The organism is Maribellus luteus, assembly GCF_003576475.1.
GTDB lineage: Bacteria > Bacteroidota > Bacteroidia > Bacteroidales > Prolixibacteraceae > Draconibacterium > Draconibacterium luteum.
Genome location: NZ_QWGR01000002.1, coordinates 115,344 through 173,014, shown reverse-complemented (window position 1 = coordinate 173,014; position 57,671 = coordinate 115,344). Strand labels below are relative to the sequence as shown.

The following is a 57,671-nucleotide window of genomic DNA, read 5'->3' as shown; positions in this document are numbered from 1 at the left end:
GAACCTGAAAAAAGCACATAAAAAAAACCTGAGCTTTGTGGCAGGAATACAATTGGATGATTACTTGCGACTCAAAGCCGAAAATCCCTGGCGCGAATTCACGGAAGAAGATTGGAATACTTCCAAACGCCTGATCGCATTTGGCCTGTACAAAGGAATTGGAAGAATTTACGGAATTTACACTCCTGCCAACGAATTATGTGCGGCCGGCTATTTTTGCAAATACGGCAACCGTGTTACATTCCACGACTCCGTTGCAAATAAAACCGGCAAAAAATCGGGTGCCATGCGGCTTCTGATCGACGGCTTTATCCGGGAAAATGCAGGAAAAAATACAACGCTTGATTTTGAGGGTTCCACAGTGCCGGGCATTGCTCATTTTTTCAGCGGCTTCGGAAGTTACCCCGAAACCTATTTTCTGGTTAAATACAATGGTTTACCTTTGCCACTTCGGTGGATCAAATCCTGAATTCCGATGGCAAATATTCCTCGTTCCATATGCAAACAAGTGGCCCGGGTTGTTCCGGCTAAAACTTTACTCCGGCTAAACACTCCCGCTTTTCTACCCTTTTACCACACCGTAAGTAACAGCCATTTGGCCCATGTTCTGAACTATCCTTACAGAGATGCAGACACATTCGAAAACGAACTTGATTACCTACTAAAATATTTTACACCCGTTTCGCTGGAGGATTTTTATAAAAACTCCCACGGTTCCGGGAAAAACTTTCATCTGACATTTGATGACGGGCTTAGTGAATGTGCCGAAGTCATTGCCCCCATTTTATCGCGGAAAGGAATTCCGGCCACCTTTTTTATCAATTCTGATTTTGTTGGCAACAAAGCGCTTTTTCACCGTTACAAAGCCAGCCTGCTTTTAAACGGCCTGCTGACAAACCCTGATTCGGAAACCGAAAGTTTTTTGGCCAAACACGGCTTATTCCGGCACAACCTGTTAAAGACACCTTACCACCAAAACGACCTTATTGATCAGGCAGCTGAACTGCTTGAAATGGATTTTGCTGCATTTTTAAAGGAACAACAACCCTACATGACCAAAAGCCAGCTAAAGCAGTTACACAAACAAGGATTTACGATTGGCGGACATTCGTGCTCCCATCCCGAATTCTGGTTGATGAAAAAAAATGCACAGTTCGATGAGATTGAAAAAAATATGGAGTGGATTAACCGCCACTTTGAGCCCAAAATAAAAGCCTTTGCCTTCCCGTTTACCGACCACGGAGTTTCGGAAAAACTGCTAAGCAAATTGGTAAAAAAGCAAATTTGTGACATTACTTTTGGAACGGCCGGCCTAAAATTCGACAGTGTAAGTACGCACTTTCAACGATACCCGGTTGAAATGCCCGGCGATTTTGTTAACAACCTGAAGGCGGAATTTCTATACTTTCTTATCAGAAAATGGGTGGGCAAAGCAAGAGTAAAACACTAATGCCCTGCTATTTTTTACAACTAAATATCAACTCTCGTTTACCATCTCCCAGCCGGAATTTTGCATTTTCTGCGTCTGTAAAATGCGTCCGGTAATCGATTGTTTTCACGTTGAAACCACCTGCTTCCAACCGATCCTGAAAATCCATGCCGTGCAGCCGGCATAAATCACGTTCTCCGTACCGGGCCAAACGGTCTTCGGGCGCAACGATCCTGCTATCCTCCAATGTTACCGGAGAATTGAGGTCCAAAACAGTCATAATAATTGCCTCGCCTCCCGGAGAAAGTACGCGGCACAACTCCTTAACAGCCTTTCCTTCATCAGGTACGTGCCCCAAAACATGCGAACAAATAATCAGGTCAAAATAATTATCAGGGAAATGAATATCCGTAATGTCAACCACGTTTCGTGCGTAGGCTGGATCAATATCGCCGTCCACATATTCAGCGTTAAGTTTTTTAAGAATTCGAAACAAGGAATATTCCGGGGCAATGTGCAAGATCCGGGGACTTTTCATGGTAAAAATTCCGGTTTCCTTTCGCAGGTACAACGCCAAAACCCGCGTCCGTTCAAGGGAGCCACAATAAGGGCACTGGGCGTTTTTTCGCTCGATATTCCCTTTCGAAAGAAATTTCCGAAACGATTTTTGACAACAATTACAATAAAACTGATGCCCGAAATAAAAAGGAGAAATCAGTATATTCAAATAAATCCTTATTTTTACGCGCAGTTTTTCCGAAAACAGGTTTTTATAGATACGTTTTATCATAAACTGTACATGTTGTCAATTAGTCATTTATATCAAAAAATCTTTACTTCCCCTGATTTAAAGCCACTTTTATTTGCCCCAACCAGTTTTTGCCGGCATCTGACAACAAAGAAGATCGCGGACTTTCTCATGAAAAATGCGAACCCAAAATTAAAAAGAAAACTCACTTTTATAAACTGCGATAGTAGAATATGAACATAAAAACTTTAGGCAACAATCATTCTATACTGGACCAATACCTGGCCGAGATCCGTGACATTAACATTCAAACCGACCCACTACGTTTTCGTGATAACCTGAACCGCATTGGGGAATTATTTGCTTACGAAATCAGTAAGGAAATGGAATTTGAGGTTCAAGACGTACAAACGCCCCTGGGTGTGGCAAAAGTTCCGAAATTAAAAAATCAGCCGGTTTTGGCAACCATTCTGCGTGCCGGACTGGCCATGCACAACGGGCTTCTCCGGGTCTTCGACCGGGCAGAAAACTGCTTTATTTCGGCTTTCAGGAAATATACGGAAAGTGGAAAATTTGAAATTGAGTTTGAATACATGGCGTCACCATCACTCAACAACAAAGTAGTTATTCTTTCTGACCCTATGCTGGCTTCGGGAAAATCGATGGAAATTGGTTACGAAGCCCTGTTCAGCAAAGGAAAACCGGCACACATTCACCTGGTTGCCATCATTGCCAGCGAAGAAGGCGTTAACTATGTAAAAGAAAAAATAAAGGCCGACAATGTTACCTTGTGGCTGGGTGCTGTAGACCCTGAAATGACGCCCAAATCATACATTGTTCCCGGCCTGGGCGATGCCGGCGACCTTGCCTTCGGAGAAAAAATTGACTCGAAATAAATAAAACCAAGAATGCCATCCCATCTGATTACTCAGAGAGATGGCATTCCCGACTTTCTCAACAAACTGCTTATCGCAGAAAAAGATATTCTGAAGTTTAGAAGTAAACTTCTACGTTAATGTTTTCTCTTCCAAAACCTTTGTCGCTCAGAATCTCCATCGAATCGAAGATCATATCGCTGTTTCCGCACAGGTAAAAAGACGTGTTTTTGTCAAAGTCCGTCTTCTTGAGGTATTCCGTTAAGCGGCCTCTAAAATTCCCTTTATCATCGCGCGAAGTGCAAAGCGTGTATCTGCCTGCGTCATAGGCATCTCTTTCATAAGCCTCATCGGCGTAACGCACACCGTGGATTAAATGATAATCCAGGCCCGGGTTGCTTTGTACCATGCTGTGAAAGGGCGCAATACCGGTTCCGCTGGCAATAAAAACGTGCCGGTTGTTCTTCAGATTCTTTTCATCCAATCCGAATTTTCCAAACGGCCCGTGTACCTCCACCATATCGCCTTCTTTCAGATGCGACAATTTCGGTGAAAAATACCCTCCATCTACTTCCTTCACCAACACTTCCAGGTTAGTACCACCCTCGGCACTGTATATAGAGTATTCGCGGCTTTGATAATCGCCCGGAATAGACAAAGACACATGCTGCCCTGCTACAAACTTAAACCGGCTTCTGGGCATCGAAAGAATAAAAGCATGCTCTGTCAATCGCCGAATTTCAGCAATCTTGTAGTAATTTGCATCAATCTGTACTTCTGGTTTCATATCAATTGTCATGGTATTATGCTTAAATTTTGTGCAAAAATAGAACTTTTTCAGTAAAATACTTTTTTGTATTTTATTTTAACCGATAATTACAGACAATTAACCGATTCTTAACACCATTGTTTACCCTAAGTGCCTAATTTTAAATAGAAATTATTGAAAGCATATTAACAATCTTTATCAGAATAAGCCAAAACAATCAACCCATAAAGTGAGCATAAGAACGGAATACGCGATACCCGGCTGATTAACAACCCGACAAATTCCATACGATGCCACTGAAGGAAAACAATTTAACCGTATGAAAACTCTAATCACCTATTGCACAACACATGGCTGCACCGAAACAGTGGCCCGTGAACTAAAACAACTGTTGGGACAAGACGTAACTCTTTGTAACCTGAAAAAGGAAAAAGCACCCGACCTCTCTCCGTTCGAAAGAATTATTGTAGGAGGTTCTATCCATGCCGGACAGATTCAAAAGAGAATCAAAACTTTCTGCCGGCTTAATACCGCTGAGCTACAAACGAAAGAACTGGGGTTGTTTATTTGTTGTATGGACGAAGGAGAGGAAGCGCGAACCCATCTAAACAATGCCTACCCTGAAGAATTGCTGAAACATGCCAAAGCAACGGCTTGTTTGGGTGGTGAATTTAACTTTCAGAAGATGAATTTTCTGGAAAAGTTTATCGTTAAGAAAGTAGCCAAAATAGATCACAGTACTTCGAAAATGGATCAACAAGCCATTCGTAAGTTCTCGAACCGTATGGACCGGATTTTTAATCCCTTTCTTTTCCTGGCCTAAAATTTCAGGTAAAAGTCCCGGGTCAGTGCTACATACTCTTCTGTAAAAGAACCATCAGAATTATAAATAGTCAAACAGTCTTCGTTGAGGACTGTTTCCTTTTTCCCAAACTCCAGCAAAACACGGTTAACTTTCTTTCCTGTTTTGGGGAAGATCTCGGTTTTACGGCAAAGCCACAAGCTATTTTCTGTGGCCCAGTACAGAATCTCTTCCAAAGCCACGATGGGCAAAATCAATGCAATTTTACCGTTCTCAGCCAACAAGCCGGCAGAACAGGCGATAAGCTCCGAAAACGAAAGTAAGTCGTTGTGACGGGCAATGGTCCGCTCCGTATAAGCTGCCCGTGTTGCCTGACTAAAAAAGGGAGGATTTGATACAATCAGATCAAATGGTGAGCAAGCTGATTTGACAAACTCCTGCAAAGAAGTATTCTGTACTTCAACACGCTCTTTCCACCCGGAAGCACTTACGTTCAGCAATGCTTCGCCAGCCGCATTTTCTTCTATTTCTACCGCTGTGATCTGCGCCCCCGAACGTTGAGCCAGCATTAGCGCAATCAGTCCTGTTCCGGTGCCGACATCGAGTATTTGCCGGGCGGAATCAAGCTGAACCCAGGCCCCCAGTAACACACCATCCACACCCACTTTCATCGCAGATTTTTCCTGGATAATCTTAAACTGTTTGAATTGAAAGTAGTTGTTTCTGCCCATTACAGCCCATCACTTTAGCATTCAAAATTAGAACTTTTCAAAAACACCCAGTCCAAATAAGGCAAAGTCGTATTTGATTGGATCTTGCGGATCAAACCGACGCAGGTTGGCAGTAATTTCTTCCACGGCTTTCCAGTCGCTTGATTTGCGTTGTAGCAGCCCCAATTTTCGTCCTACATTGCCCGTATGAACATCCAGCGGCAACATAAGTGCCGATGCCGGAATTCCTTTCCAAAGCGCAAAGTCCACCTTGGCTTTATCTTCGCGCACCATCCACCGCAGGTACATGTTCAGCCGCTTGGCCGAAGCACCTTTTCTGACGTTTGAAACATGCTTTTGAGTGCGTTCTCCCGGAAGTTCAAAAAACAAACCGTGAAAATGCGCCAGCGCAGCCCAGGCCGTCTCACCATTTGAAAAGCCATCTTCAAATACTTTTTGAAGCCCGTAGTGACTGGTATAAATATTTCGTAAAGACTGAATGAAATACACACAATCATCGCCATTGAAGGTCCTGTGTACGAATTTTTTCAGGCGTTTTAACTCTGCCGGAGAAGCATGCAACACAAAACTGTGCGGATCGTCATCGAGCAACTGCATTAAATACAGTGCATTTTTTATGATTGATGCCCGGTTTCCCCAGGCGATGGTGGCCGCCAGAAAACCGGCGATTTCAATATCCTCTTTTTTTGAAAACCTGTGCGGAACCTGGATCGGGTCTGTTTCGATGAACTCGGGACGGTAGAACTCCTCCACCTTTTCATCCAAAAAGGCCTTTAGTGTTTCAAAATCCATGGGGCTACTCAATCACTCCGTCTTTGATGTGAATAATGCGGTCGGAACGTTCTGCAAAATGATCGTCGTGGGTGACAATGATAAAAGTCTGGCCCAGTTCGTCGCGCAGTTTGAACAACAGGTCGTGCAACTCGTCGCGGTTACTCGAATCGAGGTTCCCCGATGGTTCGTCGGCCATAATCACAGAAGGATCGTTGATCAGTGCCCGGGCCATAGCTACCCGCTGTTTTTCGCCACCGGAAAGCTCTGATGGCTTGTGCTCCATTCTTTCAGACAACCCCAGAAAGTCGAGCAGTTCTTTGGCTTTTGCTTCCGCTTTCGCTTTTGGCTCTTTGGCAATGAACGCCGGAATACACACATTTTCCAGCGCGGTAAATTCGGGCAACAGATGGTGAAACTGAAAAACAAATCCAATTTCCCTGTTTCGGAAGGCAGCCAGTTCTTTTTCCGACATGGCCGATATTTTCTTGTCTCCGAAATAAATATCACCACTGTCGGGTTTGCTCAAGGTACCGAGTATTTGCAGCAAAGTTGTTTTACCCGCACCACTGGCTCCTACAATTGAGTAGATCTTTTTCTCCGGAATTTCCAGGTCAATGCCTTTCAAAACCCTTAAGTTTCCAAACGATTTGTGTATGTTCCGAGCCTTTATCAAAACAATGATTTTTAGAGTTTCATTATTTCATAAATAACGTAAGCCACATAAGCAGCCACCAAAATAAAGCCGGTAAGTTTTCCGACCTTCCAGCGCCGAACCAATAAAAGCCCGATCAGTAAAACCACCGAGCCAAACAAAATAAGTACAGAAGTGACAATATCGCCACCGGCATCCACAGTGCCACCCGAAAGCGACATCACAATCAGGAAGGGTAAGCCGAGTCCCACCAGAATATCAAAAATATTGGAGCCTATTGCATTGCTAACAGCCATGTCTCCCCTTCCCTGTTTTGCCACAATAATCGACGAAAACAAGTCGGGTATTGATGTTCCCACTGCAAGTACTGTCAGAGCAATAATTGCCTCCGGAATGTTCATTATATGAGCCGTTTCTACGGCTACCTCTACCAAAACATAACTAAGCGCAGCAATCAAAACAATGGAAAAGAAGAAAACGAGGTAATACCTTTCGGCTTTGGGGAAAATGAAACACAGAAACTGATCCAGCGGACGCGTTATTTTATTGTGCTCGCCATGTGCCTCTTGCACATCCTCGCCCAACTCCACATCGTTGTGGGGTAAAATACGTCGCCAGTAAACCACTGCCACCACGTAAACCACATACAACCCCAAAAAGGCGATGGATTCTGTCAACGTGAAATGACCATCCCAAATAAATACCACCAGCATTGTTACGGTGAGCGTATAAAAGAGTATGTCGCGGAACATGGGTTTCCAGTTTAATTTGGTACTTTTTACCAAAGCCGCAGCCCCTACAATTACCAGCAGATTAAAAATCGCGCTTCCTACAATGCTTCCGATACCGATTATCTGGTGCTCGCCGGGCTTTAATACCGCAAACAAGGCCACAAAAAGTTCGGGAGCGCTCGATCCAACCGCCATTAAAGTTGCTCCTGCCGCATCGCTTGAAAGACGCAGATCCCGCGAAATTCTATCGAGCGAAGCGATAAAAAACAAATCGACAATCCGCGCCAGCAATACAAAGCTGAGCAGCAGAATAAATATGTATAATGCTATTGCCAAAAAGATATGTTTTACAAATGATTAATCCTCGAAGTTTTTCTGAATTCCGCTATTGATCTCCGAGGTTTCTTTTTTTACGGTTGAAGTGACATCGTTGATATCCCTTTTAATATCCGAGGTGTTGGCATCCAGTTCGCGTTTAATCTCGTTGGTAGCCTTTTTGAATTCACGCATTCCTTTTCCCAACGTTTTGGCAATATCAGGAATAGCTTTTGACCCAAAAAACAGCAAAGCCAGCACCATTACCAAAACCAACTCACCTCCGCTTATGAATAAAAGACAACTCATTCTTCTAAATTTAAATCACAAATATACAAAAAGTAAAAAGCCGGAAGTTTGAAGACGACAGAAAAACTCCTGCCCTGTTCGAACTTCCGGCAATTATATCCAAATTTATTGGATCAAACTATTTTTTTCTTTTTTCTATCACTTTATGAACCCTGTTACGTGTATCGTAAGCAATAGGAGTTGCGATAAAGATAGAAGAATAAGTACCTACAACAATACCCACCAGCAAGGCAAAAGTAAAGCCCTGGATGGTAGCACCGCCAAAGAGGAAGATGGCCAGCAATACCACGAAAGTTGACAACGAAGTACTAAATGTACGACGCAGTGTACTGTTCATGGCTTCGTCCATGTTTTCTTCGGCACGGCGTTTTGGGTGCAGTCCCATGGTTTCCCTGATACGGTCGAATACTACCACCGTGTCGTTGATTGAGTACCCCAATACTGTCAGGATGGCCGCAATAAATGCCTGGTCAATTTCAAGCGAGAACGGAAGCGCACCTGCCAACAGAGAGAAAAGTCCCAGCACAATCAACGAGTCGTGTGCCAATGCAGCAACAGCACCAAGTCCGTACTGCCAGTTCCGGAAGCGGACCAGAATATACAGAAAGATAATAATCAATGCGAAGCCAATTGCGAGCGCAGACTCCCTCCGAATATCGTGAGAAATAGTCGGTCCCACTTTTTGCGAACTCTGTTGATAAACATCCGTAAATTGCTCCAGAGATACATCCTGACCAATGAATCCGCCTTCTTTCAGGCCTTTCATCAATAAAGCTTCCACTTCGTTGTCAACATTCTCGCTGTTGTCATCAATTTTATAATCAGTAGTAATTCTTACCTGGTCGGCTTCACCATAGGTTTTCACTTCAGGAGCTCCGTCGAAAACAACTGCCAATGCATTTTGCACATCGGCCACTTTTACGTCCTGGTCAAAACGAACCACATAGGTTCTACCTCCTTTAAAGTCGATACCGTAATTCAATCCGCGAACAACCAGCGAACCAATCGAAAGTACAATCAACGCTCCCGAAATAACATAAGCAATTTTTCTTTTTTCCAGGAATTTAATACGGGTATTACGCAGCCAGTTCTCGGTAGCACTGGAAGCAAACAAAATACGTCCACCTTTTCTCAATTGCCATTCAAAAATCAAACGGGTGATAAAAATAGCTGAGAACAACGAGGTGAGAATACCGATGATCAAGGTAGTTGCAAAACCTTTGATCGGTCCTGAACCAAACATGTAAAGCACAATACCGGTTAATAAAGTGGTTACCTGACCGTCAATAATCGCAGAATAAGCGTTTCTATAACCATCGGTAATGGCCAGTTTTATTCCTTTACCTGCACGAAGTTCTTCCTGAACACGTTCGTAAATAAGTACGTTGGCATCCACCGACATACCAATGGTAAGTACGATACCCGCGATACCAGGTAATGTAAGAACAGCACCCAACGAAGCAAGAATACCAAAGATGAAAAGCATGTTGGCTACCAGCGCAATATTGGCTGCCAAACCGGCATTTTTACTGTAGAAGAACAACATGTAAATCAGTACCATCGCAAAAGCAATGATAAACGAAATTAAACCGCTGTTAATTGCTTCCTGTCCCAGTGACGGACCAACAACATCTTCCTGGATAATACGGGCCGGAGCCGGCATTTTACCCGATTTCAAAACGTTCGCCAAGTCTTTTGCTTCTTCAATACTTTCCAAACCGGTGATGCTTGAACGTCCACCCGGAATTTCACCGTTAACGGTTGGGAACGAACGTACATAACCGTCCAGAACAATCGCGATAGATTTACCTACGTTTTCTTTGGTCATACGCTGCCATACTTTGGCACCTTCGCTGTTCATCTGCATCGACACTTCCGGGTTAGAACCCATCTGGTCAAAATCCTGGCGGGCATCTGTAATCACTTCACCATCCAGCGGCGGACGTCCGTCACGGGTGGTAACTTTCAGTGCAATCAAACGATACAACATGCCAGCTTGATCCATTGACTTGGCAGTCCAAGCGAACTTCATATCCCTTGGGAAAAGACTTCTGATCTGCGGGTTGTTCAGGTACGAATTTACTTTGGATGTATCTTTTCCCTGAGAGTAACCGATAGAAGGTCCTCTGAATAACTGCCCGGTTTGATCGGTACTTGGAGTAAGTACGGCAAACAACGGATAGTCTTTCTGGAAATCAGCCATATTGTCAATTCCCGTTGCTGAAGAGTCGGCAGAACTTCCTGCTTCCATTTCAGCCAGTAAAGAATTTTCGCCGGTAGTATCTTGTTCTGCTGTTTGAGTTTCAGTAGTGGCTTCTTCTGTCACTGCTTTTTCTACGTTAACAGCATTCATTTCACGAATTTTTTCGTTCGCCTGCATCAAATACGGGTAAACTTCCTGGTTTTCGTAGGTTTCCCAGAACTCCAGGTTAGCAGTTCCCTGCAAAAGCGTACGAACACGGTTCTGGTCTTTTACCCCCGGAAGTTCTACCAGGATACGGCCACGTGTTTGCAACTGCTGAATGTTTGGCTGAGCCACCCCGAAACGGTCGATACGCGTACGAATAATGTTGAAGGCGTTATCGATGGCGGCATCGGTTTCCTTGCGGATAACATCCAATACGTCAGTATTACTAGAGTTAAAAGTCACACGGTCGCGCAGTTCCAGCGTATTAAAAATCGACGCCAGCTTCGCATTCGGATCTACTTCCTCAAACGCCTTTCCGAAAAGCGTTACATAATCGTCCTGCGAATTGGTCTGTAACTCGTCGGCGCGAGCCAGTGCTTTGTTAAAAGTTTCGTCGGTACTGTAATTCGACATCGCGCGGATAATGTCTTTCACCTCCACCTGAAGCGTTACGTTCATACCGCCTTTCAGGTCAAGACCCAGGTTCATTTCCAGTTCACGAACATCTTTGTACGTAAATTTTTTCAGCCCGAAGAAGTTGTACACCACTTCGCCTGCCATTGAATCCAGGTAACGGAATTCCATATCCGGATTTCCTTGAGCATATTCCTCGGCATCTTTTTTAATCTGCTGAGACTTCCAGCTAAAAGATAACTGGTAAAGACTCACAGCTGCCAACAGAATTGCAAAAGTTAAAATTGCACCTTTGTTTTGCATTTTAAATTAAATTTAAATGTTTGATTTATTGTTTGTTTATTTTGAATCCAAGCCATTTACAGCCACACGCAGCTGCTCTGCGCACAGCCATTCACGCGAAAACGTGAAAAATTAGGATAACGGATCTTCGTCGGGAGAAAGCGAATGGTTTTGATAAACCAGGTAATGATACGAAGTAATCAGAGGACTTGTTTGCTGAACCACCTCGGCCTTTAACACCTGGTAATTTCTGACGGAGTAATACTGCCGCAGAAATTTATTATGTGCATCCGAATCCTGGTTTCGGGAGGGTGTTTTTTGGAAGCAAGTCTTTACCGTGAGCGGATTGGCCTGCGCCAGAACATAAACTTCACCCTGATGTGTGCCGTGATTATCCGCATTGGTCTGAATATGATCCAGTTTGGTAGGATTTTTTTCCAGGTAAGCATCCATACAAACAGCTGCACCTATTAAAGCAGCAAAAAATGCCAGCCTAACGAGCAACTTTCTTGATATGTTCAGCTTAATCCTCAATACTTTAAAATTTAGCGGAGCAAATATACCTAATTCCCTGTGGTTTCCAAATCTGAAGCAGTTAAATTTGAGGCAGTTGATTTAATCCGGATATTTTATGCAACAGGTTTTTGTTTACGGCTCTCTCCTTTTCTCCGAAGTGGTGTATGCACTCACCGGAACAAGTTTCCCAACGCAGGAAGGAATCCTGCACAATTTCAGGCGCTTTGCCGTATGCGGAGCCGATTATCCGGCCGTATTTCCCCGCACGGGATCAAAGGTTAAAGGAAAGCTTTTACAGAACGTAGATAGCCGTTCGCTGGAAATACTGAAATTTTACGAAGGGGATGAGTACGAATGCATTTCAGCCACCATCCATGTTAAAAATAAAAGAACAGAAGCTTTGGTTTTTGTATGGAAAGGAGATGCAAAGCTTTTGAACGGAAACTGGGATGAAAAACAGTTCCGGGAAACTTCGCTCGAAACATACATACAGAAAATAGTGCCTGAAACACGCCTGGCCTTTGAAGCATGGCAGGCCAGAGCTTTCAATCCGCGCTAATTCCGGCCAAACAGAAATAATTAATTTTGTACAACTGGTAAGCACTATTCAATATCTTTGGGGACAAGATGCTTTCTGATTTCCCTTTTAAATAAAGAGATGACAGTTATACGGAAATCAATCATAATTCTAACTCGATATAAAAATGAAGAACCTAGTTTTATTTACCCTTCTTTTTGTTTTCATTTTGGGATGTTCAAATCCCGGAAAAATTACAGCTCCCGCAACTTATTCCGAAGCTGCAGATCCTTCGGCCGACACCTTAACCGACTGGAGCACGGTTACCCCGGGCTTGCATGCCTCCATTGGCTCGGTTGACTACCGTTACAACAAAAGCTTAATCCCTGATTTGGCAAACACAAACGCGTGGAATGGTTTTGCCTGGCGCAACGAAAAAATTTCGGCACAACTGGTATTGTGGAACAACCAGCCCGCCGGAATCGTTGAATGCCGGTTCTCTGAGTTTAAAACAGAGGATGGAAAAACACTGCCGGCAGATATCGCCCGCGCACAGTTTGTTCGCTATGTACTAACCGACGAGTTTGGTCCAGGATGCGGATACCGCAAACCCGAAGACTTTATTGCCCGGATCAGTCCGGATGTGCTCGACACGCTTTCTGCATTCAAAATGGAGCCACAGTCAACCCGCCCGTTGTGGATTACGTTTGATGTACCCGCCGACGCAGCTCCCGGAAGCTATACTTCCAGCATGCAGTTAATGCTCGACGGCAAAAAACACAGCGACTTTACATTTACGGTTGAAGTGGCCGACCGCACGCTTCCCGAAGCTTCCGACTGGAAATTTCACCTCGACCTGTGGCAAAACCCGTATGCAGTAGCACGTGTACACGATGTGGAATTATGGTCGGCAGCACACTGGGACCTGCTGCGCCCGCTCATGAAATTACTTGCCGATGCCGGGCAAAAAGTAATTACAGCCACCCTGAACAACCGTCCCTGGGGAGGACAAACCGAAGATGCGTTTGGCTCCATGATCGCCTGGAACAAACATGCCGACGGAAGCTGGACTTACGATTATACCATTTTTGACCAGTGGGTGCAGTTTATGATGGATCTGGGCATTAAAAATCAGATCAACTGCTACTCCATGGTTCCATGGGGTAATGAACTTTACTACCACGATGTCGCCTCTGACGAAGAAGTAAAAGTTGTTGCGAAAGCAGGCACAAAAGAGTTTGAAGAACTGTGGACTCCTTTCCTGAAAGATTTTGTGAAACACGTAGAGCAAAAAGGATGGAAAGACATTACACGCATTGCCATGGACGAACGCTCGCCCGAAGAAATGAAAGCCACCATGAACCTGTTGGCCGAAGTCGTGCCGGGCATGGAAGTGGCTTTTGCAGACAATCACCATAACTACAAGATATTTCCGGATCAGCTCACCGACCTGAGCGTTGCTTTTGGAGCTGAAATTGAACCCGAAATTCTTCAGTACCGGAAAGACCATCGTTACATTTCAACGTGGTACGTTTGCTGCGCCGACGGCTTCCCAAATGTGTTTACTTTTTCGGAACCGGCCGAGGCCGTTTTTGTTGGATGGTACACAATGGCAACCGGCTTCGATGGCTTTTTACGTTGGGCTTACAACAGCTGGGTAAAAGATCCGCTAACCGACTCGCGCTTTCGCACGTGGCCAGCCGGAGATACGTACATTGTGTATCCCGATGCGCGGAGTTCCATCCGTTTTGAGCGTTTGCGCGAAGGCATCCAGGATGCTGAGAAGATCCGTTTGTTGCGTGAAGAATTTCAAAACAGTTCGTCGACTGAAGCACAAGAAAAACTCGCACAACTTACCGAGCTCGTTGCCCGGTTTAATTTCACTCAGAAACCGGCTGATTTTAACGACTTGATGAGAGAAGGTAAACAAACCTTGGAAAATCTCTCCAAATAACATCCTAAAAACAAAGCGTCAAAGGCAACGATTCACGAAGCCTTTGACGCTTTTTATCCTTTTTAGCTCACCTCTCAGCTAAAGTATGACCGAATTATTTTCGCAGTATAAGCAGTTTTCGTTTGTAATCGATCACAGCCCGGTAGTTCATTAAAAAATCGCCACCCAGCAAACCACATATTTGCAGGTCGGCAGCATTTTCGTACAACTCGTTTATATGATTCAAATCAAGCAGAGCAGCACTCATCCCCGGAACTTTCATCTTCCCAAAATGGATTTCTTTTAAAGTACACAAACGGCTTTTCATAGGTTCGGCACCAATACCCGCCGAGTGCAAGTCTTCGGTATGCTCATCAACTTCAGCAATGCAATCTTGCAAATTCTGGTCAAAAACCGATTTGGAAGCCCCTGTATCAATCACCCATATACCAATGGTGCCATTACAAAAAGAGCTGCTTACCAGTAAATGATAATTGCCGTTCTCGAGTTCGATTATTCTGATGGGAATCTTTGTTCGCATGGTTTAAAAATAAACGAACATAATAAAAAACGGCTGACCCGAATGGATCAACCGCCTTTTTATACTAATAATTTTTTCTTTCTGTTACAACAGGGCATTAACAGCAGCAACTCCTTCGGCGCTGTCTACCAGTTTTGCTTTTTCAGCATCAGAAAGTTCGATTTCCAATACTTTTTCGATACCGCCTTTACCGATTACACAAGGCACACCGATTGAGATGTCGCTCAAACCATATTCACCTTCAAGCAATGCTGAACAAGGGAATACTTTTTTAGAATCGAGTGCAATGGCTTTTACCAATTCAGAAACGGCTGCACCCGGAGCATACCAGGCACTAGTTCCCAGCAATTTAGTAAGGGTTGCACCACCAACTTTTGTAGCTTCCACTACTTCGGCCATTTTTTCTTCTGACAGGAATTCAGAAACCGGTACGCTGTTTACCACTGCTTTTTCGATCAGCGGAACCATACCTGTATCGCTGTGACCACCAATTACCATGGCGCTAACATCCGATTGCGGACAACCAATGGCTTCAGCCAGTCTGAATTTGAAACGGGCGCTATCCAATGCACCACCCATACCAATGATACGGTTTTTAGAAAGGCCTGTAGCTTTGTGAGCCAGGTAAGCCATCGTGTCCATCGGGTTACTAACCACGATAATGATTACGTTTGGCGACTCGGCAATCAATTTCGTTGCTACGTCTTTTACAATACCGGCATTGATACCGATCAGCTCTTCGCGAGTCATTCCCGGTTTACGTGGAATACCACTGGTAATTACAGCTACATCGCTTCCTGCAGTTTTCGAATAATCGTTGGTAGCACCTACAATATTAGAATCGAAACCATTTAACGATGCTGTTTGCATCAAGTCCATGGCTTTCCCTTCAGCAAAACCTTCTTTGATGTCAACCAATACAATTTCTTCTGCAAAGTTTTTAATGGCAATATATTCGGCACAACTTGCTCCAACTGCACCAGCTCCAACTACTGTTACTTTCATTTTAATCGAGTTTTATAGTTACAAAATTCATAAACTTAAACGATTCATAGTCAAATTGTTTAAGGCCTGCAAAGATAATCTATTTTCGAACAACCGGAAATATTTGAAACCCCCGGAATCCGGTTTAACAATTAGGTAAGAAATTCGTTAAGCCGTGTTAAACGCCTCCTTTCTAATTAAACCAATAAGTCATTTTAAGTACGATGGCGCGGTTGCGCGAGTTCCAGTTTCCGGTAAAATAGTTGTCGGTATAAACCAGGTAAATATCCGAAACCGGCTGGTAGCGCCACTGAAAACGAGAATTAATATTCAGGTTATCAACCTGCTCGTTGTACTGAACAAATGTTGACCAGAAAATTTTATCCGAAAAAGTGATATCCATTTTGGGGCCGACCAGAAAAAACTGTTCCCGGTCGAAAGGAGCTCCCAAATCCATGTCGGTGAAATTAAAATTCATGGTAAGGTTGACGTAAGGCTGAAAACGGTACCCGATCTCCCCTTCTACAAACTGAATGTCGCCGCTGTAGAAAGAGCCTTTTGTTGCCTCGGCTCTCCAGTTAAAGAGTGTTTTCCGGGTGGAAGTAAATTCGGCCGAAACGGCACCAAAATGATAATCCGATCCAACGGGCAGAAAATTTGCAGCATCGCTGGTAGGATTAAAATCTTCCTGCAACTTCACATAAAAGTTTTTGTACGAGAGCTCAAATTCAGAACGGTCCTGAAACTGAAAGTGGTACGAGAGCTCGTATTCATGCTCTATTTTGTTGTAATCCTTGTCGTAATAATTATCGATCTGAACATCAGGGCCATGACTTACTACCTTTTTGTTCGGCACAAAGTTATACCCGGTTTTTGTTCCCACGAAATTATACCCGGAGCGCCTCACATATCCTGTCTCGGCCAGGTAGTTCTCTCCTATCGAAGTCTCGTACAGGCCAAGTGTCAGATGCTTTGTTTTGTAGGTAACCGAAGCTCCCTGCGAATATTGCTTGTCCGGGTTTCCGGGCTGAAAAGACCGGTGATAGAAAAACTTGCCGCTCCAAAAATTATTGGCGCTGGCCAGATTGTAATCCACTCCCACCACGCGGTTGTACATGCTGGTATCCGATGGCACATCAAAATATTGTTTGTTAACGGCTATAAACCCGATGTTCGACCGCGCAAAAACCTTTTTCTGCAGCGAAACAACGGTAAAATTGCGTGACAGAAAATCATTGGTTTTTTCGGTGGTCATCGTCATCAGTCCCAAACGCAAATCGTTCCCTATTTTCCCCGTGAGACGGGCCCCTGCCAGCACCGGAGCATCCAGGCCTATCCGGCGCGAAAAGAAAGGCGTGGAAGTATTGTAACCATAGCTCGAAAAAAGATCGCCGTTCTCGAGAAAAAACTGCCGCTTTTCCGGAAAGAACAACTCAAAACGGTCGATGTTGGCAATCTGCCGGTCTACTTCTACCTGCGCGAAATCGGGATTGTAAGTCAGGTCGAGGTTCATGGAAGATGAAATACCGATCTTGGCATCAAAACCAAAATCTTTTCGGTAGGAAGCGTCGGTTCCTGCTTCGTAATCTTTTGAAACGCCGCCAAAAATGTAGGGAATAACCGAAATCTGCGGCTTGGGTTTGGGCAGCGGTTCTTCAAAGTTCATTACCCCGGTGTAAGCCAGCGAAGCCGTCGGGAATTGCCGCGGAACAGGTGCCCACGACGATTTCTCGTTTGCTTTGAGATCGAGACGGCTAAAATTGGTAAACCAGGTTTGACTCCCGCGCGGATAACGAACCGATTTAAACGGGATGCGCATCTCGGTCACCCACCGGTCGTCGTAATGTTTGGTTTTCGATTCCCACTTGCAATCCCAGTCGAGCGAAACCGCACTGCCGTTGCTCATGGTGCCGTCCCACTTGGCTCCTGAGGCCGAAACCCCAAACGAAAATCCGTTGGTCTGGTCCAGAAAAGTATCAAAAAACACCAGCAGGTTGTCGTTGTTGCCAAAAGCAAAATCGCGCCGGAAAGATTCCATCACCCGTTTGCCCGGAATCGTATCGTAAAAAATCTGCGCCAGGTAAAGCGCTTTATCATCGTAGGTCATTAATATGGTCGAAGGCTGCGTGGCATAACCGCTGTCGACCGGCAACACTTTAAAAAAAGTATCCGCCTTTTGCGCTGCCTGCCAGTCGGGTTCTTCAATAACACCGTCGATCCGGATTTCAGAACGGGCTTTTTTTACTTCGTAAACATAGTCTTTGTTGAATGTGCTAATGGTGGTATCAGAGTTCGTCAGCAACACGTTGCTTGCACCAACTGCAGCAACATGCAACATAAACAAAAAGACCAAAGACAGCTTCATAAGAAATAGCGTTAATTGATTTAGGTTTCAATAAGTTGCACGCAAAGATATTCAAATTGTCAAAACCTGAGCCAGCACCCAGTGTAGTTTAGGAAAAGAATTTTCCCTTTATTTTAGCGGAATATCTACCACCAGATTTTTGTCGCTGCGAACAAAGGCCGTTACCACTTCGTAGGTCAGTTTTTCCTGCCCTTCGGTTGCAGAAATAACCTGTGCCGATTGCGGATAAAGCGTCACTGTTCGGGTTCCCTTGCCCGACTTGAGCTCCATTTCAAAATACAAATCGCTGTTGTTTTTTATCTCGTAGTAGTTGGTGGTCTTTTCGTTCCTTGTTTTTGCATGAAAAACCGGGCTAACTTCCACGCTGGCGTAGAACAGTTTGCTGACCCATTCTTCCTTCCCGGCAATGTATTTTGTCGACCAGGCAACGGTGCGCCCTTCTTCCAGCGCTTCGCGTACCGACTGAGCCGTCCGTTCTTTGGCAAAAACCAGTGTCATGCTGCGATGGGCTCCCTCTTTAAAATTATAGCTGTAACCCACAATGTTGTGCATATCCGTCGATCCCATCACCGCAAGGTTGTTATCGACACACCAGTCCAGCGCTTTTTTGTAAAACTTAAAACCGTTAAAAACTTCAATTCCCCCCAGAACCTTTTCCTTTAACAACTCGTCCACCAGATCAATCCATTCGTAAGAACCATCAATCGAATTCACTTTCCAACCGGGGTGATTCCAGAAAATAAAGGCCTCCTGGTCAGCCGCCTTCATCACGGCCTGTTTGTCTTTGGCATTGTCCCTGTCGGCGATGTAATCCTTCGAATCTCCAATAAAAATTGCGTTAAAATGGCCGGGAGGTGTATTGCGCGTAATTTCGTTCCCCTTAATCAGGATGATGTTATTCTCGGCAGCCATGTCCTCGCCTATTTCATACGCACGGTTGTGGTCAACCACCACATCTTTCGAGTGCGGCGTGTATTCGATATGATCCGAAATGGCCATTACATCCAATCCTTCCTGCCACGCTTCCTGCACCCTGATCGTAGGCCAAACCTGTCCATCAGAAAAAATGGTATGCATGTGGAAATCGCATTTCAACGTTTGGTAGCCATCGAAACCGGGAATCCGGATGATTTGGCGTTTTTTAGGAAATCTGGACTCATCCATCGACATAACCCCATTGTCATCCTGGGCATAACAATAAAATGTACTGAATATAAAAAGAAAGACTAATAACCTGGTTCTAAACATGGTATTATGATTTAGTTGTTTTAAGTCCTCCCAAAATAATCATTAAAACAGTGAAGGAAGAAGAAAACAACTAAAAACTATGATCGATGATGCAAAACTTAGTTTTCCGGATTCTTGACATTACTTTTACTGATAATCAGGATTCAATTGTTCCGGAACAGGAGCAACCGTCTTTTCCCGCCAGGTATCCAGAATCCCCACAAGTTCCCTCACTTTCTCTGGATTTGATTCTGCCAGGTTGTTTACCTCGCCAATATCTTCTTTCAGGTTATACAATTCAATGTCGTTATTCTCGAAATACTGAATAAGTTTCCAGTCGCCCAAACGAACGGCAGATCCGGGGCGGGTGCGGAAAAGCGGGTCCTGCGTTGTGCTATCATTCTTAACATAGGCTTCGAGGTACACCGGAAAATGCCAGAAAAGCGGACGCTCTTCCAAGTCACCGGATTGCTTTAGTACAGGCAAAATCGATGCTCCGTCAAGTATCTTATTTGCCGGTTTCGGAATACCCGCCATGTCAAGTATAGTTGGATAAAAATCGAGCTGGCTTACCGGAAAATCCGACTGGCTTCCTCCTTGAATTTTTCCCTTCCAGAAAACAAACATGGGTTCACGAATGCCACCTTCGTAGTACGACCCTTTTCCCGAGCGCAACGGCCACTGTTTGGTTATTCCGTAATGTCCGCCATTGTCGGAAGTAAAAAAGATAACCGTGTTTTCCAGCTTTCCCGAATTTCGCAGCGCCTCCACTAAACGGCCAATTTGTGCATCTACGTTCTCTACCATTGTTGCATACTCAGCGTTGTTTTGCCCGTTCCATTCCGCTTTGTTCTCATATTTCGGCAACAACGCTTTTACCGGCTGAATGGGCGTATGAACAGCATAAGGCGCGTAATACAGAAAGAAAGGCTTGTTGTTGACCGAGTCCAGGAAATCCAAAGTCCGGTCCATGATGAGATTGGTGAGGTAATAATCGTCCGACGGCGCCTTTACCGACGGAACATTTTTATAGGGCGGATAATAAGACCCGGGATTACCAGCGTGGCTGCCACCAATGCTAAAATCAAAACCCCTTAACTCCGGCTTTTCGCTCAGGTGCCATTTCCCCGACTGACAAGTTACATAGCCAGCCTTTTGCAGCACTTCCGGAATCAAAACATTATCATCGGGCATGGTTTCATTGTTTACCACCGGAACAAGTTTTCGATCGCGGCTTTTTCCCCGCTCCGACGTACCGACGGTATAAATACCGTGCCGGGCCGTCCATTGTCCGCTCATCAGGCAGGCACGGCTGGGAGCACAATTCGAGGCAGCGGCGTAGGCATTGCTGAATATCATTCCATCGGCTGCCAGCGCATCAATGTTCGGTGTTTCGTAATATTCCGAACCCATAAAACCCACATCGCGCCAGCCCATGTCATCGATATTTATAAGGATGATGTTCGGACGTGCATCCTCATCGCTACTACTCTTTACGGAAGACGTACACGAAAAAACACCGGCAAAGAGAAGTAGTAATCCTGCCTTAAAAACAATATTCATGCTTTGTATTTTGATAGTAAGAACCGGCCAAATCAAAAAACTGCATCAATTCCCGAACAAGAAAGCTGATTTTTTGATTTGGCCTGATTCGTTTCAGTTTAATCTCCCAGTTGTTTCATTCTGAATTTTTCGATTTCAGCCGTCGTATGCTCTCTTTTGAAAATGGCCTCCATTTCCTGAATGATTTCCGGATGTTCCGCTGAAACATCGTATAATTCCTGAATATCGGTATTCAAATCATACAACTGAATGCGCAAACTATCTTGCCGGATATTTTTACGGATACCCTTCCAGTTGCCCATTCTAATGGCTTGCTGTCCGCCCGATTCGGGAAATTCCCAGTACAGGTACTCGTGTGTCTTTTGCTCTCCGCTGTTTACAAGCGTTGGCAAAAAGCTTATTCCGTCAACGTTTTCAGGTATTTCAGCCCCCGAAACTTCGCAAAGGGTTGGCAACACATCGTAAAAAGCCGAAATCAGATCTGTTTCGGTACCTGCCTGTATTTTTTCAGGCCACTGAACAATCATTGGCACCCTGATCCCGCCTTCGTTCACACTTCCTTTTCCCCAACCGTGTTCGCTTTTAAACGGTTTGGCACTGTCGAACCAGGGCGAGTCGGCTCCCCCGGTATACGTCGGGCCATTGTCGCTGCTGAACATGATGATCGTGTTTTCGTACAATCCCAGCTCTTTCAGGGTAGCTACAATTTCACCAATCTGCTCGTCCATGTACGAAACCATTGCCGCATAGCAGGCGTGCGGGTAACGATGCGGAAAATAACCCCGCCGTCCATCGTACGGTTCTTCGTCGCCAAATTTATCCACATAGTAATCTATCCAGCGCTTCGGGGCCTGCAGCGGATTATGCGGAATAGGGGTAGCGTAATACATAAAGAAAGGCGCGTCTTTGTTTTCACGGATAAAATTAATGACTTCCTTTTGCATCAAATCAGGCGAGTATTCAGTCAGCCAGAAATCCTTGTAAGATTCCGGATCGTACAAATCGGCTCCTTCGGGAAGTCGCGTACGGGGCGGCACCATTTTATTGTTCAACAGTACCTTGGTCGTATCTTTCCATAAGTGAACCGGGAAAAAAGTATGCGCCTGCCGCTGGCAATTGTATCCGAAAAAGAAATCGAAGCCTTGTTTGTTGGGAATTCCTTCGGTTAAGGGAGCCCCCAGGCCCCATTTACCTACCACACCAGTTTTATAACCGGCATTTTGCAACAAACGCCCAATGGTTGGCGTACCGGCTTTTAACGGACGCTGCCCTTCCAGATTCGGGTCTTTTGCCATGGCTTCGAAATCCCATACGTCGCCACGGGAAGCCCATTCGTCGTTACCCCTGATTTGCGCATGCCCAAGATGCTGACCGGTTAACAGCACACAACGCGAAGGCGCGCAAACCGGAGCCCCGGCGTAGTGTTCTGTAAACATCATACCGTTAGTGGCCATCGCATCGAGGTTGGGTGTTTCTATTTTTTCCTGTCCGTAGCAACCCACTTCCGAATACCCCAGGTCATCAGCCAGGATGTATATGATGTTGGGCTTGGTTGTTGCTTCTTTTTCGACCTGCCCGCAATTGGTCAAGCCAGCGCCCAAAATTAAGAGGGCGATGTAACTCAAAAAAATACTTGTTTGTTTCACTTTGATTGATTGATTAATCCGTAATAATAATTCCTGAATGCTGGACGAAATTATGCAATAAAATTGAGTTGAAAAAAATTCTCTTATCCCTCAGCTTACCTTTTAAACGTTATTGTGAAAGTATATTTCTGACAAACACAAAAAAGCCCTGACGCTAACCGTCAGGGCACAAAAAACAATGTTCAAGCATGATTCGCTACAAGGTGATAGGTACACCGTTGTAGAAATCTAATATTTTGGTACGGAAAATATACTCGTACTTGGCCTGTATCAGATCCGACTGCGCCGTTGCCAGGTTATTCTTGCTTTGGTTGTACTCCACCGAGTTGATCATTCCCACGTTAAACTTCTCTTCGGTATAACGGAAAGCCTCTTTCATCGACGTAACCGCTTTTTGGGTAGAAATATAGCGGTTGAGCGCAGCCAAAGCATTGGTATAAACCAGTTCAATATCTTTTCGAAGCACGTTGCGCGCTATCTGCAGCTGGTATTCGTAATCCGAAATCTGGATCTGCGAATTGGAAATGCTGTTCTTCACCTGGAAGCGGTTGAAAATAGGGATGGATAAGGTTAATCCTAAGCTGGAGCGACCATTGTTCTGGATCTGCTCATTAAAACCCCGGCTGTCTTTATTATTAAAAATGTTATTGTAATAAGCTCCAAACGAAAGACTGGGATATCTATTTCCCTTGGCTATTTCAAGTTCTTTCATCGCACTTTCCACCCGCAACTGGGCGGCTTTTATTTCAGGGCGGACATTTATCGCATTATTGAACACATCAAAAGCATTCATCATGGTCACATTGGCCTGAATTTCAGGAAGACTCGGTTTCTCGATCTTAAAGCTTTCAGCCATCGGAAGGTCCATAAACTGATACAGATTCAGATAGGCCAGTTGAAGACTGTTCTGATCGTTTACCAACTGTAACTCTTCGCGGGCCAGCTGTGCTTCAATTTCCAGCATTGCCCCTCTGGCCAGGCTTCCTGCATTTACCAGTTGTCTCGATCTTTCGAGCTGTTGTTTGGTGACTTCCAGGTTGGCGGAATCCACCAGCAGTACTTCTTCGGCAAAAAGAATCTGGAGATACTCGGCTGCAATCAACAACATAATATCGTCCTTCGTCTTATCCAATTCATACAGGGTGGCCTGCAAATCCAATTTGCTCTTCTGAACCAGATTGCTCAATCTCATGCCATTAAAAACGGTCAGATTAGAACTCACACCCCCGGAAAGAGAAGTTGAATTGGCATTTACATACGTATTTTCAGGAAAAGTCAGGGTCCGTCCAAAACTGAAATCATTTCCAACCTGTGCATTCAGGTTGGGCAACTTATCCGACTTTGCCTGGTTGACCTGGTTCTGGTAATATTCGGTATTCAGCACCTGCCTTTTGATCTGGAGGTTATTTTCGATGGCGTAATCGAAGCATTTCTGCAGGTCCCAGGGAGCCTGGGCCTTTACTGTTGCTACCGATAAAAGTCCCGTAACTGCGATCAGCAAGGTTAAAAGATTCTTCATTTTTTTATTGTTTTTTTGTTTCGACTAATTTACATAAACCTTTGAAACTAACTAAGCCTAGCCTTTACTGGTGTTTTCTTTCATCGCTTTTGGATCGATTTTTTCGCCTTTTACCTTGTCTTCCGGCTTCAAACCTTCTGTAATCTCAATATTGATTCCGTCAGACAAGCCGGTTTTCACCATGCGTTTCTCGTAAACCGGTTCTTCTGTGCTTCCGGTGTTAATCTCCACAAACGACGAGTCGTTGTCGAATTGCAGCATGCCTTCCGGAATCACCATTACACTGTCTTTTTTCTCCAGAACGATGTTGGCATTGGCACTGTAACCGGCCCGTATAAACTGCCCTTCTTTCAGCCGAACATTTGCCTTTATCTCAAACTGAATGGCTCCGTTTTCTTCCACCCCCTTGGGTGAAATATATTCCAGTACGGCGTCAAATTTTTCTTTATCAATGGCGCCAATTTCCAGTTCAATCGGCATTCCTTCCTTAATTTTACCCACTTCGGTTTCGTCCACCTTCCCTTCAAAAATAATATCTTTCATATCGGCCACCGAAGCAATGGTAGTACCGGCATTAAAAGTATTGGCCTGAATGACCGAGTTTCCAACTTTGATCGGAACATCGAGCACCATGCCATCAATAGTAGAACGAACCAGGGTATTGGTAGCCGTTGCTGCCTTTTTTGTTACACCATTCTGAATTAATTCCAAATTATTTTCAGCAGCCGACAATTCTTCCTTGGCTGAATCGTACCCGACCTTTGACGATTTGAACTCTTCGTAAGAGATCACACTCTTGTCAAACAGCTTCTGCTGACGGTCGTAATCAATCTGGGCATCTTCGTAACTGATTTTTGCTCTGTTCAACCGGGTTTCAGCAGCATTTAACGTTACCATATCCGGAATAATTTTAATACGTGCCACTACCTGTCCTTTGCTGATTTTATCGCCGGCTTCCACATACAGTTCATCGATAATCCCCGAAACCTGTGGCACAATTTCAATTTCGTAACGCGGCACTACCGAACCGGTTGCCACGGTTTTCATTACTACATCGCTGTAAAACGGATTCTTGTTCTCAAAGAAATCCTGTTTCTTCTTTGACTTGTTATACAAGAAGAAAAGGGTTCCTCCAAACGCTGCGATCAAAATCGCAATTCCCAGGTATCTTACAATCTTTTTCATGTTGCTCTTGTTTTTTGTTTTCTGTAATTCGTTTATCGTTGATTTTTTTTATTCGTCTCTTAATGCATCGATCGGTTTGATACTAACGGCTCTTTTGGCGGGTATTAATCCTGCCAGTATTCCGGAAACCACCAGTACCGACAAGGCTCCTACTGCCATTTGGAAACTCACTTCGGGCGAACGGAAGAAAATCGAATCTGCATCCGAACTGGCAGCTTCCAGTGCAATGTTCAGCAATTCGAGCAAACCAACACCCAGTGCCAGCCCGATGTAACCGGCCATTACTGTCAGAAACACACTCTCGGCCACAATGTGCATTATCACTTTGCCCGGAGTTGCCCCGATAGCCCGTTGAATTCCTATTTCCTGCGTACGTTCCTTTATGATCACCAGCATAATGTTGCTGACACCGATCACCCCGGCCATCAGGGTTCCGATTCCCACGATCCAGGTTAAAATCTGGATACCGGTAAAAAGGCCCATGTATTTTTTCCACTCCACTTCGATGTTGAAAGAACCCACTGCCTGCATATCGTCGGGGGCAATTTTATGCCTGCTTTTCAGAAGCTCCTTTAAGCGGGCTTCTACCCTGCTCACCGGAACTCCCGGTGCCGAGGTTACCGAAAAGAAGTGAACATCGTCGCCGAAATTGTAGGTCTTTTGCATCGTGGTAAAAGGCATGATAATGGTTTCGTTTTTTCTACCTCCTCCAATATTTACGCGTGTTTCACCCTTTATCACTCCTACTACCTGGAAATAAACTCCGTTGATTTTCAAATACTGACCGATCGGATCTTCGTCCTTTTCAAACATTACTTCCACCACACGTTCACCAATATTCACCACTTTGCGACTTTGTAAAATATCGATCTCATTGATAAGGCGCCCTTTTAGTGGCGTCCACGGATCAATTTTGAAAAAATCAGGATAGTCGCCGTAAATATTGAACGAACCTGTTTGCTTGCCTCTGATGGTATTGTCGCCTTCATAGCCTCTTGGGCCAAACAAACGCGGTGACAGGTATTCAATATCCTTTACATTTGCTTTTATGTATTCAATGTCGGTATTGGTGTAATTCCATTGCCTTCCACGCTGAAATCCTTTGTAGGGTTTGCTGGTACGCTCGGTCCAGAAAAAGGCAGAATTGGAGGCAAATGCCCGGATGCCATCCATCACTCCATTCTCCAAAGCTTTCCCGGCTCCCGACATGATGATGAGCATGAATATTCCCCAAAATACCCCGAAAGCAGTCATAAAGCTTCGCATCCGGTTCTTTTTCAGGGCGCTCAGTATTTCTTTCCAAAGATCTAAATCAAACATTTTAGTTCAGTGTTTAAAGTTCAAAGTTCAGAGAGTCTCTTTTATTCATCACGCAAAGCTTCAATCGGTTTAATGCGTGCGGCGCGCTTGGCGGGAATGTACCCCGCAATGGTTCCTGCAACCACCAACAGTAAAGTTGCGGTCATTGCAACCCCAAGGTCAACCGTAGGATTTCGGAATATGGTTTCTCCGTTTCCGCCGTTGGTAGCTGCCGAAACTTCGTACTGCTTTTCAACCACCAGATTGATCAGCTCCATCAGTCCCGTTCCCATCACCAAACCGATGTACCCGGCAACCGTTGTGATCAATATCGATTCGAGCAAAACCAACCCGATCACAGACGAAGGGCTTGCGCCAATCGCTTTGCGGATGCCAATTTCCTTGGTGCGTTCCTTTACCACAATCAGCATAATGTTGCTAACACCCACCACGCCGGCAATCAAGGTTCCTGTACCGATAATCCAGATAAAAATTTTGATGGCCTGGAATATTTTCATGGTCTGAATTACGTCTTCCAGCTTGTTGTACGATCCCATGGCCGACTCATCCGAAGCATCGAACCGGTGTTTGCGGGCCATCGTTTCGCGCACCCGCTGCTCAATGGCCTGGCTCTCTTCCAGGGTGGTCGCGTTAATGGTGAGTGCAAAATTGTGCAAGCGGTTGGAGCCGTTAAATACCTTTTGCCCGGTGCTTACAGGAATGTACGCATTCCGGTGACGAGTACCGCCACCTTCCCGGCATATTCCCACTACCTTAAAAGGAATGTTGTTAACTCGCACATATTCCCCAATCGCATTTTTATCTTTAAACAAAGCATCGTAGATATCCTTTCCCAGCACCACCGATTTTCGTGTTTGATTGATGTCGACCTGGTTGATAAACCGGCCATCTACTATTTCAATGTTTTCCACGTCCTGTAGATCGGGATGACAGGTAATCGCCGTGTATTCGCCGTATTCGTTTCCGTACGAAAATTTATTTTCACGAATGTAATAGCGCCCCGAAGTATATTCAATCCCTTCCAGGTCCTTTAGCACATCGTAATCGGCATTGGTAAAGCGTATGTCGCGGCCCTCTTTTAAACCCTGATAGGGAATACTGGTACGACCGCTCCACAACCACATGGCGTTTACGGCATCGCGCATAAAGTTTTCGGAAACCCCGTTGCTCAGGCCATTGCCCGACCCAAGTAAAATCATGAGCATGAAAATCCCCCAGGCAACACTAAAGCCCGTAAGGAAAGTCCGCATTTTATTCTTTTTGATGGTGGCAAAGATTTCCTGCCATTTATCGATATCGAACATGATAGAATAGTTTAAAGTTTAGAGTTCAGAATTCAAAGTTCAGTGAAACCAACTGAAAACTGAGACTGCGACTGGATACTCCTTATGCGGTTTCCAGCTCTTTGGCGTATTGATGTTGAAAGTGTTTCAGATCGCCGTTTTTGATGATCTGATCGATGCGGCCGTCTTTCAGACGAACGATTTTTTGCGTCATCGCGGCAATATCATGCTCGTGTGTCACCAGAATCACGGTAATCCCGCCGGCATTGATCTCCTTCAGTATCTCCATTACTTCGTACGAAGTAGTAGTATCGAGCGCTCCGGTTGGTTCGTCCGCAAAAATGATTTTGGGCTGCGAAATCAGCGAGCGGGCTATTGCAACGCGCTGTTTCTGGCCTCCCGACATCTCGTTGGGCAAATGATCGGCCCAATCCAGCAGTCCTACTTTATCGAGGTATTCCAGAGCAATTTTATTGCGTTTTTTGCGGTTCACTCCCTGATAGTAAAGCGGAAGTGCCACATTTTCCATCGCATTTTTAAAGGAGATAAGATTGAACGACTGGAATACAAAGCCCACCATCTCGTTACGCAGTTTGGCAGCTTTTTTCTCCGACATGTCTTTCACCAGCGAGCCGTTCAGATAATAGGCACCTTCGTCGTAGTTGTCCAGAATTCCGAGAATGTTTAAAAGGGTTGATTTTCCCGAACCCGAGGAGCCCATGATCGAAACAAATTCGCCTGTTTCAATCTCCAGGTCGATACCTTTCAGCACGTGAAGCGAGTTGCTGCCGGTAACGTAAGATTTGTGTACATTTTTAAGACTAATCATGGCTTGAATTGCTTGTTTTTTGTTTTCTGAAATAAATGTGATGAAAACCCGTGAAATCACTGTTATTTATTCGACGAACGAAGCTTTATCTCCGGTGAATGAATCATTGTTTTCCGCTTTCGGTAATTCCGCTGTTGCTCATCACATAAATACAGACGCGCGAAAACCGGTTCAGTTACATTAAATTTTACAGGAAGCTCCCGGGTTCTTCCAAATAACACAGCGAATACCTACTTTTGAATCGAAATTATACAGCATGGGAACAAAGGCGATCAGTTTAAAATTACCTACCAACTACACCGAAGAACAGCTAAAAGAGCGTATTGCCAAGCAGTTGAATATCCGGGATTTCTCTTTTTATACCGAAAGCAAAAGCCTGGATGCGCGGAATAAAAAAAGTATTTTCTGGCTGGTAAAAGTGTTGGTTAGCTCATCAAAAATAAAAGGAGATGAGTCTCCTGAGCAGGATGAGTTACAGATTCCGTTCAAAAAAAGAAACAGGAAAATTGTAGTGGTTGGCAGTGGCCCGGCCGGCTTTTTTAATGCCTTTGTTTTGCAAAAAGCCGGTTTTAATGTTACGCTGATCGAACGCGGCTCCGATGTTCAAAAACGGGGGCAAGCCATTTCGCATTTCGAACGCAGCGGAGTTTTTAATACTCAAAACAACTATGCTTTTGGCGAAGGTGGCGCCGGTACTTTCTCGGACGGAAAGCTGACTTCACGCTCGAAACACATCTCCAAAGAGAAACATTTTATTCTTTCGAGCTATGTAAAAGCCGGGGCACCTGCCGAGATCATGTACATGACACATCCGCACCTGGGTACCGACAACCTGCGAAAGATTGTCCAAAACCTGCGGCACGAATTCGAAGAACTGGGGGGCCGCATGCTTTTCGAGACACAGCTGGAAGACCTGAAAATTATCAACGGGAAAGTAAGCGAGGTTGTCACCACTGCCGGAAACCTGGAAGCCGATGCCGTTTTTATTGCACCGGGACACTCAGCTTACGAAACCTATAAAATGCTGATTCGGCGTGGTGTTCCTTTCCGCACCAAGAATTTTGCGGTGGGCAGCCGAATGGAGCACAAACAGGAAACCATCAATATTGCACAATGGGGAAAACCCGTATTGCCCGGAGTAAAAGCCGCCGAGTACCGGCTTACCTCGCCGGCTGATGGCACGCACCAGGTATTTTCATTTTGCATGTGCCCGGGAGGAACCGTAGTCCCGGCAGCTGCTTACGAACATACCAATATTGTAAACGGGATGAGCTACTACAAACGCAACGGTATGTTTGCCAACGCAGCCTGTGTGGCAGGTATTCACCCCGATGAACTGGCAGGAAAAACGGTTTCACCTGTCGAAGCCCTCGACCAGCTTCAGAAACTCGAAGAACTTTTTTACAATTTTGCAGGAAGTTACTCCGCTCCGGCATGCAGCATCAGTGCCTTTCTCAATCAGAAAACTAAATCCGCACCGCTCGAAAGCAGTTACCCGCTCGGGCTGATCCAGGCGCCGCTTTGGAGCCTGCTCCCCGCGCCCGTAGTTCAATCAATGCAGGCAGGTTTGCAGGACTTTATCCGAAAAATGCGCGGTTTCGAACACGGAAACCTACTGGGTTTTGAAAGCAAAACATCTTCTCCCATCCAGGTGATTCGCGAAAAAAACGGGCTTTGTGAAGGCTTCGAAAACCTCTATGTTATTGGTGAAGGAAGCGGTTATGCCGGCGGAATCGTTTCCAGTGCGGCCGACGGAATCCGTGCGGCGATGAGTTTGGTGGAAGACTAAAAATCCAAACCTTTCAATTTGTACTCGCACACCCCATAGCTTCGAATGGCAATCTCAATCAAAGCTTTGACTCAAAATTCTTCAATTTATTTCTGAAAATGTGTTGAAATTCTTCAGTACATTAATTAATTTTGATTGAAATTCTTCAATTGAAAGAAATATTTCTCCATTATAAGAAATAAGAAGCATGATAAAACGTGACCTGCAAGATCTTTTACAAACAGACACGCAACCGGGAAAAGCTGTTTTACTGTTTGGCGCCAGAAGGGTAGGAAAAACGATCTTACTTGAAAGCCTGATAAAACAATTGAACAAAAAAACTGCATTTCTGAATGGAGAAGATTTTAGCACCGAAGAAATGCTTTCAACACGCACAGTTAACCACTACAGACAATTATTCCAAGGCACTGAGATTTTGGTGATCGATGAAGCACAAAACATTAAAGATATTGGACGTATTATCAAATTAATCGTAGATAACTTAAAAGAGCTATCAGTAATTATTTCGGGGTCCTCATCTTTTGATCTGTACAATCAGGCAGGCGAGCCATTGGTCGGTAGATCCTATCAATACAAATTATTTCCTTTTTCATTAAATGAATTAACACAAACAGAAACCAGAGTAGGACTTATCCAAAAACTCGAAGAGCTACTCGTCTATGGGATGTATCCGGAATTGCAATCAATACCCGACTACGGAAAGAAACAACAATACCTGCTTGAAATAGCAAATTCTTATTTGTTGAAGGACATTTTAATGATTGACGGTATTAAAAATTCAGGGAAAATGCGGGACTTACTTCGGCTTATAGCCTACCAGACAGGAAGTGAGGTTTCGTATGATGAGTTGGCCAAAAAGATAGGTTTGAGCCGTAATACGGTTGAAAAATACCTGGATCTGCTTTCCAAAACTTTTGTGATATATAAGTTACCAGCCTTCGCTCGTAATCCGCGCAAAGAAGTTTCAAAGTCAAGCAAATGGTATTTTTTTGACAATGGGATTCGTAATGCCGTTATCAATGACTTTCGCCCCGTGGCAATCAGAAAAGATACGGGAGCTTTGTGGGAGAGTTTTCTGATTAGCGAGCGAATAAAAAAACAAAACAATGCCAATTGTTTCGCCAGCTATTACTTTTGGCGGAGTTACACAAAGCAGGAAATCGATTTGCTCGAAGAAAGTAATGGGGTAATCAAAGCATACGAATTTAAATGGGGTGAAAGAAAGGTAAAGACACCCACGGCATTCAACGAGAATTATCCCGAGATTACGTTTGAAGTGATCAATAAGTCCAACTTTCTTGATTTCCTTTTATAGGTAGTCACCATTGTTTCCCTATTCAAGTCCAATTCAGTGTTCCTGCCAAATCATATTCAAAGATTTAAAATCCATATAATTGTATCTCACTAGCTCCAGGCTTGAGCTATTCAGAACTTGACTATGTAAATTTCCGGTTAATTCCACTCCTGTTTATTTAGAATAATTCTACCATAAATCAACAGGAAAATGTACTTTTGCTTCTCTTTATTAATCACGTAAAACATGACAGCAAAAAAGCTACCATTCAGCAAGGAACAACTGGAAACGATCATTGCCAACCACCCGACTCCGTTTCATATCTACGATGAAAAGGCGATGCGGGAAAACGCACGCTATTTTAACAAAGCTTTTTCATGGAACGAAGGCTTTAAAGAATATTACGCGATAAAATCGGCACCGAATCCTTACCTCATGAAAATTTTGCGGGAAGAAGGTTTTGGAATCGATTGCAGTTCTGTAGCTGAACTGGAACTGGCAAAACAGGTGGGTATGAGCGGCGACGAGATTATGCTGACCTCGAATGATACGCCGGCATACGAGTTTCAACTTGCCAAAGAACTGGGAGCCATTATCAACCTCGACGATATTTCGCACATCGACTACCTCGAGAAACATGTGGGTCTGCCGAAAACCATTTGCATGCGCTATAATCCGGGCAACCTGAAACAGGGCAACCTGATCATCGGACATCCCGAAGAAGCCAAATATGGTTTTACCCGCGAACAGATGATCGAAGGCTACCGAATGCTGAAAGAAAAGGGAGTGGAACGTTTTGGTATTCATACCATGGTCGCTTCCAACGAACTGGATCCAACGTATTTTGTTGAAACCGCTGAAATTCTTTTTAACCTGATTAATGAGGTGTATGAAAAAACCGGCGTCCGCATTGAGTTTGCCAACCTTGGCGGTGGAGTAGGCATCCCCTACAAACCGGGAGAAAAACCGGTGGACCTGGATTTTGTAAGCGCAGGTATTAAAAAGGTGTACGACGAAATGATTGTTGCAAAGGGTCTGGCACCGCTTAAAATCTTCTTTGAACTGGGCCGCGCCATTACCGGACCTTACGGATACCTGGTTACCAAAGTGCGCCACATCAAAAAAACGTACAAAACATTCGCCGGACTCGACGCCTGCATGGCTAACCTGATGCGCCCTGCACTATACGGAGCTTATCATCACATTACTGTAATGGGGAAAGAAAACGAGCCCGCCACTACCAAATACGACGTTACCGGCTCACTGTGCGAGAACAATGACAAATTTGCCATCGACCGGATGTTGCCCGAGATTGATCCCGATGATATTGTGGTGATCCACGATGCCGGTGCTCACGGACATTCGATGGGCTTTAACTACAACGGAAAACTTCGTTCGGCCGAACTTCTGCTGCGCGAAAACGGAGCAGTGACAGAAATCCGCCGCGCTGAAACACTGGAAGACTATTTTGCCACACTCGATTTTAGTGGCGTGAAAGACTTTAAATAATTTCTGATTTTAAAGATTCAGGACATCAGTTGATTCGCAGAATTTATTGCAACATAAATAATACAAAAATGGAAGGCTGGGGCATAAACCCGGCCTTTTTTGTTATTTTAGACAGAAGCAATCAACCAATTATGAAATTAGGATACGACGCAAAACGAGCTTTTTTAAATACCTCAGGACTGGGAAATTACAGCCGGAATACCCTAAACGGACTTATTAAATATTTCCCGAAAAACACTTACTCCCTGTTCACCACCGAGGTAAAAGTCGCGATGCTAAAACAGCAGGAGGCTTTTGAAATTGTAGCCCCGCCACGTAAATTATCGGGGCTTAAGAAGACCATTTGGCGAAATTTTAAACTAAGCGGCGAAATTAAATCCCGGCAGATCGATCTCTACCACGGTCTTAGCAACGAGTTACCCCGCGGTATCCACAAAACCGGGATTCCGGCATTGGTGACCATTCATGACCTGATCTTTTTGCGCTACCCCGAATTTTATAAGTTTTTCGACCGGCTCATTTACCGCTACAAGGTAAGATATGCCTGCAAAGCCGCCACAAAGATCATCGCCATCAGTGAGCAGACAAAAGCCGACATTGTGGAGTTTACCGGTACCTCGCCCGACAAGATTGAGGTAATTCACCAGGCCATTTCGCCCCTGTTTTTTGAAAAGGTTGACACCTCAAAAATAAAAGAGAAATACCGCCTGCCCGATCAGTTTATCCTGGCCGTGGGAACCATCGAAGAACGAAAAAATCAGCTTTCTATTTTAAAGGCCCTGCAAGCAAAGAATCTCGATATCCCGCTGGTAATGATCGGCAATCCAACCTCGTATTGCAACGACATACACAAATACGTAGCTGCCCAAAAAATTCAGAAACAGGTGATCATCCTGAAAAACATTCCTGAAAAAGACCTGGCTGGAATCTATCAGCTTGCCACGCTTTCGATCTACATCTCGGTATTTGAAGGTTTTGGCTTGCCCGTGATCGAAGCCATGGCCAGCGGATGCCCGGTAATCACCTCCAACGTATCGTGTCTGCCGGAAACTGCAGGCGATGCAGCGATTTTGTGCTCACCCGGAAATATTGAAGAACTAGGCAATTCTATTCAGAAATTGATAAGCGATGATTATTTTCGCAGCCAGTTAATTGAAAAAGGCAGGTTGCGTGCCAACGAATTTCAAACCGGAAAATACGTGGAGAAACTCGTAAAATTGTATCAGAAAATAGTAGGCTAAACAATGCAGGAAGATATTAAGAAAGCACTGGAGGTACTGAAAAGCGGGGGAATCATTCTTTACCCCACCGATACCATTTGGGGAATTGGCTGCGATGCCACCAACCCCGAAGCAGTGAAGCGGATTTACGACCTAAAAAAACGTGCAGACTCGAAAAGCATGCTCGTGCTAATGGAAAACCCGGCCTTGCTCGACCGCTATGTGAGCGAAGTGCCGGAAGTTGCCTGGGATCTGGTGGAAATAAGCACCACTCCCTTGACGGTTATTTATCCCCGCGCTAAAAACCTGGCCGCAAACCTGCTTGCAGAAGATGGCAGCATCGGAATCCGTTTCACCAAAGAAGCTTTTACCAGCCGCTTGCTGCAACGTTTTCGCCGTCCGCTGGTTTCCACTTCGGCCAATGTAAGCGGAGAAAAATCGCCGACTTTTTTTGACGAGATTTCCGATGAAATAAAAAATGCGGTGGATTATATTGTTGAATACCGGCAAGACGACCGTACTCCGGCACAAGCTTCGAGCATTATCAAACTCGGACCGGGCGGGCAAATTGAGATTATCCGGAAATAAAAAAACTGCTTCATCCGTCGGTTGACAGCGAAGCAGTTTTGATCGTATCCTGAAAACGTTTATTTCTTTTCTTTTAAAATATCCCTGATCTCGGTAAGCAGTACTTCTTCTTTCGAAGGAGCTGGCGGAGCAGGAGGTGGAGCTGCAGCTTCTTTCTTCTTCATTTTATTGAAAGCCTTTACCACCAGGAAAATGGAGAAAGCCACAATCAGAAAGTCGAGCACGGTGTTTACAAAAGCGCCGTATTTAATCGCCACTTCAGCAACGGCCGGACTTACTATCTGCTCGCCATTCATTACGGCTTCGCTACCTTCTTTGATTACAACTCTCAGGTTGCTGAAATCGGTATTTCCCAAAAGCAACCCAATAGGTGGCATCAAAACATCGTTTACAAAAGAGGTGATGATCTTACCAAAAGCACCACCAATAATGACAGCAACTGCCAGGTCGAGCACATTGCCTTTCATGGCAAAGCTCTTAAATTCTTTTAATACTCCCATGTTGTTGAATTTTAATTACAGTTAGAACTATTGAGAAGCAATTTAATACATTATGATCAAATAATGCACAAAAAAAACCATCCCTCATCTGAAGAATGGTTTTCAATGTTCGTATAGCTTGTTACACTACATTTCTCTTACTTTTCCGGAGCCGGCGGTCGAAGCATCGATGCTTGGGTTCCCGCTGTAAAAGACGCTTCCAGAACCTGCAATGCGTGCTTTAATCGTTCCGTTTGAAGTAACGTTGCAGTTACCCGATCCGGCAATGGTTACACTGACTGCATCGGCTTCAAAATCCGTTGCATTGAAATTTCCGGAACCCGAGATGGTCACACTTAAATCGTCAGCCACTTTTCGGCCTTTCACTTCAATATTTCCCGAACCCGAGATGCTTCCTTTCAATTTGCTTGATTCGAGCGAACCGAGCTTGATTCCGCCACTTCCGCTAAGCGACAGATTTAAAATCCGGGCTTCCAGTTTCTCGGCAATAATATCGCCTGAACCCGAAACCGACAAGGCACTTACATCGGGCACGGTAACATAAATTTCGATTTTACCGGGTTTGAAATTGCGCTGAAAGATGTTCGAATTGGGAAAACGGATCACCAGTTCATTTCCTTTCACTTCGGTAATAAGATCGCTCAAAACCGATTCTTTGGCTACAACTCTAACACTTTGTTTGTTGCCCTGGGTGAGGTAGAGATTCCCGGAGATTCGCAGTGAAATCTCTGAGAAAGGTGATACTTCGCGGTTTTCTTCTTCTGCTTTTACTGAATTTACAGCAAATATTCCTGCCAACAGGAGGCTAAACAATAAAATTCTGGCTTTCATCTTATTAAAATTGTTGTTTATTAAGGTATAAGATGGAACTCGTCCCCAGGGATTCGTTTCATCTTTTATAACTATTTTCTGGTTTCTAACTATTACTTCACTAATGACGGACAAATATGCGCAAAGTTGCACTACATCGGAAAAAAAGTTCAATTTTGGTTGTTCTTTCGGAAGAAGAGTACTCAAAGCACCGGGAAGGCAGCGACTTTGTAATTTTTAAAACACGGATAAAATGAGCGATATACATACCACTTCCATTCAACTTCGGTTTAACGATGTGGACCTGATGGGCCATGTGTACAACGGAAAATACCAGGAGTTTTTCGACCTGGCCCGGCTCAATTATTTTGAGAAAGTATTGGGCAAGCTAATCAGTTGGACAGAAACGGGACTGGTGATTGCTTCGGTAAAGGTTGATTACCTCGAACCCATTTACCTGGAAGACCAGATTGAAGTACAAACGCATATTTCGTCGCTCGGAGAAAAGAGCCTGGAAATGACCCAGCAATTGTTCAAAAAAGGAAACCCGGAGCCAGCTGCTTTGTGCACTACGGTTTTGGTTTGTTACCATATGCAACATAAAAAATCGGAGCTTATTCCGGATGAGTGGAGGAATAAAATCAAAGCTTACGAGCCGGGCTTACCCCTCAATTAATCCTTCCGGCAGGTTCAGGATAAGACGTTTTTGCTCCTCGTCAATCTCCACCACAAATTCCGGGTGAAAAGGAACCAGCAGTTCTTCATCGCCGTGTTTGACGGTCAGCACCACATTCCCCGAATAATCGTCCACCTGTTCGATCTCTCCCACTTCGCCTTTTTCGGCATCAAAAAGCACAAAGCCTTTTAGCAGTGCTTCGCTCTCCAGTGGTTCATCCACAATTTCATCCAGAAAAAGATACACCGAAGCCCCAATCAGGCGCTTGGCATATTTTTCGGTATCCACCCAGTCGAATTTTACGATGGCCGATTTCGACGATTTAAAGCGCAAACCATCTTCAGCAATAAAAAACGGCACCAGCAAACCGTCGAGTTCCACAAAAAAACGTTCGGCTTCTTCCACCGAATATTCAAAATGCTCTTCGAATTCGAGCACTACTTCGCCGTGTACACCGTGTGTTTTCCGGAAGAATCCTATTTTTTCGCAATCGGTTTTTGGTATTGTTTCCATACTTCAAAAATAGACAAATTGTGTTGAATTTTATGGAAGAGATACAACTTTGGAGCTCTTGTTACTTTCGTAGAGGTACTTTGTGCAAGAAGAAAAAGAAGTTTACACAAAGAACCGCAGAGGATCCACAAAGAAACACGAAGAGAAATGGGTATTTCACAAAACAAAAAAGCCATCCGTTAATGAACGAATGGCTTTCTATCATAAGATGTGAGTCTTTCTTAAGATTCCGCACCTTGTTCTTCTGCTGAAGCTTCAGGTGCTTCAGTTTCAGGAGCTTCTTCGGCTTCTGCCTCGGCAGCAGCAGCCTGAGCTTCAGCGGCCAGTTCTGCATTTTTTGCAGCAATAGCAGCAGCTCTTTCTTCTTTGATTTTAATTTCAGCCTCCATTTGTTTCTTAAAGGCTGAATCAACTTCGCCTTGCAAACGGTCAACTTTGGCCTGGATCTTGGCATCTTTTTCTGCCATCCATTTGTCCAAACGTTTTTCGGCTTCCGCTTCATCAAATGCTCCTTTTTTCACTCCACCCATCAGGTGTTTTTTGTACAACACACCTTTGTAAGACAAAATTGCCTTAACGGTGTCAGTAGGTTGTGCGCCTTTAACAAGCCAATCATAAGCTTTGTCAAAATCGAGATCAATAGTAGCAGGATTAGAATTCGGATTATACGTGCCAATCCGCTCAATATACCTGCCATCTCGTGGCGCCCTGCTATCGGCTACTACAATGTGGTAGTATGCGTAGCGTTTGCGACCGTGTCGCGCGAGTCTCATTTTTACTGGCATAACTCTACTTTATTTGTTTTTGAAAAATGTGGCGCAAAGATAGTATAAATTTCTGTTCCTGAAAGTTATACCCTGAATTTTATCGAATCAACCACAAACGACAGTGTCTCAGGATTTGACAAAATCGAGTTCCCGCAAAGCTCGCAGATTATTGATTGTCAATATTTGATTTTGGGTTCTTAAAAACAACTTCGCGTGCTTTGCCTGAAATTTGGACGAATGAACACCTTCTCTAACGTCCTTATATCCAAAAAAACGTTCTTACGAAGAACTGGACTTTCAGTAAAACCGGCTACGGGACTATTGTTAATACTTAATGACGTTTCCGGAAATAACCTGCTCGTATATCCTTTGAAAAACCTGCAATATTTTTTCTTTTTCTGGTGCCTCTCACCACCAGGACAATTCCTGCGATTAAAGGCCCATACATCAAAACAATTGCATGTCCTCCTGTTATAAATCCGGTCAAAGAACCGATTGTGAAGACAACTCCCAGAACTATCAGCACTAATCCAATCCAAATTGACTCATTTATTCCCTTTTGCTTTACTGTAACAGCTTCTTCCAAAAAAATCTGACGATCAATCTCCTTTAAAATCTCTTTGACCGTTTCATCCTTGAGATTCAACTTTTTGAGTTCTCTTCCTATTTCAGTGAAATCTTTCCCTTTTCTTTTTTCGCCAAGAAAGTGGTCTACTATTTGGAGTACCGACGGATCCATTTACTGACAATATTATCTTTTTACATATTGCTCTTCATAATATTTCTGATAATCGCCCGAAGTAACATTCTCCAGCCATTCGGTGTTTTCGAGGTACCATTCAATGGTCAGTTCAATGCCTTCTTCAAACTGAAGCGAAGGCTCCCAGCCCAGTTCGTTTTTAATTTTGGTAGCATCGATCGCATAGCGCAGATCGTGCCCGGCGCGGTCTTTCACAAAAGTGATCAGTTTTTCGGATTCACCCGCCGGACGCCCCAGTTTTTCATCCATCTTCCGGCACATCACGCGGATCAGGTCGATGTTGGTCCATTCGTTAAAACCACCGATGTTGTAGGTTTCGCCAATCACCCCCTGGTGGAAAATCACATCAATGGCCCGGGCATGGTCCACCACCCACAGCCAGTCGCGAATGTTCTCGCCTTTGCCGTAAACCGGCAGCGGCTTGTTGTTTTTGATGTTGTGAATAAAAAGCGGGATCAGTTTTTCCGGAAACTGGTACGAACCATAGTTGTTCGAGCAGTTAGAAATCACGGTTGGCAATCCAAAGGTATCGCAGTAAGCCCGCACAAAATGATCGGAACTGGCTTTTGATGCCGAATAAGGGCTGTGCGGATCGTAACGCGTTTCTTCGGTAAACATTCCTTCGTCGCCCAGCGAACCATACACTTCGTCGGTAGAAATATGATAGAATTTTTTCCCTTCCAAATTATCCTTCCAGGTAAATTTCGCCGCATTCAGCAGGTTAACCGTACCGATTACATTCGTATACACAAACTCGGTGGGGTTTGAAATCGAGCGATCTACATGCGATTCGGCAGCCAGGTGAATCACGCCATCGAACTGTTTTTCGTCAAACAGTTTCTGTATAAAATCAGCATCCACAATATCGCCTTTTACAAATTCGTAGTTGGGCTGGCCTTCAATGTCTTTCAGGTTAGCCAAATTCCCGGCGTACGTCAGTTTATCGAGGTTGACAATCTTATATTCCGGGTACTTGTTTACCAGTAAACGAACCACGTGCGAGCCAATAAACCCTGCACCACCTGTAACCAATATTGTTTTCTTCATGCTGTGTCTGATTTTAAAACAAAAATAGAAGAATTGACCGGAAAACTCAGAAAAATAAATGAAAACACAAAGAGGAACGAGTATGCTGAAACAGCACGCTCCTTCCTCTTTCTTTATTCGGGCCTCAAAGGACTACTTAATTCCTCTGACGCGTTTTTCCCAGTTCCAGGCCGAAAGCAAAGTTTCTTCCGTCCCTTTTTCGGCTTTCCACCCCAGCTCTTCGTTGGCGTAAGTGGTATCGGCCCATATTTTTTCGATGTCACCTGCACGGCGGCCTACGATTTTATAGTTGAGTTTTACGCCGGTTGCTTTTTCAAAACCGGTAACCACTTCCAGCACCGAAAGTCCGGTGCCTGTTCCCAGGTTAAAAATCTCGTAATTGGCTTTGTTTTTCCCTTGCAGCAAGCGGTTGATTGCCACCACGTGGGCTTTGGCCAAATCCACCACATTGATGTAATCGCGAACGGCCGATCCGTCAACCGTATCGTAATCGTCGCCAAAAACTTTCAATTCGTCGCGTAAACCGGCAGCCGTTTGGGTAATAAAAGGCACCAGGTTTTGCGGAACGCCCAGCGGCAATTCTCCAATCAGAGCACTCGGATGCGCACCGATCGGGTTAAAATACCGAAGCGCAATCCCTTTCAACTGCGGATTCGCGTGAATCGTATCGTTCAGAATATCTTCGTTAACACGTTTGGTATTTCCGTAAGGCGATTCGGCATCTTTTCGCGGCGTTTTTTCAGTCACCGGAAGTACTTCGGGCTGGCCGTAAACCGTACACGACGAAGAAAAAACAATGTTCGGAACATCGTATTTTATCTGGCAATCGAGCAGGTTCATCAGCGACACCAGGTTGTTGCGGTAATACAGCAAGGGTTTTTCCACCGACTCGCCCACGGCTTTCGATGCCGCAAAATGAATAATGGCCGCAATATTTTTGTTTCGGGTGAAAAAGTCTTCGGTTTTTGCTCCATCCGCCAGGTCGAACTGTTCGAATGCGGGCCGGATCCCCGAAATTTGTTCAATGTTGTCGAGTACGTCGATGCTTGAGTTCGACAGGTTATCCACCACAATTACCTCGTAACCTGACGCCTGCAATTCAACCACGGTATGCGAACCGATATAACCGGTTCCGCCGGTCACTAAAATTTTATCTGCCATAATGTTTTTGGTTTTGAGCTTCAAAAGTATAAAAACATGCTTTTACTCAATCACAAAGAGAGATTGTAATAAGCGCATTCCTGAAAATTTAACCTGAAAAAGCGAAAAAGACAGTAACGGCGAATTTTATTAATTTTACGCCTGAAAAATTATCAACCGTGAAGTTACACAAGTTTATACAACAACTTTTGCCGGACCACGAGATGGTGATCATCCCGGGATTTGGCGCGTTTATTCAGGAGTATCAACCCGCTGAGATCAGTGAAGACAGTGATGAGATCAAGCCACCTTCCACCCGTCTGACCTTTAACCCGCAGATCCGGAACAACGATGGCCTTTTGGTAGGCTACGTGGCCGACAACACGCGTGACTCTCATTTTGAAGCCCTCCAGAAAATTGAAAAAGAACGCGACAACTGGTTGTATAAACTTGATAAAGGGGAAAAAGTAAGCCTGGACGGTATCGGAACTTTCTACCGGAACGAAAAAGGAGAGCTTGGTTTCCTTTCGGAGGATGATCAGCCGCTTTCGCTCGATTCATTTGGTCTGGAAACCACTTCGCTTGAAGAACCGGAAATTCCGGAAGCTTCGGAAGCAGAAGAAACACCGGCCGAACCCGAAACGGTTGAAGAAACTTCAGAAGCTGCCGATACGGAAATTCTGGAGGATGAACCGGCGGATACTGTAGAAACAGAATCGCTGGAAGAAGAAACATCCGAAGAAGCTCCGCAGGTAGTTGCCGAAGAGCAAGAGGAAGTTGAGGAGAAGGAAGAAGAAAAAATTCCGGAGCCTGCGCCTGTTGTAACTCCGGAACCCAACGAAGAGAAAAAACGCAAAGGCGGCTGGTGGTGGCTGTTGTTGGTTCTCGTCCCCTTAATCGGGGTAGCTGTTTTTCTTTTTATGAAGGACAAACAACCTGCAGAGCCAACTCAAACAACTCCGCCGGTTGAAACAAAGATAGAAGAAGAAACTCCGGTGCTTACCACCGATTCCATTCAGTCCGACAGTATGGTTACAGTAGCAGCCGACAGTCTTACAATTCAAGTTCCTGAGCCGGAAAAAGAGAAACTGAGCGACTCAACCGGATTCTTCCTGATTGGGGGAAGCTTCAAGGCACAGGAAAATGCCGACACCTATTTACAACAGCTAAAAGAACAGGGTTACGAACCCTTTCATCTGGGGAAATATGGTAATTTCTTTATTGTTGGTATTGCCCGTTACAAAACCGAAAGCGAAGCATTGAAAGCCAAAGACGAGTACTCGGAAGCCAATCCGGGGTCAGGAGTGTGGGTATTGGAAAAATAGCTTTTCCCTACCTAAAAATACCTTCGCCAGGTGCGATTGAGCACTTTTTTACCGGTAACTTGCTTTTTTAAGATGCCTCTTCCAATATTTCAGGGCACTTATACGTTTAGGTATTAGCCCGATAGACGCAAGTGTGCGTTAAATCGGGATGAACAACCATTCGAATCAAGTGTTATCACTTAAAAAAGCCTGAAATGGATGTATTTCTCTGGATTCTTCAAGTAATACTGGCAGCTGTTTTTCTTACACTGGGCCTTGTAAAAGCCGTCGTTCCGATGGAAAAGCTAAAAAAGGCAATGGACTGGACTGCCGAAATGCCGGCCAAAAAAGTAAGGATAATCGGGTCGCTGGAATCGCTCGGGGGCTTTGGACTGTTTTTTCCGGGCTTGTATCCCATCAGCAATTTAGTAATCCCCATTTCGGCCCTGGGCCTGGCCATCATCATGCTTTTGGCGGCCATTATCAATTTCAAAAGAGGAGACCGTGGCGAATTCCAAACCAACATTTTGCTGTTGGTGGCAACCGCTTTTGTAGCCACTGCGCGCTTTTACCTTTATTTGTAAACCTCTCCGGCGGTGAAGAGATTTTGAACGTGATTCAATAAGAATGGCCGTTCAAACTCACTAATTTCAGGATTGACCTGACATTTAGTTACTCAAAAACATATTGCCGGAACTGCCTCCTTCATCCAAACAATTCTGCAAAATCCTCGTAAAAGAACGCACTTTCAATTACTTGATTATTAACCAAAAAATGAGAAGCTATGCCAGACAGCGTTTACAAAGTCATTGAACTGGTAGGAAGCAGTCCTGAATCGTGGGAAAAAGCTGCTCAAAATGCCATCAGCCTTGCATCAAAATCGTTGCGCGACCTGCGGGTTGCCGAAGTGTGTGAAATGGACATGCACCTGAAAGACGGTGTGATCGAGTTTTACAGGGTAAAAATGAAAGTTTCGTTTAAATACGAAGGCTAAACCCAAAAGCGCTGGCAGCCATTTCTGCTGAGCGCTTTTTAGTTCAATTTAGAAACCCACGTTCTTTGAGCGTGATCAGAAAAGCCCTGCATTTTGCTTTTGATTACTACCTTCATTCCGCAAGCTGAATCCAACAGCACGCAGATAACGCAGATTTACGCTGAAAATAATTTTACCCATTTGGGTGAAATAAAATTTGCGGTAATCGGCGCAATCAGCGTGAAATAAAAGTACTTGCGAAATGAAGGTATAAGTCAAATCAATGTGAGAATGAATAATAATTGTGTCCTTACCCGTAAATCATGTCTGTTGGGCGTGCTTATTTACTTTTGGACACAAAAAAAGCGGCATCTTAAAACGGACGCCGCCGGAAAATTGACAGCCAAACGAAGCAGGTTGGCTTAAATTTATAATAGTACTAACTGAACGGTTATGAACGATATGCTTTCATGGCTTTGAAGCATTTGTTTGATATTTTACAAATGCCATGCCAAAACATATCATTTAAAACCTGTTTTTTATACGAATTTTTGCTTTAGGAAAAAGAAGCGATTGTTTTTACCAGTAGCCCGAGAACGTTTTCCACATTCCTGTTAAAAACCTTTAACACCTCTTCCCAGGTAACGGGAGCCTCATCGGTTTTCCAGCAGTCGTAGTCGGTACTCAGCGCGATAGCTGCATACGGAATTCCGATTTCGTTGGCAAGGATACACTCGGGCGCTACCGACATATTGATGACATCGGCCCCCCAGATACGAAACATCTTTGATTCGGCGCGTGTGGAAAACCGAGGGCCTTCGATCGTTATCACGGTTCCCTGCGGATGAAACGGCAACTTTAGCTCCGCTGCTTTTTCGATCAGTCTGTTGCGCAACGAACCATCAAAAGGATCGGCCATGGGCGTATGGTTTAAAGCCCCGTTTTCAAAGCTCTCGTGAAAAGTAATTCCGCGGTGTCGCGTAAAATCGATAAACTGATCGAGGATCACCAGGTCTCCCCTGCCAATTTCTTCGCGCAAACTACCGCAGGCCGTGGTAACGATGATGTGTGTACATCCCAGTTCCCTGATCGCCCATATATTCGCCCGGTTGTTCACCTGCGTTGGAGGAATGGAGTGATCGCGCCCGTGACGGGATAGGATCGCCACTTCGGTACCACCGATTTTTCCACACTTAAACGCCGACGAAGGTTTTCCGTACGGTGTATCAACTGCTACTTCTGTTGGGTTCTGAAGAATCGCCGGATCTTCCAGGCCGGAGCCTCCGATTATTGCAATTTTTGTCATTTTTTGTATTTCGGAAAAAGATTTAAAATACTTTGTTTGTTGGCTTCACACACGCCACGTTCGGTGATTAAACCGCTTACCAGCCGGGCCGGGGTAACATCAAAACCATAATTGGCAACTGGGCTTTTTTCAGGGATTAAACGAACACTTTGCACGGCTTGTCCATTCCAGCCTTCTATTTCGGCCACTTCTTCGGCGGCTCGTTGTTCAATAGGAATTTCTTTCACTCCATCTTCCATTTCCCAGTCAAAAGTTGATGAAGGAAGTGCTGCATAAAAAGGAACACCATTATCGTTCGCCGCCAAAGCTTTCAGATAAGTACCTATTTTATTGGCTACGTCGCCGCTAACAGTGGTTCGGTCGCTCCCAACAATTACCATGTCCACCATTCCGTGTTGCATCAAATGCCCGCCGGTGTTGTCGGGAATCACGGTGTGCGGAACGTCTTCTTCCCCCAGTTCAAATGCCGTGAGTCGTGCTCCCTGGTTTCGGGGCCGGGTTTCATCCACCCAAACATGCACAGGAATTCCTTTCAGGTGCGCTTTGTAGATGGGAGCAGTAGCTGTTCCCCAATCGATGCAGGCCAGCCATCCGGCATTGCAGTGCGTCAAAATATTGACCGTTCCCTGCTTTTCTGCAAATATCTTTTCAATAATTTCAAGTCCTGCTTCACCAATTTTATCCCCAAAGTCGATTTCAGCTTGTTTTAGCTGCTGGGCTTTCTCCAGTGTTTTTTCCACCAGGTCTGCCTCTGTTTTGTGCTGCAGGATAAAATCCACCATTTCATCTACTGCAAAAGCCAGGTTAACGGCGGTTGGGCGCGAAGATTTCAGGTAGGTGGCCTTTTCCAACAAGTGTTGTTCAGGATCTCTCTCATTACATTCTAGCAGCGCCAAATACATTCCGTAAGCAGCGGTCACTCCGATAAGAGGTGCCCCCCGCACCACCATCTCGCGAATGGCAAAAAAAGTCTCTTCCACCGTTCTTATATTCATCACCTCAAACGCAAAGGGCAACTTTCGCTGATCGATCACCTGAACGATTGCAGCATCGTTTTCCTTTATCCAGATTGTATGATAATGCCTTCCTCCAATTCTCATTTTACTTTGTTTTCTGTTTTAACTTTTACCCCTCTGCTCCGGATCTCCGGAACATCTCCCCTCTTTTCAGGGGAGAAAAAGCGAAACCCGAGGCAAAGCTCGGGGAATTCTTTTGATTAACCGTTGAACACGTCCCTCGCAAAAGTATAGATTTCTCCTTTTTCTGTCAGGGTTGTGATGGTAACACCTTTGTACCGCACATTTAGCGGATTACCAAGCAGCGACTTTACTTCCACCGATACCAGCTCATTGTTTTCCCAAACGATGGACAATTCAAAACCGCCGCGACCTTTTATCCCGCTAATTTTCCCGCTGGAGATGGCCGAAGGCAAGGCCGGAAGAATGTCCTGAAAATAAATCCCTTTCGAATCCCGCAAATGCGACTGATGAAGCATCTCCGTAATTCCGGAAGTAGCGCCAAAATTTCCATCGATCTGGAAAGGCGGGTGTGCATCAAAAAGATTGGCATACAAACCGCCCTGGTCTTTTCCGGTTTCGGGATTCACAGAAGGCACCATCAGGTTTTTGAGCAACAGAAATGAATGATTGCCATCGAGCAAACGCGCCCAAAAGTTGATTTTCCAGGCTCGCGACCACCCGGTTCCTCCGTCACCCCGTTGGGCCAGCGTTGTTTTGCAAGCCTCTGCCAGTTCGGGTGTTGTTAAAGGATGAATTTCATTGCCGGGATGCAGGCCCCACAAATGCGAAACATGCCGGTGCTGGTTGTTCGGATCGTCCTTATCTTCCAGCCACTCCTGCAACTGTCCGTACTGCCCGATCTGGTTGGGCGCAATTTTTTCTCTTTTCGCGTTTAATTCTGCTACCAAATCATCGTCCACACCTAAAATTTGTGCAGCTTCCATTGTATTGGCAAAAAGCTCACGGATAATCTGGTGGTCCATCGTTGGCCCCATAACCAGTCCGCCGTTTTCGGGGCTGTTACTCGGACCGCTCACCAGCCACTCCGGGTGTTTTGGATCGGGAACCAGGTAGCCGGCAAAAAACCGCGACGCCTCTTTCAGAACCGGATAAACCGACTTCTTTAAGTATTCTTTATCTCCATTAAACTGGTAATGCCACCATAAATGCTGACTCAGCCACGCTCCTCCCGTTGGCCAGATGCCGTGATCTGCATTGTTGATGGGCGCTGCGCCCCGCCAGATATCGGTGTTGTGATGTGTTACCCAGCCTTCTTCGCTGTAATGCTCTTTGGCCACATTTTGCCCGGTTACAGACAAATCCTGCACCATGCTGATCAAAGGATCTGTCAACTCCGAAAGATTGGTCATCTCAGCCGGCCAGTAATTCATTTCCGTATTAATGTTGATAGTGTACTTGCTATCCCACGGCGGAGCCAGCCGGTCGTTCCAAATGCCCTGCAAATTGGCGGGTTGTGTTCCCGGCCGCGAAGACGAAATCAGCAAATAACGGCCAAACTGATACAACAAGGCCACCAGGCTTGGGTCTTCATCCTGTTTAAAGGTTGACAAACGTTCGCTGGTAGGGCGGTTGGACGCCTCCGACTTTCCAAGGTCAATGTTAACCCGCTTAAAGTACTTTTGATAATCGGTAATATGATTTTGCCTGATCTGCTCATACGATTTACCCTCCAGGTTGGCCAAATAATTTTCGCAACGTTTGGTTGGATCGCCGCTGATATCCTGATAATTGACAAAGCTGGTTGCTCCCACCAGGTAGAGCGTTACGGCATTGGCATTGGTCACCCTGATTTTTCCGTCTTCTTCGATCAGACCGCCTCCTTCGTTCACGATTTTCAGGCGGGCTTCGAAAGTAAGTTTACTTTCAGGATAAGGAGCGCCTGTTCTTACTTTTTCTGCCGGATAATTATTTACCCTGCCTTTCAGAATTACCTGGTCGCCCCTTACTAAAACCGTATAATCATCGTGCGGACAGGCAAGACCGGCCGAAAAATTGAGCTTCCCTCTTTTGCTTGCCGACAATCTCACAACAAGCGCTTGTTCCGGCTCCGAAGCAAAAATCTCACGTTTGTAGTTTACTTCATCCACATCGTAGCTTACGACAGAAACAGCATCTTCTAAATCCAGCTTTCTTTTGAAATTGCTTGCATTTTCGTGTCCCGGAAAATTGAGTAGAATATCGCCAAATGGCTGGTAAGAAAGTTGCCCCAACGGCTCCGACATAAAAGCTTCGTTACCGAGTCGGTGTGCTTCGTTCTGCTTCCCTTCCCAAAGTAGCTCGCGTAATTTATCCAATACCTTGTAAGCACCTTTGTGTGCATAATCGTGCGGCTGCCCTGTCCACAAGGTTTCTTCGTTAAACTGAATGACCTCATTTCCGGTTTTGCCGTAGATCATGGCCCCCAACCGTCCGTTTCCAATGGGTAGCGCTTCGGTCCAGCTTTCGGCGGGTTGATCGTACCAAAGAACCAATGAAGGGTCCAAAGCTTTTTCGGGTTCGGTATAAACAGAACATGAAAAGAACGATGCAAGCATCAGAATTGTAAAAAGGCAGATTCCGGGTTTCATTGTTGTAAGCTTAGTATTTGCAGCTACCAAACTTACAAATAAAATATTTTGGGATTTATTTCTTTTCCTTAATCAGCCCTTTTTCTTTGTAGCGATCGATAAACATCTGATCAAGCTCATCCGAATCCTTGTATTTCTCCCGGATTTGTATAAGTTGTTCCTTGAGTGATTCTACCACACCGACATAGGCCGGATCGTTGTATACGTTGTTTAATTCCAGCGAATCTTTCTGCCGGTCGTAAAGTTCCCATTCATCCACATCGTAATAGAAATGGGCCAGTTTAAACTCTTTTGTAACCATCCCATAGTGGCGTTTCACCATATGAAATCCCGGATATTCGTAATAATGATAATAAACTGCATCGCGGGTCCACTGGTCGTTTTTGCCTTCCATCAATGAAACCAGGCTTTCGCCCTGCATGTCATCCGGAGCTTGAACTCCCGCTGCCTCCAGAAATGTTTGTGCAAAGTCGAGGTTCTGCACCATCTCGTCCGATACCGATCCGGGCGCAATTTTCCCCGGCCACTTTACCAACAGCGGTGTTTTAAACGACTCGTTGTAGATAAAACGCTTGTCGAACCAGCCGTGTTCCCCGAGGTAAAATCCCTGGTCAGATGTATAAACCACCATTGTGTTTTCACTCAAGCCATTCTTGTCGAGGTAATCCAGCAGGCGGCCCACATTCTCGTCCACGGCCGCAATACACCCGAGGTAATCCTGCATGTATCGCTGGTATTTCCAACGCATAAAAGCCGAATCGTTCATGCTCGGATACAGTTGCGCAAATTCTTCGTTGATGGGTCCGTAAACCGCATCCCATTGTGCTTTTTGCGCTTCGGTAAAACGGGCATATTTACTTTTAAAAACGTTAAAACCCCATTCCGACGGTTCCTGAACCCCCAGTTCCCTGGCCACTTCCGGATAGATTTTGTTATCGGCCGAAACGGTCATGTGTTTCAGCAGATTCATTTCTGCCTCGCGGGCAGCAGTGCCTCTGCCTTTGTAATCGTCGAACAAGGTTTCGGGCTCCGGAAATGTTTTTTGGGTAAACTCACGGTAATGTCTTTCGGCCGGTAACCACTCGCGGTGCGGCGCTTTGTGCAAATACATCAGCATAAAAGGCTTTTCTTCCTTCCTTTTCCCCAGCCAGTCGAGCGTAAGATCAGTGATAATGTCCGTAACATATCCCTGGATGGTGGTGTCTCCCTGGCGCGTAATAAATTCCGGGTTATAATAATCGCCCTGATCCGGAAGAATCATAAATTCATCAAAGCCTTTGGGATTATTTCCGAAATGCAATTTCCCAAACATGGCGGTTTGATAACCGGCATCCTGCAACAACTGCGGAAAGGTAACATTGCTTGTATCAAACGGAAAATTGTTGTCGATCTTCCCGTGAATGTGCGTGTGTTTTCCGGTTAAAATCGTTGCCCTCGACGGCGCACAAATTGAATTGCTCACACACGCATTCGTGAAAAGCATTCCCTCGTCTGCAATCCGGTCGATATTCGGTGTTTCAATCAGTTTATCACTGTAAGCGCTGATGGCCTGGTAGGCATGATCGTCGCTCATAATAAAAATGATATTCGGCCTACCGGATTTTTCAGCTTTGGGCTGGCAGGAAAACAGTAAGCCGAAAGTCGCACCTGCCAGCACCCAAATTATCTTATTGATTTTTAGCACCATTTACATGATTTTACTCTAAACTGAATTTAGCTGATAACGAAGCATTGGAATCACCACCCACGAAAACGGTAAATTCACCGGGTTCAGCCGAAAATGAGAGATCAGAATGATAAAAGGCCAAATCTCCGGCACGCAGTGTAAACACTACTTCTTTGGTATCTCCCTTTGGAATAAATACTTTTTGGAAACCTTTTAACTCGCGCAACGGAAGGGTGATTGAAGCCACCTCGTCGCGTACATATAACTGCACCACTTCTTCGCCATCAAAATTACCGGTATTGGTCACTGAAACCGATACTTTTATTTCATCTGTATTGGTCAGTGTTGATTTATCCAGAACCAGTTCCTTGTACTCAAAACGGGTGTAGCTCAAGCCGTAACCAAAGGGAAAAAGCGGCGTATTTGAAACATCGAGGTAATTCGATTTAAACTTGGTAAACTGCTCGCCGTCCTGCGGTCTTCCCGTATTTCGCAGGGCATAGTAAATCGGAATTTGCCCAACATTGCGCGGGAATGTTGCCGTAAGTTTTCCGGATGGGTTGTAATCGCCAAAAATAACGTCAGCCAGTGCATTTCCGGTTTCCACGCCCGCATGCCACACTTGCAACAATGCGTCAGCCAGTTCGTTCTCTTCGCCAATGGTCATGGGGCGGCCACTCATATTAACCACTACCAGCGGTTTGCCGGTTTTGGCCAGGGCGCGCACCAGTTTCTTTTGGCACTCAGGAAGTGAAATATCCGTCAGGCTCGATGATTCTCCGGTCATTTCTGTTGCCTCTCCAACCACGGCTACCACCACGTCAGCTTTTTTTGCTGCTGCAAGAGCTTCATTGATCATAGCTTCGGGCGAACGTTCATCTATCTCGATTTTAGGCCCAAACACATTGATCTTGGCAGCAAATTCAGGATCATCAGAAATATTGGCGCCCCTGGCATAAAGAACATTCACGCTCTCGCCCACCACGTTTTCGAATCCTTCTTTTACAGTAACTGCGTATCTGGTTTCGCCGGTGGGCGCCCAGGTTCCGAGCATGTTGTTGCGGCTGTCAACCAGCGGACCTACCAACGCGATGGTTCCCGACTTTTTCAGCGGAAGCAGCTGCTCCTCGTTTTTCAGCAGAACCATGGTGCGTGCGGCAGCCTCGCGTGCCACTTTCCGGTTTTCAGCAGTGAGAATATCTTTTGCGGGGCGTGCATCGTCAAAATAGCGGTACGGATCGTCAAACAATCCCAGTTTGTATTTTGCTTCCAACACCCGGCGGCAAGCCAGGTTGATGTCTGCCTCGCTTACTTTTCCTTCTTCCAGCGATTTTTCAAGCGTGGTCAGAAAACCTTCCCCTACCATGTCCATATCAAGACCGGCTTTTAAAGCCAGCGCCGAAACAGCTTGTAAATCCCCCATTCCGTGGGCGATCATTTCGTTCACCGAAGTGTAATCCGAAACCACAAAGCCGTCGAAACCCCACTGATTACGCAGTACATCGGTAAGCAGCCATTTGTTTCCGGATGCAGGAACTCCGTCCACATCGTTAAACGACGACATCACACAGCCCACGCCTTCATCGACAGCAGCTTTGTAAGGAGGAAAATAATCGTTAAACATTCGCAGGCGGCTCATATCCACCGTATTGTAATCGCGACCAGCTTCGGAAGCGCCATACAAGGCAAAATGCTTCACGGTCGACATCATGGTGTTCGAACGTGTTAAATCATCTTGCTGATATCCTTTTACCATGGCCCTTGCAATTTGCGAGCCCAGGTAGGGATCTTCCCCCGAACCTTCTGAAATACGGCCCCAGCGAGGATCGCGTGAAATATCGACCATCGGCGAAAAGTTCCAGAAAATACCATCGGCGGTAGCTTCCTTTGCTGCAATTTGTGCTGTTTTTTCGATCAGTTCCATGTCCCACGAACTTGCCAAACCAAGCGGCAACGGGAAAGTGGTTTTGTAGCCGTGAATAACGTCTGAGCCAAACAACATGGGAATCCCCAAACGGCTTTCTTCCACCGCCAGTTTTTGCGCCTGGCGTGTTTTTTCGGGTCCGTAAACGCCAAAAATCCCACCTACCTGGCCGTTTTTAATTTTTGATTCCACGTCGGTACTCACCACCGAACCGGTCAGAATGCCTCCACCCGGAGTAACCAGATTCAACTGTCCAATTTTTTCCTGGATAGTCATTTTTGACATCAAATCATTCACGAATGCATCCATATCACTCTTGCCCGAACCGGACTCCTTGGGCTGACAGCTCATCAGCAATAATAAAGCGGGTAGTATAAAAATCAGTTTCTTCATTTTCCAAACATTTATTTTATTTCCTGAACAGGTAATTTTTCTGAAATTCCATTTTCATTAAAAGCTTCAATTGTAAAAAAGTAGCTTGTGTTTTTATCCAGACAGCGCATCAGTAATTCGGTATCATCGTACAATTGCCACGAATGGTAGAGCTTATCGGGGGCAATTCCCCAGCGAATGTTGTAGCCCTGCGCCCCTTTTACCGGATTCCAGCTGAGAGTGGCATCACGGCGGTCTTCTTCCCGTTTTACGGAAAAGCCTTTAACGGCCGACGGTTTTTTCCCAAATCCCAAACCAAATACGCGGATTTCGGACAAGGCCAGGTTGTTCCCGGGAACCTCTATGTTGTTGTACCGCACAAACCTGGCGCTAACAGGCTGGTTGAGTACGATGTATGCATTGGGCGAGTCCTTGTAACTATTGCTGCGGTCGACTACGGTTTGCCAATCGGTACCATTCTCAGATACTTCAATGGTAAACCGGTGACGCAAGCCTTCGGTACGGGTATAAATACCCGACTCGTGATCGTGATAATTCAACTGGAAGGCATAAATTTTCCCCGGATTCAGCATTTCAATCTTTACCCACTGCTGGTCGTTGTTGGCACTGGCCACCCAAAATGATTTCGGGTTTTCATCCGTCAGCACTTGTGAAAGAATTTCGCCTTCGCTGCTTTTCTCCAGCGGCATTTCGGTAATGTCGTAATCATTGTCAGTAGAAGTGCTCTTTTTGATCTGCATTTGCGACGAAGAAACGCTTGTTTTTCCCTTGTAGGAAAGCAACATCCAGCCGCAGTGCTCGCCTGCCTTGGTAGGGTGGTCGGGGCCAAAACGCGGATAATCTCCGTAAGCCGTGTTGGAATGCATCAGCCCCTCGTTGTCAAAATACGTTGGGAACATGCAAAGGCGCCTTTCCCAATGCGAATTCGAAGCCAGTGCCATGGTACCAAAATGCCAGTATTGTCCGTTGGTTTGCTTAACGGTTATTCCGTGCCCCGCGCCGTTGGTAAACCCACCGGGTTTGAAACTCATGGGGTTATTTTTCATATAAGTGAAGGGCCCCAGCGGCGAATCACCGATGTAGACGCCGTCTCCGTAAACATTAAATTGTGTTCCGGGAGCTGCGTACTGCAAATAATATTTTCCGTTGTGTTTGGTCATCGAAGCCCCTTCCATGTACCCTTCCTTTAACGTAGGATGGAAGTTGTTCTCGCCAAAACGTTCCCAGCCGTGTTCTTCCTCGTCGAGGTTGATCAGGTCGGCTTTTACTCCGGTTTCCAGCATCCGGTCGTCTTTGTTCAGTTCCTTCACCCGGATCGGATACACGTTTGAAGATCCCCAATACAGGTAGGTTTTCCCGTCGTCGTCAATAAACAATTCAGAATCCTGAATATTATTGCTGATCGATGCCGTGGGTGTCCACTTTCCGCTTTTGGGATCATCGGTATAAAGAATGCTTCCGTAACCGGCCGGATCGCCGGCAAAGTACACCAACGAGTCTTTGTAATTAAAAGCTGTTGGTGCGTTGCAACCTTCGAAAAACCACTGAACCGGTTTGATAAAGTTCCAATTTACCAGGTCGGTGGAATGCCAGTAGCCAAAAGAGCGGGTGACGAACATGTAGTATTCACCGCGGAATTCAATCACCGCCGGATCGGCACCCGAACGATAGGATATATTTCTGGCGGAGTTATAAACCATGTAGGTATAATCAATATCCAGCGGATTGCAATACGTTTGCGGAACTATTTCCTGCGTCCAAGCCGTACTCAACGAAAGAGTTAACGCGGCTATTGTTACTGCCAACTTATGTTTTGCCCAAAGTAAATTCATCGCATCTGTATTATTTCGTCAGGTACTGGCTTTCAAAACCCAGTTTCCTAAGCCCGGCCTGCACATCCTTGTTTTTCATGAATAAATCCCACAGCATTCCGCTCCGGTAGTTCTCAATCATTACCGGAATGGGGCCCTGGTCAATGGCCAGGTAGCGTGGTAAATACCAGTCATGCTCCTGACTGTACGCATCGTAGGGGCCATATTTCCCCACCAGTGAATCGGCTTCGAGGTAGAGGTATTTCAAAAACCGCATCGACTCTTCCGGAGTGTACGGGAAAGAAGAAAGCGCTGCTGTGGGTGAGATTACGCCCAAATCCAACTCGCCCGGATGATGCCCTGCATACCCGTTTATTGAATAGCTGGAAGTCATTCCCCACTGGTTTTCTCCGTAGCCTTTGAATTGCTTTGGATTATCCACACAATACCTGTAATGAATCAAGGCCTGGTTCTGGTTCAGTTTCCAGTAATCGGCATACTTGTCTTTTAATCCTTTTGGGTTCAGCCCCAGGTAGGAATAGTGTGCCCAAAACATGGGGCCGGTCGGATCGTCGCCGTGTTCGTAAAAATTAAGCACCGTATTCAACCCGTAGTACACGGTGTCGTTGGCAATTGCTCCGTTCAATGCCCAGCCTTTGTCGTACACTGCCGGCTCGATGGAATGAGTTGGGGAAGCCGCTGCCAGAACATACATGATCAGACACTCGTTGTAGCCGCCCACCGGGAAATTCATTTCCCAGCCGTAATTAGGCGACCAGTGCCAGTACAAAACATCTTCGCCTTTGGTGTACCAGGTCCAGTCCACTTCTTCCCAAAGTTGTTGAATATCGGCCACCAATTGTTGCTCGGCCTCGTTTCCGTCTTTGTAATATTCGGCCACCGTTAAAAGTCCCTGGATCATAAAAGCAGTTTCCACCAGGTCGCCACCGTCATCCTTTTTACTAAACGGATGAGTTTTTCCGCTGGGTCCATCAAGCCAATGCGGCCAGGCGCCGTAAAAACGATCAGCTTTTGCCAGATAGTCCACAATTTTCCGGTAGCGTTCCAAAGCCTGTTCCCGGGTAATAAACCCTCTTTCAACCCCTACCAGAATGGCCATCACTCCAAAGCCTGAACCTCCGAGTGTAACCACGTCCTGGTCGTTTTGCGGATAAATGTTGTCCATATGAATACGCTCGCGCGCCATGCCCGAAGTAGGCTCTGCGCCTTCCCAGAAATACTGGAAAGTCTGGTATTGAATCTGCGTTAGCAAAGAGTCTTCGAGGCTTTGAGGACTTTGTTGCACAGTTCCCTCTGTTGTTTTGTTACGGGTGCCACACGCAGCAAGCGTCAGCAATAAAAAAGCGATTATGTTTAATTTAAGTACCTTCATGTCAATATGTAAATCCTAGTTTTGTTAAACCTGCCTGTACTTCGGGGCACGACATCAGTAAATCCCAGATGAGCCCGGTACGGTAATTTTCTATCATCACAACAATCGGTCCCTGGTCGATGGCCAGAAACGAACCGGCTGTCCAGCTTTCCGTTACATTAAAAGCATCGTAAAATCCATAGTCTCCCCACAACTTGTCGCCCAGCTGGTAATAAAAGAAGCGAAGCGCCTGCATCGATTCATCGGGCGTAAAAGGTATGGATGAAATGGCCGCAGTCGGGGTAATTACGCCCAAATCGTTGGTGGGCGACTGTGCCGAGTATCCGTCGTGGTTGTCGCTGGCAGTCAGGCCCCAGCAATCGGCACTGTATCCCACATAGTTTTTGGGATTCTGTATGCAGTATTCCCGGTTGATCAAGGTATGGTTTCTGTTTTGTTCCCAGTAATTGCCATACTGATCCGACAAATTGGTTGGGTCTATTCCCAAAAACGAGTAGTGAGCAAAAAACAGGGGACCGCCGTAATCGTATCCAAGCGGCAACTTAATTCCGTAGAATTCTTTCCCGTTTTTGATGGAGCCGTTTTTCGCCCAGCCCTGATGGTAAACATCTGCAGAAACCGGATGCGTTGCGGAAGAAGCCGCCATTATGTAGGTAATCAGCGCTTCGTTGTAGCCCTGAATTTTCATGTTCATATCCCAGCCGTAATTGGGCGACCAGTGCCAGTACAACACATTTTGCCCGCCACGTGTGTACCAATCCCACTCAATGGAATTCCATAACGTATTGATCTTCCCGATCAACGCATTTTCTTCGGAATCTGACGGATTGAGGTACTGACGGGCAGCCAGCAGGCCCGCGGCCATAAAAGAAGTCTCCACCAAATCGCCGCCATTGTCTTTGGTGCTGAAAGGCAGCGCTTTTCCGGTTGTTCCGTTCAGCCAGTGCGACCATGCTCCGTGAAAACGATCGGCATTTCCAAGAAATTCGACCATGGTTTGCAGTCGCTCCACACCTTCGGCCCTTGTAATAAAACCGCGTTCAATCCCTACCAGTATTGCCATCACTCCAAAACCTGAACCTCCGGTTGTAACGGTTTCGTTCGATGAATTCCGCTCGCGCGCCAATCCACTCACCGGATGTCCAAAATCCCAAAAATATTTAAAAGTCTGTTCCTGTACCTTCGTTAAAAGTTCTTCGTCGCTTACTACAGGAAATTTTGGAGCAGGATCAATTTCAGTATAGAAATTCATGTTCATCCCTTCAAAAGGCTTTCCGATCCTGTCTTCGACATTGGCAGAAATGGAAAGCGTATGTTTTGAAAATCCGTCCAGTGCTTGGGTTACTGTAACGGAAATTGTTTTTTCGTCGATTTGAGTAAGCGAATAAGCCACGCCGGAGCCACCCGTTCGATAAGAGACATAGGGTGCCAGATCGTCTTTGCTTATTGGCGTATTGAAATTCAGGGTAATTTCCGGTTCCCTGCTAACTTCCTTGATTCGGGTTAGCAGATTGACCGGATTGTTACCGATCAGTACCGATTCAAGCGCCAGCGGCACTGTCAGCGTTTTAAAAGAGTAAGTGCGCGCATCAAGCGTTTCGTTTTTCTCCCCTTTTATCCCGCTTAGTATTTGGAGTGTGTAAGTTGAATTTTCGTCGAATGCCGGATGAGCCAGTTTAACAAGCTGGTTCTGGCTAAAAAAACTCTTTGTCAGCTCTATTTCCTGATTCGCAGCGTCAAGTAAGCGAATATTTTCGTTAACCGATGCAGTATTTACCGCCTTATCGAATTTGATTTCAATGGGTTCTGCCAATGAAATGTTCACATTGCTCCCGTTCTCAACCAGGGCCGACTCTCCAATGTAAACGTAGGTAATTCCCAGTTTTTCCGGCACCGGCTCTGAACCTGAATCATCTTTACTGCAAGAAAAGAACAGCAAAGAGCTAACAAAAAATAGCAGGAAAATAGTACGCATCAGTAGTAAGAAAAATCCTATTAAAAGTAGTAACGTTCAG

50 protein-coding genes (1 of these 50 only partly in view) are annotated in these 57,671 nt (G+C 45.3%); 15 read left to right on the top strand and 35 right to left on the bottom strand.

The features are described 5' to 3' along the window. Nucleotides 1-469, top strand: partial view of a hypothetical protein gene (locus D1614_RS03500; RefSeq protein WP_119436508.1) — the 3' portion only. Its footprint begins 452 nt before the window's first position; only the last 469 of its 921 coding nucleotides appear in the window; the start codon falls outside the window, past its left edge; it ends in the stop codon at nucleotides 467-469. Nucleotides 470-475: 6 nt separating this feature from the next. Beyond that, complete coding sequence (locus tag D1614_RS03495; protein ID WP_119436507.1) at nucleotides 476-1,450, top strand: polysaccharide deacetylase family protein; 975 nt, start codon at nucleotides 476-478, stop codon at nucleotides 1,448-1,450. 7 nt (nucleotides 1,451-1,457) lie between these two features. Here D1614_RS03495 and D1614_RS03490 read toward each other — a convergent pair whose 3' ends face one another. Further along, nucleotides 1,458-2,219 (bottom strand): class I SAM-dependent methyltransferase, encoded by a 762-nt coding sequence (locus D1614_RS03490; RefSeq protein ID WP_119436506.1) that lies wholly within the window; start codon nucleotides 2,217-2,219, stop codon nucleotides 1,458-1,460. 191 nt (nucleotides 2,220-2,410) lie between these two features. Between D1614_RS03490 and upp the strand changes: the two genes are divergently transcribed. Beyond that, complete coding sequence (upp, locus tag D1614_RS03485) at nucleotides 2,411-3,073, top strand: uracil phosphoribosyltransferase (RefSeq protein WP_119436505.1); 663 nt, start codon at nucleotides 2,411-2,413, stop codon at nucleotides 3,071-3,073. 97 nt (nucleotides 3,074-3,170) lie between these two features. Here the strand turns inward: upp and D1614_RS03480 are convergent, their stop codons facing one another. Next, a complete protein-coding gene (locus D1614_RS03480) occupies nucleotides 3,171-3,839 on the bottom strand; it encodes a ferredoxin--NADP reductase (protein WP_162304393.1) in 669 nt (222 codons plus the stop codon). 301 nt (nucleotides 3,840-4,140) lie between these two features. Between D1614_RS03480 and D1614_RS03475 the strand changes: the two genes are divergently transcribed. Continuing rightward, complete coding sequence (locus D1614_RS03475) at nucleotides 4,141-4,644, top strand: flavodoxin domain-containing protein (RefSeq protein WP_119436503.1); 504 nt, start codon at nucleotides 4,141-4,143, stop codon at nucleotides 4,642-4,644. On the opposite strand, the gene D1614_RS03470 is transcribed toward D1614_RS03475, so the two are convergent. From D1614_RS03470 to D1614_RS03440, 7 genes are all read right to left on the bottom strand, one after another. Beyond that, the gene (locus D1614_RS03470) at nucleotides 4,641-5,354 is read right to left on the bottom strand and encodes a tRNA1(Val) (adenine(37)-N6)-methyltransferase (protein ID WP_119436502.1); all 714 of its coding nucleotides are present in this window, start codon (nucleotides 5,352-5,354) and stop codon (nucleotides 4,641-4,643) included. The two genes, D1614_RS03475 and D1614_RS03470, sit on opposite strands and share 4 nt — an antisense overlap. Nucleotides 5,355-5,381: 27 nt before the next feature. Then, nucleotides 5,382-6,146 carry a TIGR02757 family protein gene (locus tag D1614_RS03465; RefSeq protein WP_119436501.1) on the bottom strand — a complete coding sequence of 255 codons (765 nt, stop codon included), beginning with the start codon at nucleotides 6,144-6,146 and terminating at the stop codon, nucleotides 5,382-5,384. 4 nt (nucleotides 6,147-6,150) lie between these two features. Next, nucleotides 6,151-6,801 carry an ABC transporter ATP-binding protein gene (locus D1614_RS03460; RefSeq protein WP_119436500.1) on the bottom strand — a complete coding sequence of 217 codons (651 nt, stop codon included), beginning with the start codon at nucleotides 6,799-6,801 and terminating at the stop codon, nucleotides 6,151-6,153. An 11-nt stretch (nucleotides 6,802-6,812) separates the two neighbouring features. Beyond that, nucleotides 6,813-7,847, bottom strand: coding sequence for a calcium/sodium antiporter (locus tag D1614_RS03455; RefSeq protein WP_162304392.1), 1,035 nt, complete (start codon nucleotides 7,845-7,847; stop codon nucleotides 6,813-6,815). Nucleotides 7,848-7,868: 21 nt separating this feature from the next. Then, nucleotides 7,869-8,135 (bottom strand): twin-arginine translocase TatA/TatE family subunit, encoded by a 267-nt coding sequence (locus tag D1614_RS03450; protein ID WP_119436498.1) that lies wholly within the window; start codon nucleotides 8,133-8,135, stop codon nucleotides 7,869-7,871. 118 nt (nucleotides 8,136-8,253) lie between these two features. Beyond that, the gene (gene secDF, locus D1614_RS03445) at nucleotides 8,254-11,259 is read right to left on the bottom strand and encodes a protein translocase subunit SecDF (protein ID WP_119436497.1); all 3,006 of its coding nucleotides are present in this window, start codon (nucleotides 11,257-11,259) and stop codon (nucleotides 8,254-8,256) included. Nucleotides 11,260-11,370: 111 nt separating this feature from the next. Next, nucleotides 11,371-11,772 carry a hypothetical protein gene (locus D1614_RS03440; protein WP_147383996.1) on the bottom strand — a complete coding sequence of 134 codons (402 nt, stop codon included), beginning with the start codon at nucleotides 11,770-11,772 and terminating at the stop codon, nucleotides 11,371-11,373. Between the two features lie 97 nt (nucleotides 11,773-11,869). Between D1614_RS03440 and D1614_RS03435 the strand changes: the two genes are divergently transcribed. Together D1614_RS03435 and D1614_RS03430 are read left to right on the top strand one after the other, a co-directional pair. Next, nucleotides 11,870-12,313, top strand: coding sequence for a gamma-glutamylcyclotransferase family protein (locus D1614_RS03435; RefSeq protein ID WP_119436495.1), 444 nt, complete (start codon nucleotides 11,870-11,872; stop codon nucleotides 12,311-12,313). A 145-nt stretch (nucleotides 12,314-12,458) separates the two neighbouring features. Continuing rightward, nucleotides 12,459-14,225, top strand: coding sequence for a glycoside hydrolase domain-containing protein (locus tag D1614_RS03430; protein WP_119436494.1), 1,767 nt, complete (start codon nucleotides 12,459-12,461; stop codon nucleotides 14,223-14,225). 94 nt (nucleotides 14,226-14,319) lie between these two features. On the opposite strand, the gene D1614_RS03425 is transcribed toward D1614_RS03430, so the two are convergent. The 11 genes from D1614_RS03425 to D1614_RS03375 form a co-directional block, all read right to left on the bottom strand. After that, complete coding sequence (locus tag D1614_RS03425) at nucleotides 14,320-14,745, bottom strand: aspartyl protease family protein (protein ID WP_119436493.1); 426 nt, start codon at nucleotides 14,743-14,745, stop codon at nucleotides 14,320-14,322. An 84-nt stretch (nucleotides 14,746-14,829) separates the two neighbouring features. Further along, nucleotides 14,830-15,750: a malate dehydrogenase gene (locus D1614_RS03420; RefSeq protein ID WP_119436492.1), complete on the bottom strand. Its 921-nt coding sequence runs from the start codon at nucleotides 15,748-15,750 to the stop codon at nucleotides 14,830-14,832. 172 nt (nucleotides 15,751-15,922) lie between these two features. Next, nucleotides 15,923-18,094 carry a carbohydrate binding family 9 domain-containing protein gene (locus tag D1614_RS03415; RefSeq protein WP_147383995.1) on the bottom strand — a complete coding sequence of 724 codons (2,172 nt, stop codon included), beginning with the start codon at nucleotides 18,092-18,094 and terminating at the stop codon, nucleotides 15,923-15,925. 108 nt (nucleotides 18,095-18,202) lie between these two features. Further along, nucleotides 18,203-19,342, bottom strand: a complete 1,140-nt coding sequence (locus tag D1614_RS03410; protein WP_119436490.1) for an Sb-PDE family phosphodiesterase — start codon at nucleotides 19,340-19,342, stop codon at nucleotides 18,203-18,205. Between the two features lie 126 nt (nucleotides 19,343-19,468). Beyond that, entirely contained in the window at nucleotides 19,469-20,884 is a 1,416-nt protein-coding gene (locus D1614_RS03405; protein WP_119436489.1) for a sulfatase, read from the bottom strand. Nucleotides 20,885-20,982: 98 nt separating this feature from the next. Then, the gene (locus D1614_RS03400; protein WP_119436488.1) at nucleotides 20,983-22,509 is read right to left on the bottom strand and encodes an arylsulfatase; all 1,527 of its coding nucleotides are present in this window, start codon (nucleotides 22,507-22,509) and stop codon (nucleotides 20,983-20,985) included. 217 nt (nucleotides 22,510-22,726) lie between these two features. Beyond that, nucleotides 22,727-24,049 (bottom strand): TolC family protein, encoded by a 1,323-nt coding sequence (locus D1614_RS03395; RefSeq protein WP_119436487.1) that lies wholly within the window; start codon nucleotides 24,047-24,049, stop codon nucleotides 22,727-22,729. 57 nt (nucleotides 24,050-24,106) lie between these two features. Continuing rightward, on the bottom strand, nucleotides 24,107-25,234 hold the full coding sequence (locus tag D1614_RS03390; protein ID WP_119436486.1) for an efflux RND transporter periplasmic adaptor subunit: 1,128 nt from the start codon (nucleotides 25,232-25,234) through the stop codon (nucleotides 24,107-24,109). A gap of 48 nt (nucleotides 25,235-25,282) precedes the next feature. Continuing rightward, nucleotides 25,283-26,554 (bottom strand): ABC transporter permease, encoded by a 1,272-nt coding sequence (locus D1614_RS03385; RefSeq protein ID WP_119436485.1) that lies wholly within the window; start codon nucleotides 26,552-26,554, stop codon nucleotides 25,283-25,285. Nucleotides 26,555-26,595: 41 nt separating this feature from the next. Then, the gene (locus D1614_RS03380) at nucleotides 26,596-27,858 is read right to left on the bottom strand and encodes an ABC transporter permease (protein ID WP_119436484.1); all 1,263 of its coding nucleotides are present in this window, start codon (nucleotides 27,856-27,858) and stop codon (nucleotides 26,596-26,598) included. Nucleotides 27,859-27,940: 82 nt separating this feature from the next. Beyond that, nucleotides 27,941-28,666, bottom strand: coding sequence for an ABC transporter ATP-binding protein (locus D1614_RS03375; protein WP_119436907.1), 726 nt, complete (start codon nucleotides 28,664-28,666; stop codon nucleotides 27,941-27,943). 256 nt (nucleotides 28,667-28,922) lie between these two features. Between D1614_RS03375 and D1614_RS03370 the strand changes: the two genes are divergently transcribed. From D1614_RS03370 to D1614_RS03350, 5 genes are all read left to right on the top strand, one after another. Continuing rightward, nucleotides 28,923-30,455 carry an NAD(P)/FAD-dependent oxidoreductase gene (locus D1614_RS03370; RefSeq protein ID WP_119436483.1) on the top strand — a complete coding sequence of 511 codons (1,533 nt, stop codon included), beginning with the start codon at nucleotides 28,923-28,925 and terminating at the stop codon, nucleotides 30,453-30,455. Nucleotides 30,456-30,642: 187 nt separating this feature from the next. Then, nucleotides 30,643-31,770, top strand: a complete 1,128-nt coding sequence (locus D1614_RS03365; protein ID WP_119436482.1) for an ATP-binding protein — start codon at nucleotides 30,643-30,645, stop codon at nucleotides 31,768-31,770. A 225-nt stretch (nucleotides 31,771-31,995) separates the two neighbouring features. Then, nucleotides 31,996-33,258: a diaminopimelate decarboxylase family protein gene (locus tag D1614_RS03360; protein ID WP_119436481.1), complete on the top strand. Its 1,263-nt coding sequence runs from the start codon at nucleotides 31,996-31,998 to the stop codon at nucleotides 33,256-33,258. A 68-nt stretch (nucleotides 33,259-33,326) separates the two neighbouring features. After that, nucleotides 33,327-34,499, top strand: coding sequence for a glycosyltransferase family 4 protein (locus tag D1614_RS03355; RefSeq protein WP_119436480.1), 1,173 nt, complete (start codon nucleotides 33,327-33,329; stop codon nucleotides 34,497-34,499). 3 nt (nucleotides 34,500-34,502) lie between these two features. Continuing rightward, nucleotides 34,503-35,066: an L-threonylcarbamoyladenylate synthase gene (locus D1614_RS03350; protein WP_119436479.1), complete on the top strand. Its 564-nt coding sequence runs from the start codon at nucleotides 34,503-34,505 to the stop codon at nucleotides 35,064-35,066. 59 nt (nucleotides 35,067-35,125) lie between these two features. On the opposite strand, the gene mscL is transcribed toward D1614_RS03350, so the two are convergent. Beyond that, entirely contained in the window at nucleotides 35,126-35,566 is a 441-nt protein-coding gene (gene mscL, locus D1614_RS03345; protein ID WP_119436478.1) for a large-conductance mechanosensitive channel protein MscL, read from the bottom strand. A gap of 126 nt (nucleotides 35,567-35,692) precedes the next feature. Continuing rightward, complete coding sequence (locus D1614_RS03340; RefSeq protein ID WP_119436477.1) at nucleotides 35,693-36,397, bottom strand: head GIN domain-containing protein; 705 nt, start codon at nucleotides 36,395-36,397, stop codon at nucleotides 35,693-35,695. Between the two features lie 232 nt (nucleotides 36,398-36,629). On the opposite strand from D1614_RS03340, the gene D1614_RS03335 reads away from it, so the two are divergent. Continuing rightward, nucleotides 36,630-37,052, top strand: coding sequence for an acyl-CoA thioesterase (locus D1614_RS03335; RefSeq protein ID WP_119436476.1), 423 nt, complete (start codon nucleotides 36,630-36,632; stop codon nucleotides 37,050-37,052). On the opposite strand, the gene D1614_RS03330 is transcribed toward D1614_RS03335, so the two are convergent. From D1614_RS03330 to galE, 5 genes are all read right to left on the bottom strand, one after another. Continuing rightward, nucleotides 37,038-37,565, bottom strand: a complete 528-nt coding sequence (locus D1614_RS03330; RefSeq protein WP_119436475.1) for a ribosome maturation factor RimM — start codon at nucleotides 37,563-37,565, stop codon at nucleotides 37,038-37,040. The genes D1614_RS03335 and D1614_RS03330 overlap by 15 nt on opposite strands. A 221-nt stretch (nucleotides 37,566-37,786) precedes the next feature. Next, on the bottom strand, nucleotides 37,787-38,338 hold the full coding sequence (locus D1614_RS03325) for a 30S ribosomal protein S16 (RefSeq protein ID WP_306439025.1): 552 nt from the start codon (nucleotides 38,336-38,338) through the stop codon (nucleotides 37,787-37,789). A gap of 325 nt (nucleotides 38,339-38,663) precedes the next feature. Continuing rightward, a complete protein-coding gene (locus D1614_RS03320) occupies nucleotides 38,664-39,071 on the bottom strand; it encodes a hypothetical protein (RefSeq protein ID WP_119436473.1) in 408 nt (135 codons plus the stop codon). A gap of 12 nt (nucleotides 39,072-39,083) precedes the next feature. Continuing rightward, nucleotides 39,084-40,139, bottom strand: a complete 1,056-nt coding sequence (gene rfbB / locus D1614_RS03315) for a dTDP-glucose 4,6-dehydratase (protein ID WP_119436472.1) — start codon at nucleotides 40,137-40,139, stop codon at nucleotides 39,084-39,086. A gap of 132 nt (nucleotides 40,140-40,271) precedes the next feature. Continuing rightward, entirely contained in the window at nucleotides 40,272-41,300 is a 1,029-nt protein-coding gene (gene galE / locus D1614_RS03310; RefSeq protein WP_119436906.1) for a UDP-glucose 4-epimerase GalE, read from the bottom strand. Nucleotides 41,301-41,458: 158 nt separating this feature from the next. On the opposite strand from galE, the gene D1614_RS03305 reads away from it, so the two are divergent. The 3 genes from D1614_RS03305 to D1614_RS03295 all read left to right on the top strand — a co-directional run bounded on the left by D1614_RS03305 (nucleotide 41,459) and on the right by D1614_RS03295 (nucleotide 43,577). Then, nucleotides 41,459-42,604, top strand: a complete 1,146-nt coding sequence (locus D1614_RS03305) for an HU domain-containing protein (RefSeq protein WP_147383993.1) — start codon at nucleotides 41,459-41,461, stop codon at nucleotides 42,602-42,604. A gap of 194 nt (nucleotides 42,605-42,798) precedes the next feature. Beyond that, the gene (locus D1614_RS03300) at nucleotides 42,799-43,167 is read left to right on the top strand and encodes a DoxX family protein (RefSeq protein ID WP_119436470.1); all 369 of its coding nucleotides are present in this window, start codon (nucleotides 42,799-42,801) and stop codon (nucleotides 43,165-43,167) included. Between the two features lie 200 nt (nucleotides 43,168-43,367). Continuing rightward, a complete protein-coding gene (locus D1614_RS03295; protein WP_119436469.1) occupies nucleotides 43,368-43,577 on the top strand; it encodes a dodecin family protein in 210 nt (69 codons plus the stop codon). A gap of 535 nt (nucleotides 43,578-44,112) precedes the next feature. Here the strand turns inward: D1614_RS03295 and mtnP are convergent. The 8 genes from mtnP to D1614_RS03255 all read right to left on the bottom strand — a co-directional run bounded on the left by mtnP (nucleotide 44,113) and on the right by D1614_RS03255 (nucleotide 57,550). Continuing rightward, the gene (gene mtnP, locus D1614_RS03290) at nucleotides 44,113-44,862 is read right to left on the bottom strand and encodes an S-methyl-5'-thioadenosine phosphorylase (RefSeq protein WP_119436468.1); all 750 of its coding nucleotides are present in this window, start codon (nucleotides 44,860-44,862) and stop codon (nucleotides 44,113-44,115) included. Then, nucleotides 44,859-45,962 carry an S-methyl-5-thioribose-1-phosphate isomerase gene (gene mtnA, locus D1614_RS03285; RefSeq protein ID WP_119436467.1) on the bottom strand — a complete coding sequence of 368 codons (1,104 nt, stop codon included), beginning with the start codon at nucleotides 45,960-45,962 and terminating at the stop codon, nucleotides 44,859-44,861. The genes mtnP and mtnA overlap by 4 nt, the downstream gene beginning before the upstream one ends. Before the next feature lie 116 nt (nucleotides 45,963-46,078). Further along, on the bottom strand, nucleotides 46,079-48,469 hold the full coding sequence (locus D1614_RS03280) for a glycoside hydrolase family 95 protein (protein ID WP_119436466.1): 2,391 nt from the start codon (nucleotides 48,467-48,469) through the stop codon (nucleotides 46,079-46,081). Nucleotides 48,470-48,524: 55 nt separating this feature from the next. Continuing rightward, nucleotides 48,525-50,156 carry a sulfatase family protein gene (locus D1614_RS03275; RefSeq protein WP_119436465.1) on the bottom strand — a complete coding sequence of 544 codons (1,632 nt, stop codon included), beginning with the start codon at nucleotides 50,154-50,156 and terminating at the stop codon, nucleotides 48,525-48,527. A gap of 10 nt (nucleotides 50,157-50,166) precedes the next feature. Beyond that, nucleotides 50,167-52,452, bottom strand: coding sequence for a beta-glucosidase BglX (gene bglX / locus D1614_RS03270; protein WP_119436464.1), 2,286 nt, complete (start codon nucleotides 52,450-52,452; stop codon nucleotides 50,167-50,169). 11 nt (nucleotides 52,453-52,463) lie between these two features. Continuing rightward, nucleotides 52,464-54,284 carry a family 43 glycosylhydrolase gene (locus D1614_RS03265; RefSeq protein WP_119436463.1) on the bottom strand — a complete coding sequence of 607 codons (1,821 nt, stop codon included), beginning with the start codon at nucleotides 54,282-54,284 and terminating at the stop codon, nucleotides 52,464-52,466. A gap of 10 nt (nucleotides 54,285-54,294) precedes the next feature. After that, the gene (locus tag D1614_RS03260) at nucleotides 54,295-55,656 is read right to left on the bottom strand and encodes a glucoamylase family protein (RefSeq protein WP_119436462.1); all 1,362 of its coding nucleotides are present in this window, start codon (nucleotides 55,654-55,656) and stop codon (nucleotides 54,295-54,297) included. 1 nt (nucleotide 55,657) lies between these two features. Then, a complete protein-coding gene (locus D1614_RS03255) occupies nucleotides 55,658-57,550 on the bottom strand; it encodes a glucoamylase family protein (RefSeq protein WP_241558074.1) in 1,893 nt (630 codons plus the stop codon). Nucleotides 57,551-57,671 lie beyond the last annotated feature (121 nt).

Coding starts and splice junctions, on each gene's coding strand:
- D1614_RS03330 (WP_119436475.1), bottom strand. CDS start 37,565: ATGGAAACAATACCAAAAACCGATTGCGAAAAAATAGGATTCTTCCGG.
- D1614_RS03265 (WP_119436463.1), bottom strand. CDS start 54,284: ATGAATTTACTTTGGGCAAAACATAAGTTGGCAGTAACAATAGCCGCG.
- D1614_RS03430 (WP_119436494.1), top strand. CDS start 12,459: ATGAAGAACCTAGTTTTATTTACCCTTCTTTTTGTTTTCATTTTGGGA.
- D1614_RS03350 (WP_119436479.1), top strand. CDS start 34,503: ATGCAGGAAGATATTAAGAAAGCACTGGAGGTACTGAAAAGCGGGGGA.
- mtnA (WP_119436467.1), bottom strand. CDS start 45,962: ATGAGAATTGGAGGAAGGCATTATCATACAATCTGGATAAAGGAAAAC.
- D1614_RS03470 (WP_119436502.1), bottom strand. CDS start 5,354: ATGGGCAGAAACAACTACTTTCAATTCAAACAGTTTAAGATTATCCAG.
- D1614_RS03370 (WP_119436483.1), top strand. CDS start 28,923: ATGGGAACAAAGGCGATCAGTTTAAAATTACCTACCAACTACACCGAA.
- D1614_RS03390 (WP_119436486.1), bottom strand. CDS start 25,234: ATGAAAAAGATTGTAAGATACCTGGGAATTGCGATTTTGATCGCAGCG.
- D1614_RS03335 (WP_119436476.1), top strand. CDS start 36,630: ATGAGCGATATACATACCACTTCCATTCAACTTCGGTTTAACGATGTG.
- upp (WP_119436505.1), top strand. CDS start 2,411: ATGAACATAAAAACTTTAGGCAACAATCATTCTATACTGGACCAATAC.
- D1614_RS03355 (WP_119436480.1), top strand. CDS start 33,327: ATGGAAGGCTGGGGCATAAACCCGGCCTTTTTTGTTATTTTAGACAGA.
- D1614_RS03380 (WP_119436484.1), bottom strand. CDS start 27,858: ATGTTCGATATCGATAAATGGCAGGAAATCTTTGCCACCATCAAAAAG.
- D1614_RS03420 (WP_119436492.1), bottom strand. CDS start 15,750: ATGAAAGTAACAGTAGTTGGAGCTGGTGCAGTTGGAGCAAGTTGTGCC.
- D1614_RS03490 (WP_119436506.1), bottom strand. CDS start 2,219: ATGATAAAACGTATCTATAAAAACCTGTTTTCGGAAAAACTGCGCGTA.
- galE (WP_119436906.1), bottom strand. CDS start 41,300: ATGGCAGATAAAATTTTAGTGACCGGCGGAACCGGTTATATCGGTTCG.
- D1614_RS03260 (WP_119436462.1), bottom strand. CDS start 55,656: ATGAAGGTACTTAAATTAAACATAATCGCTTTTTTATTGCTGACGCTT.
- D1614_RS03365 (WP_119436482.1), top strand. CDS start 30,643: ATGATAAAACGTGACCTGCAAGATCTTTTACAAACAGACACGCAACCG.
- D1614_RS03320 (WP_119436473.1), bottom strand. CDS start 39,071: ATGGATCCGTCGGTACTCCAAATAGTAGACCACTTTCTTGGCGAAAAA.
- mscL (WP_119436478.1), bottom strand. CDS start 35,566: ATGGGAGTATTAAAAGAATTTAAGAGCTTTGCCATGAAAGGCAATGTG.
- D1614_RS03295 (WP_119436469.1), top strand. CDS start 43,368: ATGCCAGACAGCGTTTACAAAGTCATTGAACTGGTAGGAAGCAGTCCT.
- D1614_RS03385 (WP_119436485.1), bottom strand. CDS start 26,554: ATGTTTGATTTAGATCTTTGGAAAGAAATACTGAGCGCCCTGAAAAAG.
- bglX (WP_119436464.1), bottom strand. CDS start 52,452: ATGAAGAAACTGATTTTTATACTACCCGCTTTATTATTGCTGATGAGC.
- secDF (WP_119436497.1), bottom strand. CDS start 11,259: ATGCAAAACAAAGGTGCAATTTTAACTTTTGCAATTCTGTTGGCAGCT.
- D1614_RS03325 (WP_306439025.1), bottom strand. CDS start 38,338: ATGAGACTCGCGCGACACGGTCGCAAACGCTACGCATACTACCACATT.
- D1614_RS03360 (WP_119436481.1), top strand. CDS start 31,996: ATGACAGCAAAAAAGCTACCATTCAGCAAGGAACAACTGGAAACGATC.
- D1614_RS03275 (WP_119436465.1), bottom strand. CDS start 50,156: ATGGTGCTAAAAATCAATAAGATAATTTGGGTGCTGGCAGGTGCGACT.
- rfbB (WP_119436472.1), bottom strand. CDS start 40,139: ATGAAGAAAACAATATTGGTTACAGGTGGTGCAGGGTTTATTGGCTCG.
- D1614_RS03480 (WP_162304393.1), bottom strand. CDS start 3,839: ATGAAACCAGAAGTACAGATTGATGCAAATTACTACAAGATTGCTGAA.
- D1614_RS03475 (WP_119436503.1), top strand. CDS start 4,141: ATGAAAACTCTAATCACCTATTGCACAACACATGGCTGCACCGAAACA.
- D1614_RS03300 (WP_119436470.1), top strand. CDS start 42,799: ATGGATGTATTTCTCTGGATTCTTCAAGTAATACTGGCAGCTGTTTTT.
- D1614_RS03425 (WP_119436493.1), bottom strand. CDS start 14,745: ATGCGAACAAAGATTCCCATCAGAATAATCGAACTCGAGAACGGCAAT.
- D1614_RS03280 (WP_119436466.1), bottom strand. CDS start 48,469: ATGAAACCCGGAATCTGCCTTTTTACAATTCTGATGCTTGCATCGTTC.
- D1614_RS03465 (WP_119436501.1), bottom strand. CDS start 6,146: ATGGATTTTGAAACACTAAAGGCCTTTTTGGATGAAAAGGTGGAGGAG.
- D1614_RS03415 (WP_147383995.1), bottom strand. CDS start 18,094: ATGAAGCTGTCTTTGGTCTTTTTGTTTATGTTGCATGTTGCTGCAGTT.
- mtnP (WP_119436468.1), bottom strand. CDS start 44,862: ATGACAAAAATTGCAATAATCGGAGGCTCCGGCCTGGAAGATCCGGCG.
- D1614_RS03450 (WP_119436498.1), bottom strand. CDS start 8,135: ATGAGTTGTCTTTTATTCATAAGCGGAGGTGAGTTGGTTTTGGTAATG.
- D1614_RS03410 (WP_119436490.1), bottom strand. CDS start 19,342: ATGTTTAGAACCAGGTTATTAGTCTTTCTTTTTATATTCAGTACATTT.
- D1614_RS03395 (WP_119436487.1), bottom strand. CDS start 24,049: ATGAAGAATCTTTTAACCTTGCTGATCGCAGTTACGGGACTTTTATCG.
- D1614_RS03340 (WP_119436477.1), bottom strand. CDS start 36,397: ATGAAAGCCAGAATTTTATTGTTTAGCCTCCTGTTGGCAGGAATATTT.
- D1614_RS03495 (WP_119436507.1), top strand. CDS start 476: ATGGCAAATATTCCTCGTTCCATATGCAAACAAGTGGCCCGGGTTGTT.
- D1614_RS03435 (WP_119436495.1), top strand. CDS start 11,870: ATGCAACAGGTTTTTGTTTACGGCTCTCTCCTTTTCTCCGAAGTGGTG.
- D1614_RS03375 (WP_119436907.1), bottom strand. CDS start 28,666: ATGATTAGTCTTAAAAATGTACACAAATCTTACGTTACCGGCAGCAAC.
- D1614_RS03405 (WP_119436489.1), bottom strand. CDS start 20,884: ATGAATATTGTTTTTAAGGCAGGATTACTACTTCTCTTTGCCGGTGTT.